We start from the raw sequence: 56,299 nt of genomic DNA, 5'->3' as shown, positions 1-56,299 counted from the left end.
CCCCCCGGCGTCAGCGCCAAGGACGTCATCCTCGCCGTCATCGCCGAGATCGGCACCGGCGGCGGCCAGGGCCACGTCATCGAGTACCGCGGCAGCGCGATCGAGGCGCTGTCGATGGAGGCCCGGATGACGATCTGCAACATGTCGATCGAGGCCGGTGCCCGCGCCGGGCTCATCGCCCCCGACCAGACCACGTTCGACTACCTCGCCGGGCGCCCGCACGCCCCGCAGGGTGCCGACTGGGACGCCGCGGTGGCGCACTGGTCGACGCTGCGCACCGACGAGGACGCCGTCTTCGACCGCGAGGTGCGCATCGACGCCGCCTCGCTCACCCCCTACGTCACCTGGGGCACCAACCCCGGCCAGGGCCTGCCGATCGGCGCCAGCGTGCCCGACCCGGCCACCATCGCCGACGAGAGCGACCGGCTGGCCGCCGAGTCGGCGCTGGAGTACATGGGCCTGACCGCCGGCACCCCGCTGCGCGAGATCTCCGTCGACACCGTGTTCCTCGGCTCCTGCACCAACGGCCGGATCGAGGACCTCCGGGTCGCCGCCGCCCTGCTCAAGGGCAAGCACGTCGACGCCGACACCCGCATGCTCGTCGTCCCCGGGTCGGTGGCGGTGAAGCTGCAGGCCGAGGCCGAGGGCCTGGACCAGGTGTTCACCGAGGCCGGTGCCGAGTGGCGCGGCGCGGGCTGCTCGATGTGCCTGGGCATGAACCCCGACCAGCTCAAGCCCGGCGAGCGGTCTGCCTCGACCAGCAACCGCAACTTCCAGGGCCGGCAGGGCAAGGGCGGGCGCACCCACCTGGTGTCCCCGGCCGTGGCCGCCGCGACCGCGCTGACCGGGAAGCTCACCGCCCCGGCCGACCTCGAGACCGCTGGAGTCTGAGACAGATGGACGCCTTCACCACCCACACCGGCACGGCCGCCCCGCTGCGCCGCAGCAACGTCGACACCGACCAGATCATCCCGGCCGAGTACCTCAAGCGGATCACCCGCACCGGCTTCGAGGACGGGCTGTTCGTGGCCTGGCGGAAGAACGAGCCCGACTTCGTGCTCAACCAGCCGCAGTACGCGGACGCCTCGATCCTGGTCGCCGGCCCCGACTTCGGCACCGGGTCCTCGCGCGAGCACGCCAACTGGGCACTGCTGGACGGCGGCTTCCGGGTGGTCATCAGCTCCCGGTTCGCCGACATCTTCCGCAACAACTCGACCAAGGCCGGGCTGCTCACCGTCGTCCTGCCCGAGGCCGACGTCGAGGCGCTGTGGGCCGCGGTCGAGGCCGACCCGGCGCTGCCGGTGACGGTGGACCTGCAGACCGAGCAGGTCACCTACTCCCACACCACCGTGCCGTTCACGATCGACCCGTACACCCGCTGGCGGCTGCTGGAGGGCCTGGACGACGTCGGCCTCACCGAGCGGCACCTCGACGACATCACCGCCTTCGAGTCCCGGCGTCCCGCCTGGAAGCCGGCGTCGCTGCCGGCCCTGCCCACCCGCTGACCCCAGCGTCGGATCAGGTCATCTGAGCCGAGGCCGTCCTCCCGCACCTGCGGGAGGACGGCCTCCGCTGCGTCAGGAGGCAGCCCACCGCGCCCGATCGGCCCCGCTGCCGGGTCCCGCCGCGAGCTCGCGAGTGGTGGGGGCAGCGGGGGTCCTCCCGCTAGCGCGGGGCGGCCGGGTCGGCGGAGAAGTCGCGGTAGTAGTCGGCGACCAGCCCGTCGGTCTCCGCGTCGGGCGCACCGCCCAGCGCCCACACGCTGCCCTTGGCCGCGGGTGGGTGCAGCGCCGCGGCGCCGGCGTGCCAGCGGACGCCCAGGGCCAGCAGCACCGACGGGATCGCCCCGCCCTGGCTGCAGACCAGCGTCGGCCCACCGCCGGTGTCGGTGGCCAGGAGCCGCTCGACCAGGTCCAGGCCGGCCTGCGGGTCGGTGGCGAAGTGCTCCTCGCCGAGCTCCGGTGCCTCGCCCACGTCCAGGCCCAGCGCCGCGGCGAGCGGGGCGAGGGTCTGCTGGCAGCGCACCGGCGGGGCGGTGAGCAGCCGGGCCGGGCCGAAGACGGGCAGCAGGGCGGCCAGCCGCGCGGCCTGGTCGCGGCCGCGGCGGTCCAGCGGGCGCTCGGCGTCCGGGCCGGCCCAGTCGGAGCGGTCGCCGGCCGAGGCGTGCCGCACCAGCAGGACCCGCGGTGACCGCGGCACGTCGGTGCGCGCCAGGTCGGTGAGCACCGCCCGGTCGTGGTCGTGGCTGACCTGCGCCACGGCCTCGGGCACGGTGAGCCAGTGCAGCTCGTCGACCTCGTCGTTGGGCACGAACTCCCCGCCGACGACCTGCATCACCCAGTAGTCGACCCGCTTGGGACCGTGCCGGTTGACGTAGCGGGTCTGCACGCTGCGCCGGCCCACGACGACGTCCAGCCCGGTCTCCTCGACGACCTCGCGGACGGCGGCGGCCAGCGCGTGCTCCCCGGCGTCCAGCTTGCCCTTGGGCAGCGACCAGTCGTCGTACTTCTGCCGGTGCACCAGCGCGGTCTGCAGCACCCCGTCGTCGTCCAGGCGCCACAGGGCACCACCGGCGGCAGGGGTCAGGCGGGGTTCGTCAGCCAGCGTTCTCACCCCGGGTGGCGAGCAGCTCGGCCTGGGAGTCGCGCCCGCCGGTGTGGGTCCAGGTCGCGTCGGCGGCCAGCTCCCAGCTGCGGACGTCGGGGGCCATGTCCAGGTCGAACACCCGCTGGAGCTGGCGCTGGGCGGCGGCGTCGTTGACCCGCAGCAGCACCTCCACCCGGCGGTCGAGGTTGCGGTGCATCAGGTCCGAGCTGCCCAGCCACCACTCCGGCGTCCCGTCGTTGGCGAAGTGGACCACCCGCGAGTGCTCCAGGAACCGGCCGACGATCGACCGCGCCCGGATGTTCTCGCTGAGCCCGGGCACCCCGGGGCGCAGCGCGCAGATGCCGCGGATCAGCAGCTCGACCGGCACCCCGGCCCGGGAGGCCTCGTAGAGGGCGTCGATGAGCTGCTCGTCGACGAGGGAGTTCACCTTGATCCGGATGCCGGACGGGCGGCCCTCGGCGGCGTGCCGGGCCTCGCGGCGGATCTTCTCCAGCAGCCCGTTGCGGATGCCGTGCGGGGCGACCATCAGCGAGCGGTAGGTGGTCTGCCGCGAGTACCCGGTGAGGGTGTTGAACAGGTCGGTGAGGTCCGCACCCACCCGCGGGTCGGCGGTGAGGACGCCGAGGTCCTCGTAGACGCGGGCGGTCTTGGGGTTGTAGTTGCCGGTGCCGATGTGGCAGTACCGGCGCAGCACGCCGTTCTCCATCCGCACCACCAGCGCCGTCTTGCAGTGGGTCTTCAGGCCCACCAGGCCGTAGACGACGTGGCAGCCGGCACGCTCGAGCGACCGCGCCCAGCTGATGTTGGCCTCCTCGTCGAAGCGGGCCTTGATCTCCACCAGCACCACGACCTGCTTGCCGGCCTGGGCGGCCTCGATCAGCGCCTGCACGATGGGGGAGTCACCGGAGGTGCGGTACAGCGTCTGCTTGATCGCCAGCACGTGCGGGTCGGCGGCGGCCTGCTCGATGAACCGCTGCACGCTGGTGGCGAAGGAGTCGTAGGGGTGGTGCAGCAGCACGTCGCCCTCGCGCAGCGTGGCGAACACGCTCTTGGGCGTCTCGCCCTCGCTCAGTCGCGGGTGCGTGGCCGGGACGAACGGGTCGTCCTTGAGCTCGGGGCGGTCCAGGTCGTAGAGCGCCATCAGCGCGCCGAGGTCCAGCGGGCCGGGCACCGAGACCACGTCGGCGCTGCTGATCTCCAGCTCCGACACCAGGACCTCGAGGATCTGCGGGTCCATGGTGTCGGTGACCTCCAGCCGCACGGCCGGGCCGAACCGCCGCCGGGCCAGCTCGCGCTCCAGGGCCTGCAGCAGGTCCTCGTCGCGGTCCTCCTCGACCTCGAGGTCGGCGTTGCGGGTGACCCGGAACAGGTGGTGGTCCAGCACGTCCAGGCCCGGGAACAGCGCGCTCAGGTGCGCGGCGATGAGCTCCTCGAGCAGCAGGAACACCGCGGTCTCACCGACCGGGCCGACCGGGATGAACCGGGGCACGTTGTTGGGCACCTTGAGCCGGGCGAACTTCGGCGCCCCGGTCTCGGGGTCGCGGACGGAGACGGCGAGGTTGAGCGACAGCCCGCTGATGTACGGGAACGGGTGCGCCGGGTCGACCGCCAGCGGGGTGAGCACCGGGAAGACCTGGTCGCGGAAGTACTCCCGCAGCCGCATCGCGTCGGCGTCGTCGAGGTCGGACCAGACCACGATCCGGATGCCGTGCTCGGCCAGCCGCGGGACGACGTCGGTGTTGAACACCGCCGCGTGCCGGTGCTCCAGGTCGCGGGTGCGGTCGGTGACCCGGGTCAGCTGCTCGCGGATGGTGAGCCCGTCGGGGGAGCGAACGGCCAGGCCCGTGCTCTGCCGGCGCTTGAGCCCGGCGATGCGCACCATGAAGAACTCGTCCAGGTTGCTGGCGAAGATCGACAGGAACTTGACCCGCTCGAGCAGGGGCGCGTCGGCGTCCTCGGCCAGCTCGAGCACCCGGGAGTTGAAGTCCAACCAGGACAGCTCGCGGTTGAGGAATCGATCGGCGGGCAGCGGGGAGGGAGCGGCGGACACGGGTGGATCCTGCCTCACCCCGGTGACCACGGGGTGGCGGCCAGGAGACGGGCCGTCCGGGGGCCCACGCCCAGGCCCCCGGCGGCGTCCAGGTCGGCGGCGGTGTCGACGTCGCGGCGCAGCCCCGGCCAGTCGCCGGCCAGCGGCACCGCCCCGCCGGCGGCGTGCGCGGCGGCCGAGCCGGGCCCGAAGCGGGGGTCCAGCTCACCGGTCGCGGCGCACAGCAGCGTCGTCCCGGTGCCGTCGGCGTCGGCGACGAAGCCGCGCCCACCCACCACCGCCGCCAGGGCGGCGGTGAGCTCCTCGGCCCGCAGCGCCGGCAGGTCCGAGCTCATCGCCGCGACCGCCCGTGCCCCTGCGGCCCGGGCGGTGGCCGCCCCGTGGGCGAGTGCGGCGTTCAGCCCGCGGTCGGGGACGTCCGGCGTCGTCCGTGCGCCGAGGGCGCGCACCAGGTCGCCCACGCCCGGGTCGTCGGTGACCACCAGCACCCCGGCCACGGCCGGGCTGGCGAGTGCGGCGGCCACGGTGTCGCCGAGCATCGCCAGCACCAGCTCGCGGTGCCGGGCGGGGGCGTCGTCGCCGGACCGGGCGGTGAGCGGGGCCAGCCGGGTCTTGGCGCGGCTGAGCAGCTTGGCGGGGACGACGAGGGACCACGGCTGCACACCCCGATGTGAGCACACCCCGGTGCGGTGCGGCTCGGCCGGTGTGGTGGTCTGCTCCCCGGCACCCGTCCCCGCCCCAGGAGCGCACCCCATGAGCAGCAGCCCCGAGCAGACCGCCGAGGTGGCCGCGGCCGCCGCCCCGTACCTGGAGTCGTGGCTGGAGCTGCAGCGCCGCAAGCTGCGGGTGCCCGGCGTGCAGGCCGCCGTCCGGGTGGGCGACCGGCTGGTGCTGGACACCGCGCTCGGCGTCGCGGACGTGTCGACCGGGGCGCCGCTGACGCCGGGGCACCTGTTCCGCATCGCCTCGCACTCCAAGACGTTCACCGCGACCGCCGTCCTGCAGCTGGTCGAGGCCGGCAGGATGCGGCTGGACGACCCGATCGCCGCACACGTGCCCGCGCTGGCCGGGACGCCGCTGGCGCCGGTGACGGTGCGCGAGCTGCTCGGGCACCAGGGCGGCGTCATCCGGGACGGCGGGGACAACGACCACTGGCAGCTGCTGCAGCCCTTCCCCGACGAGCGCCTGCTGCTGGAGATCGCCACCGGCGAGGGAGCGGTGTTCGAGCCCAACGAGCACTTCAAGTACTCCAACATCGGCTACTCGCTGCTGGGCCTGGCGATCGAGGCGGTCACCGGTACGACGTACGCCGCGCACGTGCAGGCCGCGGTGGTCGACCGGCTGGGCCTGGCCGACACCGGTCCGGAGTGGGACCCGGCCCGGGCAGCGGACTTCGCCGCCGGGCACACCGGGCTGCTGGACGGCGAGGACTCCCGGCTCACGGTCCCGCACGTCGACACCCGGGCGATGGCCGCCGCGACCGGCTTCTTCTCGACCGCCCGCGACCTCACCGGCTTCGGCGCCGCGCACTTCGCCGGGGACCCGGCGCTGCTGACCGAGGCGAGCAAGCGGCTGATGCGCCGTCCGGAGTCGGTCGTGGAGGCGCACGGCAAGCCCGCCCGGCACTACGGCCTGGGCATGGACCTGCGCACCCAGGGCGACCGGACGCTGGTCGGGCACAGCGGCGGCTACCCCGGCCACATCACCCGCACCTGGATCGACCCCGAGGCCCGGGTGGTGGTCAGCGTGCTCACCAACGCCGTCGACGGGCCCGCCGACGCCCTGGCCCGCGGGCTGTTCGCACTGCTGGACCTGGCGCTGGCCGCGCCGGGGGGTGCGACCGCCCCGACGCCGGAGCTGACGCGGCACGCCGGCCGCTTCGTCAACCTCTGGGGCACCACCGACGTCGCGCTGCTGGGCGGCCGCCTGGTGCTGCTGCACCCCGGTGCCCCGGAACCGGCCGAGGACTTCCTGGAGCTCTCGCCGGAGGCCCCGGGCGTGCTGCGCCAGGAGTCGGTGGCCGGCTTCGGCTCGGCGGGGGAGGCCGTCACCTACGAGTGGGCCGCGGACGGCACCGCCGCGTCGGTCCGGCTCGGCGGCATCACGGCGTGGCCGGAGGAGGTCTTCCGCGCCCGGCGGGCCGGGCAGGTCGCCGGGTGAGCCGGCTGCTCCTGCGCCGGGCGCGGCTGGGCGGGGTCGTCCAGGACGTGCTGCTGGACGGCGGCCGGGTGACCGCTGTCGGCACCGACCTGGCCGCCGCCGACGTGCTCGACCTCGACGGCGCCGTGCTGCTGCCCGGGCTGGTCGACGGGCACGTGCACCTGGAGCAGTGGGCGGCGGCGCGGCAGCGGATCGACGTCTCCGCCGCAGGTTCGGCCGCGGTGGCCGCCGCGCTGGTGGCCGCCGCGCTGGTGGCCGCCGCGCTGCCGGACGGCGCCCCTGGCGGGTTCGTGGTCGGCCAGGGCTTCCGCGACGCGCTGTGGCCCGAGCCGGCGTCGGCGGCGGTGCTGGACGCCGCGCTGCCCGGGGTGCCCGTCGTGCTGATCAGCGGCGACCTGCACACGGCCTGGTGCAGCACCGTCGCGGCGCACCTGCTGGGCGTGCGCGAGCCGAGCGGCGTCGTCCGGGAGCACGAGGCGATGGAGGTCTTCGCCCGCGCGGCCGGTGCGGCCCCGGCGGTGGTTGACCGCTGGGTGTTCGACGCCGCCGCCGCGGCCGCCGCCCGCGGGGTCACCGCCGTCACCGACTTCGAGTACGGCGACCTGGTGACCGACTGGGCGCGGCGGGCCGCGCTGGCGCCCGGCGGCCCGCCGCTGCGGGTGCGCACCGCGGTCTACGTGGACCGGCTGGAGGCGACGATCGCCGCCGGGCTGCGCAGCGGTGACCCGCTGCCCGGTGTGACCGACGCGGTGGCGGCCGACCGGCTGCGGGTCGGCCCGCTCAAGGTGTTCGTCGACGGCTCGCTGGGCACCCGCACCGCCTTCTGCGACCGGCCCTACCCGGGCCTGACCGGGCCGGAGGCGCACGGGCTGCTGCGCACCCCGCCGGCCGAGCTGGCCCGGCTGCTGCGCCGGGCCGCGGACGCCGGGCTGGACCGGTCGGTGCACGCCATCGGCGACCGGGCCGTGGCCGTGGCGCTGGACGGGTTCGCCGCCGCGGGGGTGACCGGCCGGGTCGAGCACGCCCAGCAGGTGCACGCCGCGGACCTGCCGCGCTTCGCCGCGCTCGGGGTGGTCGCCAGTGTCCAGCCCCGGCACGCCGTCGACGACCGGGACGCCGCCGACCTGCACTGGGCCGGGGCCACCGCCCGCGCGTTCCCCTACCGCGCGCTGGCCGACGCCGGGGCGGAGCTGGTGCTGGGCTCCGACGCCCCGGTCGCGCCGCTGGACCCCTGGGACGGCATCGCCGCCGCCGTCCACCGCTCGCTCGACGCCCGCGACGCCTGGCACCCCGAGCAGCACCTGGACCTCGACACCGCGCTCGCCGCGGCCAGCGGCGGGCGGCGCGGCGTGCAGGTCGGCGACGTCGCCGACCTGGTCGTGGTGGCCGAGCCGCCCGCGACGGTGCTGGCCCGCGACGGCGCCGCCGGACTGCGGACGACGCAGGTCCTGGCCACCCTCGTCGGCGGCCGCACCACCCACCGGTCGGCCGCGCTGGGCTGACCACGCCTCGGGCGACACGCGGGACGCGCACCCGGGGCCGCGTGCGTGCCGCCGGGGGCCAGGGGGCACGATCAGGAGCGGGGTCACACCGCGGCCCGCCGAGGGGAGAGGTGCGCCGATGCCGCAGGACGAGTCGCCCGCCGGGGTGGGGCACGCCCCCCGCCCACCGCGCCGGCAGACCCGCCGTCCGGTGCCCTTCGCGCTCGCGCTGTGCGTCGCCGTCATCTACCCGGTCGCCTCGGTGGTGTTCTCGCTGCGCTACCGGCACGCCGACCGGATCCCGCCCACCGGCGGGGTGCTGCTGGTGGCCAATCACGTCTCGGTGCTGGACCCGCTGGCCTCCGCGCGGCTGGTCTGGGACGCCGGCCGGGTGCCGCACTTCCTGGCCAAGGACGCCCTGTTCACCGGGCTGGCCGGCACGATCCTGCGCGCCGCCGGGCAGATCCCGGTCGCCCGCAGCTCCAGCGCGGCCAGCTCCTCGGTGCACGCGGCCAAGGCCGCGCTGGACGCCGGCGACGTCGTGGTCATCTACCCCGAGGGCTCGGTCACCCGCGACCCCGAGTGGTGGCCGATGCAGGCCCGCACCGGGGTGGCCCGGCTGGCGCTGACCACCGACGTCACGGTGCTGCCGGTCGCCCAGTGGGGCCCCCAGCGGGTGCACGACTACCACGCCAAGAAGCTGCACCTGCGGCTGCGCGCCCCGGCGGAGTACCTGGTCGGCGAGCCCGTCGACCTCTCCGCCCAGCGCGCCGCGGTGCGCGCCGGTGAGCCGCTGTCGGGTGAGCTGCTGCGCGAGGTCACCGACCTGCTGATGACCCGCGTCCGCGACCAGCTCGGCGAGCTGCGCGGCGAGCAGCCGCCCACCGCGTTCCACCCCCGCCCGGTCCGCCGGTCGCGGCCCGGGACGGCCGCGTGACCCGCGCCGCGGTGCTCGGCGCCGGGTCCTGGGGCACCACCTTCGCCAAGGTCCTCGCCGACGCCGGCTGCGCGGTGACCCTGCACGCCCGCCGTCCCGAGCTGGTCGCCGCGATCCAGGCCGGCCGCGAGAACGCCGACTACCTGCCCGGCGTCCGGCTGCCCGACGCCGTCCGGGCCACCGCCGACGCCGCCGACGCCCTCGACGGTGCCGACGTCGTGGTGCTGGCGGTCCCCAGCCAGACGCTGCGCGACAACCTCTCCGGCTGGGCGCCGCTGCTGCCCGGGGACGCCTCGCTGCTGTCGCTGATGAAGGGCGTCGAGCTCGGGACGACGAAGCGGATGAGCGAGGTCATCTGCGAGGTGACCGGCGCCGGTGCCGACCGGGTGGCCGCGCTGTCGGGCCCGAACCTGGCCCGGGAGATCGCTGAGGAGCAGCCCTCGGCCACCGTCATCGCCTGCACCGACACCGCCCGCGGCGAGGCCCTGCAGGCCGCCTGCTCGACCCGTTACTTCCGCCCGTACACGAACTCCGACCTGGTGGGCTGCGAGCTGGGCGGGGCGGTGAAGAACGTCATCGCGCTGGCCTGCGGCATCGCCGAGGGGCTGGGCTACGGCGACAACACCCGGGCCTCGCTGATCACCCGCGGGCTGGCCGAGACCGCGCGGCTGGGCATGGCGCTGGGCGCGGACCCCACCACGTTCGCCGGGCTGGCCGGGCTCGGTGACCTGGTCGCCACCTGCTCCTCGCCGCTGTCGCGCAACCGCACGTTCGGGGAGCACCTGGGTCAGGGCATGTCGGTGGCCCAGGTCGAGCAGATCACCCGGCAGACCGCCGAGGGCGTGAAGAGCTGCCGGTCGGTGCTGGACCTGGCGCGGGCGCACGGGGTCGACGTGCCGATCACCGAGGCCGTCGTCCGGGTCTGCCACGAGGGCGAGTCGGCCGGGCAGATGGTGCGGGAGATGATGTCCCGCGAGGCGAAGCCCGAGTAGGGGCCGCGCCACCGAGGAGGACCTGTGAGCAGCGCTGAGGACCTGAGCCCCTTCGGGGACGGCACGCGCCTGGCGCACGCCGGTGACGAGCCGGTCGTGCCGGGCACGCCGCTGCGACCCTCCCCGGTGTTCGCCGCCCCGTACCACCTGGGCGACCAGCCCCCGGGTGCCGGCGGCGCGGACTCCTACGCCCGCGCCGACAACCCCACGCTGAGGGTGTTCGAGCGCGCGGTCGGCGAGCTCGACGGCGGCGACTGCCTGTCCTTCGCCACGGGCATGGCGGCGATCAGCTCCGCGGTGCTCGCGCTGGCCTCGGCCGGTGACCGGGTGGTGCTGCCGTCGGACGGCTACTACGCCAGTCGGGTGCTGGGCCGCGACGAGCTGGAGCGGCTGGGGCTGACCGTCGAGCTGGTGCCCACCCTGGAGATCGCGGCGGTCGCCGCCCGCGGTGACCTCGACGGCGCCCGGCTGGTGCTGCTGGAGACCCCGAGCAACCCGCAGCTGGACGTCTGCGACATCGCCGCCGTCGCCCGGGCCACCCAGGCCGCCGGTGCGGTGCTGGTGGTCGACAACACCACCGCCACCCCCATCGGGCAGCGGCCGCTGGAACTCGGCGCCGACGTCGTCGTGGCCGCGGACACCAAGGCGCTGACCGGGCACAGCGACGTCCTGCTCGGGCACGTGAGCACCGCCCGCACCGAGAAGGGCCGCGAGCTGTACGCCCGGGTCGCGGCCTGGCGGAAGACCACCGGCAACCCGCCCGGGCCGTTCGAGGCCTGGCTGGCGCACCGGTCGATGGGCACCCTGGACCTGCGGCTGGCCCGGCAGGCGGCCAACGCCGCGGCCCTGGTCGAGGTGCTGGTCGCCTCCCCGGCCGTGCGCGGCGTGCGCTGGCCCGGCCGGCCCGGCGACCCGTCCTACGAGCTCGCCAGCCGGCAGATGCTGCGGCAGAACGGCGTGGTGTCCGCCGAGCTCGCCGACGCCGACGCGGTCGCGGCCCTCGTCCGGGCCGGCCGGTTCCTCCTCGCCGCCACCAGCTTCGGCGGGCTGCACACCACGGTCGACCGGCGGGCGCAGTGGGGCGGGGACGCCGTCCCGGGCGGCTTCGTGCGCTTCTCCTGCGGCATCGAGGACACCGCCGACCTGGTCGCCGACCTCGAGCAGGCGCTGGCCGGGCTCCCGGCGCTGCGCGGCTGAGCGGCCGCACCGCGCCGGCTCGACTAGGGTCGGCGACGATGACCGGGCAGGTGCGGTGAGCCTGCGGTGGGGGCCCGCCACGGCCGCGGCCCTGATGCTGCTCGGCGCCCCGGCGGTGTCCGGGTGTGCCCCCTCCGGCGCCGCCCCGGCGGTCCCGGCGCCCGTCAGCACCGCACCGGCCGACGCCGCCGCGCTCGAGCCGCTGCTGCTGGACCAGGTGCCCTCCGGCCTGCCGCGGGTCCCCGACGACGAGCTGGACCCCCCGGCGGGGGAGAAGACGATCGACGACGTCGCCCGCTACGGCGACGACGCCCAGCACGAGGAGGGCGTCCTCGCCCAGTACGGCTACCAGAGCGGCTGGGAGCGGTTCTGGCGGTCCGGTGACCAGGTGACCAGCGTCTTCCTCGACCGGTTCGCCGACGCCGGGGGAGCGGCCTCCTACGCCGCCGACCTGGCCGGCAACGACGCCGAGTACTACGGCGGCACGCTGGACCCCCGGCCGACCGACCTGCCGGCGGGCTGCCTGCTCGTGCTGCGCACCACCCCGGCACCCGAGCACGGCATGGCCGGCCCGGCGGCGTTCTCCTGGTGCCCGTCCGGGACGTTCACCGTGTCCGTCGCCTCGGTCGCCGGCGACGCGGACGCCGCCCGGGCCGAGGTGCTGGCGGTCACCCGGGCCCAGCTGGACCGGCTGCCGCCGCCCTGACGGGACCGCGGCCGGCCGTCAGCGGGCAGGTGCCGGGGCCGGCTCGACGTAGGGGAGCGCGGTGGCGATGATCGGGCTCAGCGCCGTCGGGATCGCGCTGTCCGACGTCGAGGGCACCCGCACCTGCACCGGCACGTTGCGGTCGACCGTCGTCCAGACGAACACGGCCGGGTCCGTGGTGTCGACGAACCACTCCGTCCCGGAGACGATGAACGTCTGCGGCCCACCGACGACGTACCCGGCCGGCGGCTCGACACCGCAGACCAGCACCACCGGCGGCTCGCCCCAGGCGTAGGCGAACGGACTGTCGGACTGCACCTGCCGGGACGTCTCGCCGGCGATGTCCAGCGGCAGCTGGCCCATCAGCACCGGGCAGGCCAGGTCCGCGGCCGGGGTGACGTCGGGGGTGTCCACCTGCACCGGCGGCAGGGCCCCGCGCGGGTCGGCGGTCGCACCGGAGACCTCGGCGGGCCCGGTCGCGGCGGCGTCGTCGCCACCCCGGCCCCGCACGTTGACCAGCACCAGCAGGACGACGACCAGCGGCACCAGCACCGCGGTGGACAGCAGTGCGGCACGGCGCAGCGGGTCGGCCGGCGCCCGGTCGGTGGGCGGGGCGTCGGGGGTCGGCGTGCTCAGGGGCTCAGATGTTGACGACGGGGCAGGTCAGCGTGCGGGTGATCCCGTCCACCGACTGCACGCGGGCCACGACCAGCCGGCCGAGCTCGTCGACGGTGTTCGCCTCGGCCCGCACGATCACGTCGTAGGGGCCGGTGACGTCCTCGGCCTTGGTCACGCCGGCGATCTCGCTGATGCTCGCGGCGACCGCGGCTGCCTTGCCGACTTCGGTCTGGATCAGGATGTACGCGTGGACCACGACGTGACCTTCCTCGGGCAGAGCGGGAACGACCGCTGCTGGCTCGACCTGCCCGCCGGGCAGCGGACAGACCGGCAACGTACCCCAGCCGGACGGGGTGCCCGGTGACTCGGCCCCGTCCGCTGATCCCACGGCCCGACGCCGCCGACAGCGTGGGCGTGGTCGGCGAGTTCGGCCTCATCGCCCGAGTGGTCGCCCGCTCGGGCACCGCGGCGCTGGCCGAGGTGGGTCCCGGCGACGACGCCGCGGTCGTGCGCGCCCCCGACGGCCGGGTGGTGGCCTGCACCGACGTCCTGGTCGAGGGCCGCCACTTCCGCCGCGACTGGTCCTCGGCGGAGGACGTCGGCCACAAGGCCGCCGCCGCCAACCTCGCCGACGTCGCCGCCATGGGCGCCGTCCCGACCGCGCTGCTGGTCGGGCTGGCCTGCCCCGCGGGCACCTCGGCGGCGTGGCTGGAGGACGTCGCCACCGGGATGGCCGAGGAGTGCGAGCGCTTCGGCGCCGCGGTGGTCGGCGGGGACACCTCCGCCAGCGCCCCCGACAGCTCGGCCGTCGTCCTGTCGGTGACCGCGCTGGGCGACCTGCAGGGGCGGGCGCCGGTGCTGCGCAGCGGGGCCCGTCCCGGGGACGTCGTCGCCGTCGCCGGCCGGCTGGGCTGGTCGGCGTGCGGGCTGGCCGTGCTGCGCCGCGGCTTCCACTCGCCGATCGCCGCGGTCGGTGCCCACCGCCGGCCCACCCCGCCCTACGCCGCCGGCCCGGCCGCGGCGGACGCCGGAGCGACCTCGATGTGCGACACCAGCGACGGGCTGCTCGCCGACGCCGGGCACCTGGCCGCCGACAGCGGCGTCCTGCTCGACCTGGACCGCGCCGCCCTCGCCGAGCACTTCTTCGACCCGGTCGGGCCGCTGGCCCAGGTCGCCGCCGCGCTCGGCGGGGACCCGATGGCCTGGGTGCTCACCGGCGGGGAGGACCACGCCCTGGTGGCCACCTTCCCGGCCGGCGTCGTGCCCCCGGCAGGATGGGCCGTGATCGGCACCGTGACGGCCGTCCCGGCCGGTGGGGAGCCGGGCGTGCGGGTCGACGGCGTGCCGGCCGCCCGCGTCGCCGAGGAACTGGGGGAGGGGACCGGGCATGTCCACTTCGGCTGAGGCGCCGGTGACGCTCCACCGGGTCGGCTACGCCGACCCGGTGGCGCAGCACCTCGTCGAGCGGGTGCAGCAGGAGTACGTCGTCCGCTACGGCGGGCGCGACGAGGCGGTGGTCGACCCGGCCGAGTTCTCCCCACCCCACGGGCTGTTCCTGGTCGCCGAGGTGGGCGGGGTGCCCGCCGGCTGCGGCGGCTGGCGCGCCCACCCGTCCGGCGACGGCGTGGCCGAGCTCAAGCGGATGTACGTGGAGCCGGACTTCCGGCGGCGCGGGCTGTCGCTGGTCCTGCTCGCCGAGCTGGAGCGCACCGCCGCCGCGGCCGGTCACCGCCAGCTGGTCCTCAACTCCGGGGACAAGCAGCCGGAGGCGCTGGCCCTCTACGACCGCACCGGCTACGTCCCGGTCCCCGGCTACGGGGTCTACGCCGACTCACCCGACGCGGTGTTCCTCGGCAAGGACCTCACGACCGGCCCCGGTGCCGACGGGACGGCCGCCCGGACGGTGGAGGAGGACTCGTGGGCGTCGTGACGGTGTCGGCGTCCTACGGCTGCGGCGGGGCGGAGATCGCCCCGGCCGTCGCCGAGGCGCTGGGCCTGCCGTTCCACGACCGGGTCATCCCCGCGCAGGTCGCCGGGCGGCTGGGCGTGCCCGTATCGGAGGCCGAGGCCAACGACGAGACGATCACCCGCGGGCTGTGGCGGCTGGTGAGCTCGCTGGGCACGATGCCCGACCCGGTGGGCGGCCTGGCGCCCACCTCCTCGCTGCCGGACGAGCGGGCCTACCGGCAGCAGACCGAGCGGGTGCTCACCGACATCGCCGCGGGGCCCGGCGGCGTGGTCCTCGGGCGGGCGGCAGCGATCGTGCTGCGGGACCGCCCCGACGTGCTGCACGTGCGGCTCGACGGGCCGCCCGGGCGGCGGCTGGCCGCGGCCGTGGAGCACTCGGGACGCCCGGAGGCCGACGTCCGGCGCGACCGGGACGCCGCCGACGCCGGCCGGGTCGCCTACGTCCGGCACTTCTACCGGTGCGACCCCGCCGAGGCCCGGCACTACCACCTGGTCGTCGACAGCACGGTCGTCCCGCACCCGACGGTGGTCGAGCTGGTGGTCACCGCCGCCCGCGCGCTGGGCATCGGCACGGCCTGAGGCGCACGCCGAAGACCCCGGGGGTCGGGTGACCTCCGGGGTCTTCGGTCCCGCCGGGGCGGGGGTGGTGCTGAGGCGCTGGCAGTCAGCGCCCGGGGACTAGACCCGGGCGACCTTGCCGGCGCGGATGCAGGACGTGCAGGCGTTGATGCGCTTCCGGCCACCGCCGGTGAGCGCAGCCCGCACGGACTGGATGTTCGGGTTCCAACGGCGCGGCGTCCGGCGGTGCGAGTGGGACACCGCCATGCCGAAACCGGGCCCCTTGCCACACACGTCGCACACGGCAGCCACGGTCGATCACTCCCAAAAGATTGGTCCAGCTGAAGTCGGTTTGCGGTGCTCGCCGGGGGCCCAGGGGCACGATCCGGCTCGGCACACGCTCGGACCACTGTAGACGGTCGCCGCGGTCGCCGTCGGACCACCCCGGTGCGAGCCGCTCCCCGGTGGCCCCGCAGCCGCGGTCCGGGGAGTCCTGTCGGTCCTCCCGCGTACCCTGCGGCACGTGCTCGAGGCGCTGGACGAGGCCGCGGTCGGCCGGTGGAGCCGCGCCGTGGTCGACACCCTTGCCCAGGCCCGGGGCCGCCTCGACGAGCTCAACGTCTTCCCGGTTCCCGACGGCGACACCGGCACCAACCTGCTGATGACCGCCGAGGCCGGCCGCGCGGCGCTCGAGACGGCCGACGGTGCCGAGTCCTCCTGGACCGTGCTGGCCCGCGGCGCCGTGCTCGGCGCCCGCGGCAACTCCGGCGCGATCCTGGCCCAGCTGCTGCACGGGCTCGCCGACGCCCTGGCCGGCGCCCGGCGGGTCGACGGGCGGGCGCTGGCCGAGGCGCTGGCCGCGGCCTCCCGCACCGCCTACACCGCGGTCGCCGACCCCGAGGAGGGCACCTTCCTCACCGTCGCGCGGGCCGGCGCCGAGGCCGCGGTCGCCGCGGTCGCCGCCGGCCGTGAGCGGCTCGCCGACGTCGTGCACGCCGCCGCCGAGGGGGCCCTCACCGCCCTGCAGGCCACGCCCGGCCAGCTCGCCGCGCTCCGCGACGCCGGGGTCGTCGACGCCGGTGGCGCCGGCTGGTGCCTGGTGCTCGACGCCCTGGTCGGCACCGTCACCGGCACCGTGCCCGCCCGCGCGCCGCTGGGCGGTCGCCCGGCCCGGCTGCGCGGGCTGCCCGCACCGGTCCCCGCCGCACCCGCGCCCGGGCCGGGCAGCGAGGTGCAGTTCCTGCTCGCCGACTCCGACGAGACGGCGGTGGCCCGGCTGCGGACCCGGCTGGCCGAGCTCGGCGACTGCCTGGTCGTGGTGGGCGTCGACACCCCCGGCGGGCGGGAGTGGAACGTGCACGTGCACGTCGCCGACGTCGGTGCCGCGGTCGAGGCCGGCATCGAGGCCGGGCGCCCGCACCGCATCTCGGTCACCGCGCTGGCCCCGGTCCGCGCGCCGCTCGCGGCCGCCGGCACCCGCGCGACCGTGGCGCTCACCTGCTCCGCCGGGCTGGCCGACCTCTTCGCCGGCGAGGGCGTCGCGGTGCTCACCGCGCCGGTGGGCGAGCTCACCGAGGACGCCGTCCTGGCCGCGGTGCTGGGCACGGGTGCGGCGCAGGTCGTCGTGCTGCCCAACCACGCCGAGGCCACCGCGGTCACCGCCCGCGCCGCCGAGCGCGCCCGCGAGGACGGCCGCGACGTCGTCGTCGTCCCGACCCGGTCGGCGGTGCAGGGGCTGGCCGCGCTCGCTGTCGCCGACCCCGCCCGCCGCTTCGGCGACGACGTCGTCGCGATGGCGGAGGCCGCCGCCGCCACCCGCTGGGCCGAGGTCACCGTCGCCGGGCACGACGCGCTCACCTCCGCCGGCCGCTGTGCCGCCGGTGACGTGCTGGGCAGCGCCGAGGGCGACGTCGTCGTCATCGGACCCGACCTGGCCGCGGTCGCCCGCGACCTGCTCGACCGGCTGCTGTCCGCCGGCGGGGAGATGGTCACCGTGGTGGTGGGGGAGGACCCCGCGCTCGGCGACGCGGTCTGCGCCCACCTGGCCGCCGTGCACCCGACCGTCGACGTCGTCCGGTACGCCGGCGGCGCCGGGGCGGTGCCGCTCCTGGTCGGGGTGGAGTGACGTGACCGGCATGACGATGGGCACCCCGCTGACCCGGGTGCTCGGACCCAAGACGGCGAAGGTGATGGCCGAGCAGCTGTCCCTGCACACCGTGCGCGACCTGCTGCGGCACTACCCGCGCCGCTACGCCCGGCGCGGCGAGATGACCCGCCTCGACGGCCTGGAGGTCGGCGACCGCGTCACGGTGCTCGCCCAGGTCAAGAGCGTGAGCACCCGGCGGATGCAGCAGCGGCGCGGCACGCTCACCGAGGTCACCGTCGGCGACGGCGCCGGGGTGATGCGGCTGGTCTTCTTCAACAACCGGCACGCCCACCTCGACGTCGGCGAGTGGGGCCTGTTCGCCGGCACCGTGGGGCTGTGGCGCGGGGAGAAGCAGTTCTCCCACCCCGACTGCCACATCATCACCGGGGACGACGACGACTGGGCGCGGGCGATGGTGCCGCTCTACCCGGCGAGCAAGGACGTCTCCAGCTGGGTGATCCAGAAGTCGGTCAAGCTGCTGATGGACGACCCGCGCTCGTTGGAGCAGCTGCTCGAGGACCCGATCCCGGCAGCGGTGCGGGAGCGGCACGGGCTCGTCGACCTCCCCACCGCGCTGCGGCAGAAGCACCGGCCGGAGACCCAGGAGCAGGTGGACGAAGCCGACGAGCGTCTCAAGTGGGACGAGGCGCTGGTGCTGCAGGCGACGCTCGCGGCCCGCCGGCGTGCCTCCGCCCTGGAGCCCGGCATCGCCCGTCCGCGCCGCAGCGGCGGGCTGCTCGACGCCGTCGACGCCGCGCTGCCGTTCTCCCTCACCGACGGCCAGCGCGAGGTCGGTGAGGAGCTGGCCGCCGAGCTCGGCCGCGAGCAGCCGATGAACCGGCTGCTGCAGGGCGAGGTCGGCTCGGGCAAGACCGTCGTGGCGCTGCGGGCGATGGCCCAGGTCGTCGACGCCGGCGGGCAGGCCGCACTGCTGGCGCCCACCGAGGTGCTCGCCGCCCAGCACGCCCGCAGCCTCGCCGCGATCCTGGGTCCGCTGGGCCGGGCCGGTGAGGTGGACGGCGATGCGTCGGGCACCAGGGTGCAGCTGCTCACCGGGTCGCAGAAGGCCGCCGTCCGCCGGCAGGCCCGGGCGGCGGTCGCCGACGGCAGCGCCGGCATCGTCGTGGGCACCCACGCGCTGCTGCAGGAGGGCGTGGAGTTCGCCGACCTGGGCCTGGTCGTCGTGGACGAGCAGCACCGTTTCGGCGTCGAGCAGCGCGACGCGCTGCGCGCCAAGGGCAACCGCCCGCCGCACGTCCTGGTGATGACCGCCACGCCCATCCCGCGCACGGTCGCGATGACGGTCTACGGCGACCTGGAGACCTCCACGCTGCGCCAGCTGCCCGCCGGTCGCGGAGGCGTCTCCAGCTCGGTCGTGCCGGTGGGGGAGAAGCCCGCCTGGCTCGACCGCGCCTGGGCCCGGGTCCGCGAGGAGGTCGCCGCCGGCCGGCAGGCCTACGTCGTCTGCCCGCGGATCGGCGACCTCGACGAGGGCGGCAAGGGCGACGACGGCCCGGACGGCGCCGACGGCGCCCCGATGCCGGAGGAGAAGGCCGGCACCAGCGACAAGCGACCGCCCCTGGCGGTGCTCGACGTGGCCGAGGGGCTGCGCACCGGGCCGCTGTCGGCGCTGCGGGTCGAGGTGCTGCACGGCCGGATGACCCCGGAGGACAAGGAGGCCCGGATGCGGGCCTTCGCCGCCGCCGAGGTCGACGTCCTGGTCGCCACCACCGTGGTCGAGGTCGGCGTCGACGTGCCCAACGCGACCGTCATGGTGGTGATGGACGCCGACCGGTTCGGCGTCAGCCAGCTGCACCAGCTGCGCGGGCGGGTGGCCCGGGGCAAGCACGCGGGGCTCTGCCTGCTGGTCAGCGAGGCGCCCAGCAGCTCGGCCACCGGGCAGCGGCTGTCCGCGGTCGCCTCGACCACCGACGGGTTCGCCCTCGCCCGGCTGGACCTGGAGACCCGCCGCGAGGGCGACGTGCTGGGCGCCGCCCAGTCCGGCCGCCGCTCCGGCGTGCGGCTGCTCTCGCTGGTGGACGACGAGGACCTCATCGCCGAGGCCCGCGCCGAGGCCACCGCGCTGGTCGAGCAGGGCCGCGGCCTGGCCGACCACCCCGAGCTCGCCGCCGCCGTGGCCGCGATGAGCCTCGACGAGCGGGCCGACTACCTGGAGAAGGCGTGAAGAAGGACCCCCTGCTCCCCGGCCCCGTCCCGAGGCTCGCCCCGAGCCTGCGAGGGGATGAGGAGGATGGGGTCCTCCTACTCGCGGCGGGGCCCTGCAGGGGGCCGAAGAGCATCAGCGGGAGGCCGACAGCATGACCAGGCTCATCTCCGGCGTGGCCGGTGGGCGGACGCTCAAGGTGCCGCGCACCGGGGTGCGGCCCACGGGTGACCGGGCCCGCGAGGGCCTGTTCAACTCGCTGGGCTCGATGATCGACCTCGAGGGCGCGCGGGTGCTGGACCTCTACGCGGGGACGGGTGCCCTGGGGCTGGAGGCGCTGTCCCGTGGCGCAGCCGAGGTGGTCCTGGTGGAGAACGGCGGCGGGGTCCTGCCCGTCCTGCGGGACAACGTCGCGATGATGCGGATGCGCGGGGCGGTCGTGCTGCCCGGCAGCGTCCCGACCGTCGTCGCCGTCCCCGCGACGGCGCCCTTCGACCTGGTCTTCGCCGACCCGCCGTACGCCGCCCCCCTGGAGGAGGTGCTGGGCGTGCTGCGCGCGCTGGTCGCCGGGGGCTGGCTCACCCCGGACGCCGTCGTGGTGGTCGAGCGCTCCAGCCGGGAGGCGCCCTTCGAGTGGCCGACACCCCTGGAGGGCATCCGCGATCGGCGCTACGGGGAGGCCGTGCTCCGGTACGGTCGCTTCCCGTGAGGCGTGCGGTCTGTCCCGGCTCCTTCGACCCGGTCACCAACGGCCACGTCGACGTGATCACGCGCGCCGCGGCCCTGTACGACGAGCTGGTCGTGGCCGTGCTGGTCAACCCCGGGAAGGCCGGCCTCTTCGGCGTCGACGAGCGCATGGAGCTGCTGCGCGCGGCCGTCGGGAGCTGCCCGAACGTCACCGTCACCAGCTTCGAGGGCCTGCTGGTCGACTGGTGCCGCAGCCACGGCGTCCCGGTGATCGTCAAGGGCCTGCGCGCGGTCGGCGACTTCGAGTACGAGCTGCAGATGGCCCAGATGAACCGCGAGCTGGCCGGGATCGAGACGCTGTTCGTGCCCACCGCACCCCAGGTCGGGCACCTGTCCTCGAGCCTGGTCAAGCAGGTCGCCCGCTTCGGCGGCGACGTGTCCTCGCTGGTCCCCCCGGCGGTCAACGACCGGCTGGTGGCCCGGTCCGGAGAGGGGCAGCAGCCATGACCGAGGTCGTGTACCGGCTCTACGAGACCGTCGACGAGCTGACCACCGTCATCGAGAACGCCCGCAGCGTGCCGATGTCGGCCTCCTGCATGGTGCCCCGCGACCACCTGCTCGACCTGCTCGACGACCTGCGGGAGAACCTGCCCGACGAGGTCCAGCAGGCCGGCGCCATCGTCGAGCAGCGCACCGAGATCCTGCAGCAGGCGCAGGCCGAGGCCGAGCGGCTCACCGGCCGCACGCGCAGCGAGAGCGAGCAGGTCGTCGCCACCGCCCGCCGGCAGCGCGAGGAGCTGATCGGCACCGCCCGGCGCCAGCGCGACGAGGTGCTCGGCCAGGCCCAGGCCCAGGCCGACGACCTGCTCCGCCAGGCCGAGGCCGAGGCGGAGGCGATCGTCGCCGAGGCGCGCGAGCTGCACGAGCAGCTGCTCGCCGACGCCCACGCCCAGCACGCCGAGCTCATCGCCGCCGGGCAGGCCGAGCACGAGCGGCTGCTGGCCGAGACCGAGGTCTACCGCAGCGCCGTCGACCGGGCCGACGAGCTCGGCGCGCAGACCGCCGCCGAGGTGGCCCGGATGCGGGCCGAGGTCGACGAGTACGTCGACAGCCGGCTCGCCGACTTCGGGAACACGCTCGCGCACATGACACGTTCGGTGGAGAAGGCGCGCACCAACTTGCGGTCACCCTGACCCGGGCGGCATCCAGCCACCCCGGGCCCACGGTCACCGCACGGCCCCGCCGTGGACCTGCCGGCCCCTGACCGTCCCGCCGTCCTGAGGACGGCGTTCCGGCGTCGGGTAGGCTGGCCCACTGTCCGGCTGCTGCTGTGCCACGCGCCTTCCCTGCGCGGTGCCCCGCGCCGGCGAACCCACCGACGATGACGACGAGTACCGACATGCCTGCTGCGCACCTGCCCGCCCGTGGCGCCGCGTCCTCCGACGCCCGGCGCCCTGCTGGCGACCCCGTCGACACCACTCACGACACCACCCCCCGCACGGCCGCCGAGAAGGCGTTGGACAAGGCCTGGAAGGTCGACCTCCGCGAGCTCGGCCGCCGGGCCGGCAGCATGCGCGAGTGGGACAAGACCATCCCCGCTCAGGCCGGCTGGGGCGTGGAGATGATCGGCGTGCCCGAGGGCGCCCCGGTCCACCTGGACCTGCGGCTGGAGTCGGTCATGGAGGGCGTCCTGGTCTCCGGCCGGGTCGAGCTCCCGGTGACCGGCCAGTGCGCGCGCTGCCTCGACCCGCTCGAGGACACGCTCACCCTCGACGTCCAGGAGCTCTACGCCTACGCGGGGAGCACCACCGAGGCCACCAGCGAGGAGGACGAGGTGCGCCGCATCGACGGCGAGTTCCTCGACCTCGCGCCGCTGGTCCGGGACACCGTCGTCCTGACCCTGCCGCTGTCCCCGACGTGCACGCCCGACTGCGCCGGCCTGTGCGTCGACTGCGGCGAGCGGCTCGACGACCTGCCGGCCGACCACTCGCACGAGGTCATCGACCCCCGGTGGGCCGGGCTCGCCCGTCTCGCCGTCCCCGACACCACCGACAGCGCGGATCGACCCCAGCCGGGGTCCGCCAGCCGCACCAACACAGAGGAGAACTGACGTGGCCGTTCCGAAGAGGAAGATGTCCCGGTCCAACACCCGGGCCCGTCGGTCGCAGTGGAAGGCCACGGCCCCCACGCTCGCGCCCTGCCCCAACCCGGCCTGCCGTGAGCTGAAGCCGCCGCACATCGCCTGCCCGACCTGCGGTCAGCACGACGGTCGTCAGGTCCTCGCGGTCTGATCCCCGGTCCTCCCAGCGTGGCGCAGCCGACCACCGCACCGGCGTCCCCGGCGGCGGGCCTCCCTTCCGGGGGAGCCCGCTCCGGGAACGCCGGTGGTCGCACGTCCACGGACGGTGAGCACCTGCAGCGTGCCGCCGCCTGGCTGGTCGACGCCCTCGGCGTCGAGCTCCCCGCCGACCTGCTCCGCCTGGCGCTGACCCACCGGTCCTACGCCTACGAGCACGGCGGCCTGCCCACCAACGAGCGCCTGGAGTTCCTGGGCGACTCGGTGCTGGGGCTCGTCGTCACCGACGAGCTGTACCGCAGCCACCCCGACCTGCCCGAGGGGCAGCTGGCGAAGCTGCGCGCCTCGGTGGTCAACATGACCTCGCTGGCGCGGGTCTCGCGTGCCCTCGGCGAGGGCGGCATCGGCCCGCACCTGCTGCTCGGCCGTGGCGAGCAGGCCACCGGTGGCCGGGAGAAGGACTCGATCCTGGCCGACGCCCTCGAGGCGCTGCTGGGTGCCGTCCACCTGGGCCGGGGCCTGGACACCGCCTCGGCGATCGTCCACCGGCTCTTCGACCCGCTCCTGGCCGAGTCGGCCACCCGCGGCGCCGGCCTGGACTGGAAGACCAGCCTGCAGGAGCTCGGCGCCTCCCTCGGGCTCGGTGCGCCGGTCTACGACGTCGCCGACGAGGGCCCCGACCACGCCAAGACCTTCACCGCCGACGTGCTGCTCGCCGGGCAGGTCCGTGGTTCCGGCCGCGGCCGCACCAAGAAGGCCGCTGAGCAGGAGGCCGCCGAGGCCGCGTGGCGGGCACTGTCCGCCGACGCGGCCGCGACCGCCGACGGCGGACCGACGGCGGGCTGACCCGTGCCCGAGCTGCCCGAGGTCGAGGTGGTGCGCCGCGGGCTGGCGCGCTGGGTCGCCGGCCGCACGATCGCCGAGGTCGAGGTGCGCCACCCGCGCGCGGTCCGGCGCCACCTGGAGGGCGCCGAGCACTTCGCCGCCACCCTGACCGGCCGCACCCTCACCGCCGCCCACCGGCGCGGCAAGTACCTGTGGCTGCCCCTGGCCGAGTCCGACGGCAGCCCGTCGGAGCGTGCGCTGGTCGCCCACCTGGGCATGAGCGGCCAGCTGCTCGTGGAAAAGCCCGAGGAGCCCGACGAGGTGCACCTGCGGGCGCGCTTCCGGTTCACCGACGGCGGCCGCGAACTGCGCTTCGTCGACCAGCGCACCTTCGGCGGCCTGGCCGTGGAGGACGCCCCCGGCGGCGACGACGTCCCGCCGCGGCTGGCGCACATCGCCATCGACCCGCTGGACCCCGGTTTCGACGTCGACGCGTTCAGCGCCGCCCTGCGCCGGCGGCACACCGAGGTCAAGCGCGCCCTGCTGGACCAGACGCTGATCGGCGGGGTCGGCAACATCTACGCCGACGAGTCGCTGTGGCGCGCCCGGCTGCACGGTGCCCGCCCCACCGACAAGCTCACCCGCGCGCAGGTCGTCGACCTGCTCGAGGGCATCCGCGACGTGCTCGGGCAGAGCCTGGCCCAGGGCGGGACGTCGTTCGACTCGCTCTACGTCGACGTCAACGGCCAGAGCGGCTACTTCTCCCGGCACCTGGCCGTCTACGGACAGCTCGACCGCCCGTGCCCGCGGTGCGGCACCCCGATCCGCCGCGAGTCGTTCATGAACCGCTCCAGCTACTCCTGCCCGCAGTGCCAGCCCCGCCCGCGGGCCCGCCGCACGTGAGCGCCGTCCGGGTCGTCGCCCTGGTGTCCGGGCACGTGCAGGGCGTGGGGTACCGGTGGTCGGTCCGCCAGGCGGCCACCGCCCGGGGTCTCACCGGGTCGGCGACCAACCTCCCCGACGGGCGGGTCGAGGTCGTGCTCGAGGGGCCGGCGGACGACGTCCGGGCGGTGCTCGCCGAGGTCACCGGGGCGTCGGCGCCGGGGTCGGTGAGCGGCGTCGAGACCCGCGAGGAGACCGTGCAGGCGGTGTCCGGCTTCACCGTGGGGTGACGAAGACGACATCTGCCCGACACGGTGAGGCCCCGGCCGTGCCGTTGACCCCGGTCGGGACCGGTGTCACCCTGAGGTCGTCAGCCCAGGCAGACCGCCCCCGCGGCGGTGCACCGGGACCCCTTCTGCAGTGAGAGGCCGCGCAGTCATGGCCAAGGCCCTGTTCGGTTCCGTCGTCGCCCCGCACGAGATGCGCATGGCCGCGGAGAACGCCGCACTGCGGGCGCAGGTCCGCCGCCTCGAGGCGGAGCTGGCCGTGCTGCGCGCCGAGCGCAACGACGCCATCGCCCGCGAGCTGCTCACCATGGCCGACGAGCAGGCCTCCGCCGTCCTCGCCTGAACAAGGACCCCTCGCCCCCCACGACCCGCTCCGCTCGCCGCGGGGCCCTGCGAGAGGGCCGGAGGCGCGTGATGCTGTCGGTGGGTGTGGTTAGGGTCGCTGTGTGCACCTATCCAGCCTGACGCTCAAGGGCTTCAAGTCCTTCGCGTCGCCGACGACGCTGCGGCTGGAGCCGGGCATCACCGCCGTCGTGGGGCCCAACGGCTCGGGCAAGTCCAACGTCGTCGACGCCATCGCCTGGGTGCTCGGCGAGCAGGGTGCGAAGACCCTGCGCGGCGGCAAGATGGAGGACGTCATCTTCGCCGGCACGGCCGGCCGCCAGGCCCTGGGCCGGGCCGAGGTGACGCTGACGATCGACAACGCCGACGGGGCGCTGCCGATCGAGTACACCGAGGTGTCGATCACCCGGCGGATGTACCGCTCCGGTGAGAGCGAGTACGAGATCAACGGCGACAAGGTGCGCCTGCTCGACGTCCAGGAGCTGCTCAGCGACTCCGGCATCGGCCGCGAGATGCACGTCATCGTCGGGCAGGGCCAGCTCGACGCGGTGCTGTCCGGGCGGCCGGAGGACCGCCGGGCCTTCGTCGAGGAGGCCGCCGGGGTCCTCAAGCACCGCAAGCGCAAGGAGAAGGCCCTCCGCAAGCTCGACGCGATGCAGGCCAACCTCGACCGGCTCGGTGACCTCACCTCCGAGCTGCGCCGCCAGCTCAAGCCGCTGGGCCGGCAGGCCGAGGTGGCCCGCCGTGCCGCCGGCGTCCAGGCCGACCTGCGCGACGCCCGGCTGCGGCTGCTCGCCGACGACCTCGTCGGCCTGCGCGACGCCCTGGACGCCGACATCGCCGACGAGACCGCGGCACGCGCCCGCCGGGCCACCGTGGAGGCGGCGCTGGGCGTCGCCGCCCGGTCGGAGTCCGCACTGGAGCGGCAGCTGGCCGCCGACGCCCCGGTGCTGGCCGCGGCGCAGGAGAGCTGGTACCGGCTGTCCACGCTGGCCGAGCGGTTCCGCGGGGTCGGGCAGCTGGCCGCCGAGCGGCACCGGCACCTGGCCGCCGCGCCGCCCGCAGCGGCGGCGGGCCGCGACCCCGACCAGCTCGACGCCGAGGCCGAGCGGATCGAGACCACCGAGCAGGAGCTGGCCACCTCGCTGGCGGCCGAGCGGGAACGGCTGGCCACCGCGGTCGCCGTCCGCACCGACGTCGAGGCCGCCCTCACCGACGCGGAGCGGGCACTGGTCGCCGCCGCCCGTGCCCTGGCCGACCGCCGTGAGCAGCTGGCCCGGTTGTCGGGCCAGGTGGCGGCCGGTCGGTCCCGGGCCGCGGCCGGTGCCGCGGAGATCGACCGGTTGGCCGTGGCCGCGGCCGAGGCCGCCGACCGCGCCCAGGGCGCCGAGGAACGGCTCGCCGCCCGGCGCGACCAGCTGGACACCGACGCCGGTGGCGACGAGGACCTCTCGGCCGCCCACGCCGCCGCCCGTGCCGCCCACACCGCCGCTGCGGCTGCCGTGACCGAGCTGATCGCCGCCGAGCGCGCGGCCGAGCGTGACCGCGCCGGGTGGCAGGCCCGCCGGGACGCCCTCGCCCTCGGGCTCGCCCCGGCCGACGGCGCGGCCGCGGTGCTGTCCGCCGGGCTGCCCGGGGTCGTCGGGCCGGTGCCCGACCGGCTGACCGTCACCCCGGGCGCCGAGGTCGCGCTCGCCGCCGCCCTGGGCGGGCTGGCCGACGCCGTCGTCGTCTCCGGGGTCGCCGAGGCCGCCGGGGTGCTCACCCACCTCGCCGAGACCTCGGGCGGGCGCGCGGGGCTGCTGGTCACCGGTGGGCTGCCCCCGGTCTCCCGCGACGGCTGGCCCGAGCTGTCCGACGGCGCGCGCTGGGCGCTGGACCTGCTGGAGGCGCCGGCCGAGCTGGGGCCGGCGCTGGCCCGGGCGCTGGAGCGGGTGGCCGTCGTCGCCGACCTGCCCGCGGCCGTCGCGCTGGTCGGCGTCCACCCGCGGGTGCGGGCGGTCACCGAGGGCGGTGACCTGCTGGGTGCCGACTGGTCGGTCGGCGGTCAGGCCAACGCCCCCTCCGGGCTGGAGGTGCGGGCGCGGGTCGAGGAGGCCGCGGCCGGGCTGGAGCGGGCCGCGGCCGCCGCCGCCCGGCTGGCCGACGAGCTCGCCGAGGCGCGGGAGACCGCCACCGCCGCCTCCGCTGACGTCGACGCCGCGCTGACCGCGCGGCAGGCGTCGGACCGGGCGCGGTCCGCCGCCGCCGCCGAGCTGGCCGAGCTGGGCGCTGCCGCCCGCTCCGCGCTCGCCGAGGCCGAGCGGCTCGACGCCGCCCGGGTGCGCGCCGAGCAGGCCCGCGAGCAGGCGCTCACCGGGTTGTCCGAGCTGGAGGAGCGACTGGCCGCCGCCGAGGCGGCACCGGTCGACGAGGAGCCCTCGACCGAGGCCCGCGACCGGCTGCGCGCCGAGGCGGCGGCCGCCCGGCAGGCCGAGACCGAGGCACGGCTGGCCGTGCGCACCGCCGAGGAGCGGGCCCGGTCGCTGTCCGGCCGCGCCGAGTCGCTGCGCCGCCAGGCCCGGTCCGAGCGCGCTGCCCGTGAGCGGGCCGCCGCTGCCCGGGTCGCCCGGGAGCGCGGTGCCCGGGTGGCCGCGGCGGTGCGCGCAGGGGCCGAGGAGGCGCTGACCCACCTCGGGACGTCGCTGGCACGGGCCGCCGCCGAGCGCGACGCGCTGGCCGAGGCGCGCACCGGCCGGGAGGCGGAGCTGCTGGTGGTGCGAGCCCGGGTCAGGGAGCACACCGGCGAGCTCGACCGGCTCACCGACGAGGTGCACCGCGACGAGGTGGCCCGCGCCGAGCAGCGGCTGCGGATCGAGGCGCTGGAGGCCCGCGCCGCCGAGGAGTACGGCGTCGACCTGCCCACCCTGCTCGCCGAGTACGGCCCGGCCGCACCGGTCGCGCCCACGCAGGCGCAGGTGGCCGCAGCCGAGGCGGCGGGGGAGCCCGAGCCGCAGCCGGTGCCCTACGACCGCGCCGCCCAGGAGCAGCGCGCCTCCCGCGCCGAGCGCGACCTCGCCGCACTGGGCAAGGTCAACCCGCTGGCGCTGGAGGAGTTCGCGGCGCTGGAGGAGCGGCACACCTTCCTGGCCACCCAGCTCGAGGACCTGAAGAACACCCGCCGCGACCTGCTGACCGTGGTCCGCGAGGTCGACGCGCGCATCCACGAGGTGTTCGCCGAGGCCTTCGCCGACACCCAGCGCGAGTTCGAGCTGGTGTTCGCCACCCTGTTCCCCGGCGGCGAGGGGCGGATCTTCCTCACCGACCCGGAGGACCTGCTCACCACCGGCGTGGAGATCGAGGCCCGGCCGCCGGGCAAGAAGGTCAAGCGGCTGTCGCTGCTGTCCGGTGGCGAGCGCTCGCTGACTGCGGTCGCGCTGCTGGTGGCGATCTTCCGCGCCCGGCCCTCGCCGTTCTACGTGCTCGACGAGGTCGAGGCGGCCCTCGACGACGTCAACCTCGGTCGGCTGCTCACCCTCGTCGAGCAGCTGCGGAACACCTCGCAGCTGATCATCATCACGCACCAGAAGCGGACGATGGAGATCGCCGACGCGCTCTACGGCGTGAGCATGCGCGGCGACGGCATCACCGGCGTGATCAGCCAGCGACTGCGCGAGCTCGAGACCGCCTGAGGAAGGACCCCCTCGCCCCCCACGACACGCTCCGCGCGCCGCGGGCCCCTGCGAGGGGGCCGGGCCGGGCCGTGTTCGTCGGGACGGCCCTGCCGGTCAGCGGGGGGTGACCGACAGGTCGACCTGGAGCGGGTGGTGGTCGGAGACCGCCGAGCCGTCCAGGACCCGGGCCGCGGTCACCGCCACGCCCGGTGGCACCCACACCTGGTCGATGCGCACCCGCGGGCGCCGCACCGGGTGGGTGCAGCCCTGCCCCCGGTGCAGCGACAGCCGCCGCGACTGGTCACCGCGGTCGGGGGCGGCGGTCCAGGCGTCGGTGAGGCGGGCACGCAGCGGCGCCAGCTCCGGCGCCCCGGCGTCGGCGTTGAGGTCACCCACGACGACGCCGTCCGACCCGGCCAGCTCGGCGAGCACCGCGGCCTGGGCGGCGCGGTCGGGGCGGGACCGGTTGGCCAGGTGGGTGGTGAGCACGGTCAGCCCGCCACCGGCCACCTCCACCACCGCGCGCAGGGCGGTGCGCGGCTCCCCGGACCCGGGCAGCCGGTGCACCTGGTGGTCCAGCACCGGCAAGCGCGACAGCAGCGCGTTGCCGTACTGCCGCCGTCCGCCGCCGTCGTCCGGCTCGTCGAGGGAGGCGGCGAAGGCCAGGTCCCGGCCCAGCGCCCGCGCGAGCTCCTGCGCCTGGTCGGCGTGCCCGCTGCGGGCGCCGAAGTGCCGGTCGACCTCCTGCAGGCAGACCAGGTCGGCGTCGGTGGCGGCCAGCAGCCGGGTGAGCCGGTCCAGATCGTGCCGGCCGTCGACGCCCACCCCGTGGTGGACGTTGAAGGTGACCAGCCGGAGCTGCGTCACGACAGCCGGGTGTCCAGCACCTGCGTGAAGTGCGGCGTCCCGTCCTCGTCGCGGTGGGTGGCCCACAGCAGGAACCGGGCGTCCCGCCCCTGGAGCACGAGCTCGCCGAGCTCGTTGCCGAAGAACGGGCCGGCCTGCTTGCGCCACTGCAGCTCGCTGCGCTGCACCCGGGCCAGCCGCCGCAGCCCGCCGGTCAGCGCCTGCGCCCAGCGGCTCCAGCCGACCTTGAAGCCGATCTCGATGGCGTGCGGCGCGGCGTTGTGCAGCGGGGAGACGGTGAGCTGGTGCACCCGGGTGTCCAGCCCGCCCGGGTTGACCAGCTCGGCCGCGTAGGCGTGGTGGACGTCGCCGGACAGCACCAGCGCGGTGGCCGGCGCCCGCCCGAGCTCGCCGCGGCCGAGGGACACCATGAGGCGGCCGAGGCGCTCGAAGGACTGCCCGAACGCCGCCCAGTGCTCCAGGTCCGCGCCCTGCCGGATCTTCTCCGCCAGCCGGCCCAGCGGCTTGCCGGCGTGCCGCACCGACAGCGTCTCGTTCCAGCGCTCGATGTCGTGCACCGAGTGCGGCAGCAGCCACGGCAGCGACGTCCCGAGCAGCACGTGGTCGACGCCGTCCTCCACCGAGCGGGCCATCGCGGCCTCCACCCAGTCGAACTCCTCGTCGTCGAGGATCTTGCGGTCGTCCTCGGTGAGCACGCGCCCCGCCCGGCTGTCGACCATGATCAGCCGTGCCGGGCCCCAGTGCCGCACGTAGCTCCAGCGGACGGTGTGCGGCTGGGTGTCGGCGGTGCGGGCCATCTCGTCCAGCAGCGGCCCGGCGTCCTCGTCCGGGGCGGCGGCGATCGCCTGCCACGTGTCGTTGCCGGCCAGCTCGTTGGGCGAGAGGTTGCCCAGGTGCTGGTAGACCCAGTAGCTGACCAGCCCGCCGGAGATGCGCCGCTGCCACCAGTCCTGGCCGGTGACCTCCGCGCGCCAGGCGGCCGAGGTGTTCCAGTCGTCGATCATCTCGTGGTCGTCGAACACCATCGAGGACGGGATGGTCGACAGCAGCCACCGCACCTGCGGGTCGCCCCAGGACTCTGCGTAGAGCCGGGTGTACTCCTCGAAGTCCGCGGCCTGCGGCCCGGGCGGGGCGGCCAGGTCGCGGCGGGAGGCCATCCAGTCCCGCGTCGCCGGGGTGACCTCGTCGGCGTAGACCTGGTCGCCGAGCAGCACCAGCGCGTCGGGCCAGCGGTCCTCGGGCATCGCGGCCAGCCGGCGGGCGTAGCCGTCGAGCGCGTCCGGCGGGATGCCGTCCCGGACGTCGACGGTGGTGGGGGTCGCGTAGCGGCAGGAGCCGAACGCCAGCCGGAAGGGGCCCTCCCCGCCCGTGGTGCGGATCCGGCTGGGCGGGAAGTGCGAGCGCGCCGGCGGCCAGACCTGCTCGCCGTCCAGGTGCACCTCGTAGGGGGTGACGCTGCCGGGCTCCAGGTCCTCGACGAGGACGAGCGCGTAGTGGTGGCCGTTGACGCGGAAGGTGCGCGTCCGGCGCCCCAGCACCTCGACCTCGCAGGCGCGGTCGGTCTCCACCCACAGGGTGGCCGACACCGGGTCGACGTGGCGCAGGAGCGGCCCGAGCAGCAGGAGCGGACGGGTGCCGGCGGTCTCGGGCATGGGGCACAGCCTGCCCCATCGTGCTGGGAGACTGTGCTCATGGAGTTCGTGCTGATCGCCCTGGCGATCCTCGTCGTCGCCCTCGTCCTCGGGGTGAGCCTGCTCGTCGGCCGCGGTCGCCGCACCACCCGGCTGGACGCGGACGCCGCGGCGGGCACCACGCTGACCCGTCCCCGCCCGCCGGCGACCACCGCCGACCCGGCCGTGCAGTCCGGCGCCACCGCGGTCGACCCGGCCTCGCTGGCCGAAGCCTCGCCGGTCGAGCTGCCCCCGGCCGAGCCGGAGCCCGGGCTGGTCTTCGACACCCCGCCGCCCTCGGCCGGCCGGCTGGTGCGGCTGCGCTCCCGGCTGGCCCGCTCGCAGTCCTCGCTGGGCCGCGGCCTGCTCACCGTGCTGTCGCGGGAGAAGCTGACCGAGGACGACTGGGAGGAGGTCGAGGAGACCCTCCTGGCCGCCGACGTCGGCCTCGCCGCCACCACCCAGATCGTGCAGCGGCTGCGCACCCAGACCCTGGTGCTGGCCACCGCCTCGGGCACCCAGCTGCGCGACCTCGTCGTCCGTGAGCTCACCGCCGTGCTCGGCCCGGACCTGGACCGCACGCTGGCCACCGAGCAGCTCGACCGTCCCGCCGTCGTCCTGGTCGTCGGGGTCAACGGCGCCGGCAAGACCACGACGGTCGGCAAGATCGCCCGCGCGCTGGTCGGTGATGGCCGCAGCGTCGTCCTCGGTGCCGCCGACACCTTCCGCGCCGCGGCCGCCGACCAGCTGGAGACCTGGGGCGAGCGGGTCGGCGTGCTCACCGTCCGCGGCCGCGAGGGCGGCGACCCGGCGTCGGTGGCCTACGAGGCGGTGCGCACCGGCATCGACGCCGGGGTCGACACCGTGCTGATCGACACCGCCGGCCGGCTGCACACCAAGTCCGGTCTGATGGACGAGCTGGGCAAGGTGAAGCGGGTCGTGGAGAAGCTCGGCCCGGTCGACGAGGTGCTGCTGGTCCTCGACGCCACCACCGGGCAGAACGGCGTCGTGCAGGCCCGGGTGTTCACCGAGGCCGTCACCGTCACCGGCGTCGTCCTCACCAAGCTCGACGGCACCGCCAAGGGCGGCATCGTGGTGGCCGTGCAGCGCGAGCTGGGCATCCCGGTGAAGCTGGTCGGCCTGGGCGAGGGCCCCGACGACCTGGCGCCGTTCGAGCCCGAGGCCTTCGCCGAGGCCCTCGTCGGCAACGTCTGATCCCGGCGGTCCTCTGCTGGGTCCCGGTCGGGGCAGCGGCCCGTCAGCCGTCCTGCGGGCCGACCCGCAGGACGAGCAGGGCGACGTCGTCGTCGGCCTCGGGCACGAGCCGCCGCAGCAGCTCGTCGGCGAGGGTGTCGACGGCCTCCCCGGCCAGCTCGCTGCCGGCGGTGACGAGCCGGTCCAGCCCCTCGTCCAGGTCGGAGTCCCGGCGCTCGACCAGCCCGTCGGTGTAGAGCACGAGCGTGTCACCGGGGTGCAGCACCAGGACGTGCTCGGTCCGCGAGGCGTCGGGGTCGACGCCCAGCAAGAGGCTCCGCGGCCGCTCGAGCAGCAGCGGGGAGCCTGCGGCCGGCAGGAGCAGCGGTGGTGGGTGCCCGGCGTTCGACCAGCGCAGCGACCGCTCCCCGGTGGCCGCCTGGACCGCGTCCTGCTCCACCCGGGCCAGCACCGCGGTAGCGAGGGTGGCGATCTGCAGGTCGTGCACCGCGCGGTCCAGGGCGCCCAGCACCCCGGCCGGTCCGCTGTCGACGGCGTGGGCGATGCCGCGCAGCAGGTTGCGCAGCTGCGCCATCCCGGCTGCGGCGGTGCGGTCGTGCCCGGTGACGTCCCCGACCACCAGGGTGGTGGCGCCGTCGCGGGAGACGAAGGCGTCGTACCAGTCCCCGCCGACCTGGGCCTCCTGGGCCGCGGGCCGGTAGCGGACGGCGATGCTCAGGTGGTCCGGCTGCGGCGGGTCGGTCAGCAGCGAGCGCTGCAGGCTCTCCGCCAGGCTGCGGGTGGCGCTGGCCCGGCGGCGCTCGTCCTCCAGGCGGGTCACCCGGTCGACCGCCTGGGCGCACTGGGCCGCGTAGGCCTCCAGCACCCGGACGTCGTCGTCGGCCAGCGGCCGGGGGTCGGACCAGCCGACCGTCCAGGAGCCCAGCAGTCGGCCACCGGCGCGCAGGGGGAGGGCCGCCCACGCGCGCACGCCGGGCAGGGGCGGCGCCGTCCCGGTGGCGGTGGAGTCGGCCGTCAGCACCCGGCGGCCGGCAGCTGCGACCGCCATCGGTGCGGGGGAGTCGGCGGGCAGGACGCCGGTGCGCAGGCCGCCGTCCCCGGTGAGCCGGAGGTCACCGCCGCCGGCCGGCAGCAGGGCCACCGCGGCGGCTTCGGTCTGCAGCGCCTCGCGGCCGTGCGCGAACAGCAGCTCCAGCAGCTCCGGGACGCTCTCCGCGGCGGCCAGTGCCGAGACCGTGGTGGCGAGCCCGGCCAGGGCGCGGGCGGTCCGCTGCTCACGCTCGACGCTGGCCCGCAGCTCGACGTTCGCCTGCTCCAGCTCGCGGGTGCGCGCGTAGAGGTCGGACTCGACCTGCTCGACGCGGTCCTGGCCCCGGGCGGCCTCCTGGCGGGCCTCGTCGCGGGCCCGGACGTAGTCGGTGACGTCGTCGGAGCGGTGCAGCAGCAGCACGACCCGGCCCTCGTCGTCGGTGATCGGCACGTTGCGGGGCGCCCAGAAGCGCTCCTCGTAGCTGCCGTCGGGCATCGGGATGTCGTACTTCTGGATGGCCATGGTGACCGGCCGGCCGGTGTCCCGGGCCAGGGCCAGGGAGGCGCCGAGGTTGGCGATCCCGTCGGCGGCCGGGTCGTCGGGGTTGAGCGGGAACACCTCGAACAGGTGCCGCCCGACCGTGTCCCCCAGGGTCGTCGCCGTGGCGGTCAGCCGGGCCTCGTTGGCCGAGACGATGACCAGGTCGGGGGTCAGCAGCAGGAACGGGGCCGGGGCCGCGTCGAAGACCCGCGCCCAGTCCGGCGCGGGCAGGCCGGCACAGCCGTCCTCCGACGGGTCCCGCCCGGGGGGTACTCCTCCGACCACGATGTCGTCCGCCGTCCTGTTCGTCGACCGCGCAGCGTCGTCGTCGGCGCCCTGTAGTCGTACCCGGACGGCCGCCCCGGTCGCAACGTGGCCGCCGGCACCGGCGGGCACGAGCCGGTCTCAGCCGGCGGTCGGGAGCCCGTCGGCCGGCTGGGGCGCCCAGCGCTGCTCGATGTGCCCGAACCGCCAGACAGCCAGGGCCAGACCCCAGGTCAGCGCGAAGAGCCCGACCACGGCGAACCCGACGAAGCCGAGGTCGAGCGAGGCGATCCAGGCCAGCGGCCCGCCCTCGATGGAGAACCGGTCGACGAGCAGACCGGTGAGCACCATGAGCCCGATGACCAGGGCGATGACCACCGACAGCACCGTGACGGTCAGGTTGTAGAAGACCTTGCGGACCGGCTGCAGCAGGGCCCAGCCGTAGGCGCGCGACATCAGCACGCCGTCGGCGGTGTCGAACAGGCTCATCCCGGCCATGAAGAGCACCGGCAGCACCAGGATCGCGTACCAGGGCAGCACGAAGGCGGCCGACCCCGCGGCGAGCACCAGCAGCGCGACCTGGGTGGCGGTGTCGAAGCCCAGGCCCATCAGCAGGCCGACCGGGTACAGGTGCCAGGGCTTGCTGACCCGCCGGGTGACGCGGTTGAGCAGGCGGGCGAGGAAGCCGCGGTTGTGCAGGTGGTGCTCCAGCTCCGCCTCGTCGAACTCCCCGGAGCGCATCTTCCGGAAGACCCGCGCGATGCCGACGGCCGCGACCAGGTTCATCAGGCCGATGACGAGCAGGAACGTGCCGGCGACGAGCGTGCCGACCAGGCCGAGGGTCGCGGCGACGCCGGAGTCCTCGTCCTGCACCACGTCGGCGACCGAGCGCACGCCGAGGACGAGCAGCAGGCTGGCGGCGACCACCACCGAGGAGTGGCCGAGGGAGAACCAGAACCCGGTGCTGACCGAGGACTGGCCGTCGCCGACGAGCTTGCGGGTGGTGTTGTCGATCGAGGCGATGTGGTCGGCGTCGAAGGCGTGCCGCACGCCCAGCATGTACGCCGTCAGACCGACCCCGACGCCGAGGACGCCGGTGCTGCCCAGCTGGTAGTCCTGCGGGGCCACGGCCAGCAGCAGCACGCCCCAGCCGAGCACGTGCAGCAGGACGACGAACCCGCTCATCCCGGCGATGCTGCGACGCTCCCGGGCGCTGAACCCGGTGCTGGTCGGGGCCGGCGGTGCGGTCGGTGCGGTGATCACGCGGCGACCTTATTGCACGGGGTTCGCAACTACGAAACGGTCGCAAGAAGCTCCGGTGAACACCGGGGCAGTGACCTCCCGCACTCGGCGGGCGTGGCGCAACACGACCGGAACAACCGAGACCGACACGCGACCGCGAGTTCACGGTGGCGAAACACGTCCGCGTCGTCGGCGGAAACACGGTGTCGGCACCGTCTTCACCGAACCGCCTCCGGGCGGCGTTCGTCCCCCGAGGTCCCTCGGGTCCCCGCTTGCGGCCCATGGCCGACGACACCCTCAGGAGGTTGCCGTGGTCAACACCGGCGACACCGCCTGGATCCTCACCAGCGCCGCCCTCGTGCTGCTGATGACCCCAGGCCTCGCGCTCTTCTACGGCGGCATGGTCCGCGCGAAGAGCGTGCTGAACATGATGATGATGAGCTTCGGGGCGCTGGCGCTCATCAGCGTGCTCTGGGTGCTCTACGGCTACTCGTTCGCCTTCGGCAACGACGCCGGCGCCGGGCTCATCGGTGACCCCAACGAGTTCCTCGGGCTCAAGGGCCTGATGGAGGACACCACCAGCGAGGCCGGCGGTTACCCGGTCATGGCCTTCGTGGGCTTCCAGGCCGTCTTCGCCATCATCACCGTGGCGCTGATCTCCGGTGCCATCGCCGACCGCGCCAAGTTCAGCGCCTGGATGGTCTTCACCGGCGTCTGGACCTCGATCGTCTACTTCCCCGTCGCCCACTGGGTCTTCGACTTCACCGTCACCGACGACGACGGCACCGTCAGCCACGTCGGCGGCTGGATCGCCAACAACCTCAAGGCGCTGGACTTCGCCGGCGGCACCGCGGTGCACATCAACGCCGGCGCCGCGGGCCTGGCGCTCGCCCTCGTGCTGGGCAAGCGCCGCGGCTTCGGCCGCGACCCGATGCGCCCGCACAACCTGCCGCTGGTGATGCTCGGTGCCGGGCTGCTGTGGTTCGGCTGGTTCGGCTTCAACGCCGGCTCGGCGCTGGCCGCCAACAACACCGCTGCCGTCGCCTGGGTCAACACGATGGTCGCCACGGGTGCCGCCGCCCTGGCCTGGCTGCTGGTGGAGAAGATCCGCGACGGCCACTCCACGTCCCTCGGTGGCGCCTCCGGCGTCGTCGCCGGTCTGGTCGCGATCACCCCGGCCTGTGCCGCGGTCTCCCCGATCGGCGCGATCATCGTCGGCCTCGTCGCCGGTGTGCTCTGCGCCCTGGCCGTCGGCCTGAAGTTCAAGCTCGGCTTCGACGACTCCCTCGACGTCGTCGGCGTCCACCTCGTCGGTGGTCTGGTCGGCACGATCATCATCGGCTTCCTGGCCACCTCCGACGCCCCGGCCGGCGTCGACGGGCTCTTCTACGGCGGCGGGCTGGACCAGCTGTGGCGTCAGGTGGTCGGCGCCCTGGCGGTGCTGGTGTTCTCCTTCGTCCTGACGTACATCATCGGTCTCGCCATCGAGAAGACGATGGGCTTCCGCATCTCCGAGGAGGACGAGGTCACCGGCATCGACACCGTCGAGCACGCTGAGAGCGCCTACGACTTCGTCTCCCTCGGGGGCGGCAGTGGTGCGGCATCCCTGACCGGCCAGGCGCGCGCCGAGGCCCGCAACACCGAAGGAGCTACCCGCGCATGAAGCTGATCACCGCGATCGTCAAGCCGTTCAAGCTGGACGACGTCAAGAACGCCCTCGAGCTGATCGGCATCGCCGGTCTGACCGTGAGCGAGGTGCAGGGGTTCGGCCGCCAGCGCGGCCACACCGAGGTCTACCGCGGTGCGGAGTACCAGGTGGACTTCGTCCCCAAGGTCCGCATCGAGGTCGTCGTGAGCGAGACCGACGCGGCGCGGGTCGTCGACGCGGTCGTCGAGTCCGCCTCCACCGGCCAGATCGGTGACGGCAAGGTGTGGGTCACGACGATCGACGAGATCGTCCGCGTCCGCACCGGCGAGCGCGGCGCTGACGCGCTCTGATCCGGAGCGCCGTACGCCGCACGCGCTGACGCGCGCCCGGTGACCTGACGTCGGCCGGGGCAGCAGGGGGAGACCCCGCTGCCCCGGCCGACGCCGTTCCCGCCGTCGGACTCTGGAGAGGTGCCCGTGCTCGACACCGCAGCCCTGCCCGCCCTGCCCCGCGCCGAGCGCGTCCGCGTGGTCGACGAGTGGCTCGCCGGCCTGCTGGCCGAGGCCCTCGCCGGCACCCCGCGCCCCGACCGCAGGCGCGGTGGCCCCCCGCCCGAGGACGCCGGGACCGGCATCGCGCTGGTCGCGGTGGGCAGCCTCGGCCGCCGGGAGCTGCCGCCGCACGGCGACCTGGACCTGGTGTTGGTCCACGACGGCCGGCCGGAGATCGCCGCACTGGCCGACGCGGTCTGGTACCCGATCTGGGACGCCGGACTGCGCCTGGACCACTCCGTCCGCACGGTCGCCGAGGCGGTGTCGGTGGCCGCCGAGGACGTCAAGGCCGGGCTGGGCCTGCTCGACGCCCGGCACGTCGCGGGCGACCCGGCGGTCACGGCCGGGCTGCGCACCGCGACCCTCGCCTCCTGGCGGCAGCACGCCGGGCGGCTGCTGCCGCAGCTGCGCGACCTGCGCCGGGCCCGCGGCCGTCAGGTCGGCGAGCTGGGCTTCCTGCTCGAGCCCGACCTCAAGGAGGCCTACGGCGGGCTCCGCGAGGGGCAGGTGCTGCGGGCGCTGGCCGCCGCCCAGCTGTCCGACGAGGCGCCGGCCGACGCGGGGGAGGCCTACGCGTTCCTGCTCGACGTCCGCGACGCCCTGCGCGCGGGCACCGGCCGGGCCAGCGACGCGCTGGTGCGGCAGGAGCAGGCCCGGGTCGCCCGGGTGCTGGACCTGGCCGACGACGACGTCCTGCTGCGCCGGGTGAGCCTGGCCGGACGACGGCTGGCGTTCGTCGCCGACGAGACCTGGCGCCGGGTCGACGCCGCCCTGGTCCGGCGACCGCGCGCCCGGTACCGGCGGGTGCGCCGCGAGCCGCTGGCCGAGGGGCTGGTCCGGCAGGGTGACGAGGTCGTGCTGGCCCGCGACGCCCGGCCGGCTGCCGACCCCGGCCTGGTGCTGCGCGGTGCCGCCGCGGCGGCCCGGGCCGACCTGCTGCTGTCGCCCTACACGCTCAAGGTGCTCGCCGTGCACGCCCCGCCGCTGCCCGAGCCCTGGCCGCCGGAGGTCCGCTGGTCCTTCCTACGGCTGCTGGCCAGCGGGCGCAGCGCCGTCCCGGTGCTCGAGCAGCTGGACCAGGAGGGCCTGCTCGCCCGGATGCTGCCGGAGTGGGACCGGGTGCGGTCGCTGCCGCAGCGCCACCCCTGGCACCGCTTCACCGTCGACCGGCACCTGGTGGAGGCCGCCGCCGCGGCCTCCGAGCTCACCCGGGACGTCGACCGGCCCGACCTGCTGCTGGTGGGGGCGCTGCTGCACGACATCGGCAAGGGCTGGCCCGGTGACCACACCGAGGTCGGCATGGTGGTGGTGGCCGAGATGGCCGCCCGGATGGGCTTCAGCCCGGCCGACGTCGCGACGTTGTCGGCGATGGTGGAGCACCACCTGCTGCTGCCCGACGTGGCCACCCGCCGCGACCTCGACGACCCCAAGACCGTCGACCGGGTGGTCGAGGCGATCGACGCCGACGGCGCGCTGCTGCAGCTGCTGCACGCCCTCGCCCAGGCCGACGGTGCGGCGACCTCCAGCTCCGCCTGGTCCCCGTGGAAGGCGCACCTGGTGGCCGCGCTCGTCGCCCGGGTCGCGGCCCGGCTGGGCAGCGCCCCGGTGCCCGAGCCGGTGCTGGAGCCCACCGCACCCCAGGTGACCGCGCCGGCGCCGGTGGTGGAGGGGCACACCGAGCCGGTGACGGTCGGGGTTGAGGACGTCCTCGACGGTCAGCAGGTCACCATCGGCGCCCCCGACCGGCCCGGGCTGTTCAGCCTGTGCGCGGGGGTGCTGGCGCTCAACCAGCTCGACGTGCGGGCGGCCCGGGTCAGCGTCGCCGGCGGCCACGGCACGCTGGTGTTCGCCGTGCGGCCGCACTTCGGGCGGGCCCCGGTCCCGGAGATCCTGGCCGACGGCGTGCGCGCCGCGCTCGAGGGCACGCTGCCGCTGGCCGACCGGCTCCGCCAGCGCGAGCGCGACTACAGCCAGGACGCCGCCGGTGGGCGCCCGCCGCGGATCTCCTGGTTCGACGCCGAGGCGACCGGGGTCACCGGGCTGGTCGAGGTGCGCGCCACCGACCGGGCCGGGCTGCTGCACCGGCTCACCGCGGCGCTCGCCCAGGCAGGGCTGGACGTCACCTCGGCGACGGTGGAGACCCTGGGCGGCGACGCCGTGGACGCCTTCTACGTCAGCGACCCCGCCGGGACGGCGATCGACCCGGCGCAGCGCGAGCAGGCCGAGCGGGCGCTGGTGGCCGCCGCCGGCGGCGACGCACCGGACCCGGTCGGCCGCTAGCAGGAGGCCGGGCCGACCGGCCGGCGCGACATGCCGGGAGGTCCTTGCCGCTTCCTGTCGTACCCCCGTGGCACGTTCGGTGTGCCGGACGACGACCGGCGCCGAGACGAGAGGGGACGCCATGAGCGACCTGCAGACCCTGCCCTGCCCGACCTGCGGCGAGGACACCGACTTCGAGCAGCCCACCTGCATCGACGGGCACACCGACGACGGCAGCGCGTGCCCCGAGTGGGCGTGCACCGACTGTGGCACCGCTCTGGTCATCGGCTGGTCGGCCACCTCGCGTGCCGAGGCCGGGCACCGCGCCGCCTGACGGAGGACCGCTCGGCCCCGTCCACGCGCTCGTGCTGCGAGGCGCGAGGACGACGGTGTCCTCCCCGTCACGGCGGGCCCCTGCACAGGGGCGGGCCGGGGCCGCGCCGGCCGCGGGGCGATTACCCTGGACACAGGTGGCGTGACGGCCCCGGGGTGGCCCCGGGAGCCCGAGTCGGTCCGCCGGCCCCGTGGGGCCGCGGCCGGCTGCACGCCCGAGTGCTGTGAGGACGTGCTGTGTTCGAGACCCTCTCCGACCGCCTGGACAAGGTCTTCACCGGCCTGCGCGGCAAGGGCCGGCTCTCCGACGAGGACATCGACGCCACCGCGCGCGAGATCCGGATCGCGCTGCTCGAGGCCGACGTCGCCCTGCCCGTCGTCCGGTCGTTCATCGCCTCGGTCAAGGAGCGGGCCCGTGGCTCGGAGGTCTCCGGTGCGCTGAACCCCGCGCAGCAGATGATCAAGATCGTCAACGAGGAGCTCGTCGACATCCTGGGCGGGGAGACCCGCCGCATCCGCTACGCCAAGCAGTCGCCGACGGTGATCATGCTGGCCGGTCTGCAGGGTGCCGGCAAGACCACGCTGGCCGGCAAGCTCGGCCGCTGGCTCAAGGCGCAGGGGCACACCCCGCTGCTGGTGGCCTGCGACCTGCAGCGCCCCAACGCCGTGCAGCAGCTGTCGGTGGTCGCCGGTCAGGCCGGCGTCGACGTCTACGCGCCCGCGCCGGGCAACGGGGTGGGCGACCCGATCGCCGTCGCCCGGGATTCCATCGAGCACGCCCGGCGCACCATGCACGACGTCGTGGTGGTCGACACCGCCGGCCGGCTGGGCATCGACGCCGAGCTGATGGCCCAGGCCGCCGGCATCCGCGACGCCGTCTCACCCGACGAGACGCTGTTCGTCGTCGACGCGATGATCGGCCAGGACGCCGTCAACACGGCGCTGGCGTTCCAGGACGGCGTCGGCTTCTCCGGTGTCGTGCTCACCAAGCTCGACGGCGACGCCCGCGGTGGTGCCGCACTGTCGGTCCGGCACGTCACCGGCCAGCCGATCATGTTCGCCTCGACCGGCGAGAAGCTGACCGAGTTCGACGTCTTCCACCCCGAGCGGATGGCCTCGCGCATCCTCGGCATGGGCGACGTCCTCACCCTGATCGAGCAGGCCGAGCAGGCCTTCGACGCCGACCAGGCCGAGAAGATGGCCGGCAAGCTGGCCAGCCGCGAGGGCTTCACCCTCGAGGACTTCCTCGAGCAGATGCTCGCCATCCGCAAGATGGGCCCGATCGCGAACCTGCTCGGCATGCTGCCCGGTGCAGGGGCGATGAAGGAGCAGCTCAAGCAGGTCGACGACCGCGACCTCGACCGCACCGCGGCGATCATCCGGTCGATGACCCCCGCCGAGCGGGTCACCCCGAAGATCATCAACGCCTCGCGCCGGGTGCGCATCGCCAACGGCTCCGGGGTCAGCGTCACCGACGTCAACCAGCTGCTGGAGCGCTTCGGCCAGGCCCAGAAGATGATGGGCCAGATGGCCGGCAGCATGGGCATGCCCGGGATGGGCCCCATGTCGAAGAAGGCCCGCGGCCGGCAGCAGCAGGCAGCGGCCTCCCGCGGCAAGGGCAAGAAGGGCAAGAAGGCCCCCGCCCGGCGCGCGATCGGCGCTCCCGGTGCGATGGGCGGCGCGGGCTTCCCCGGGCAGCTCCCCGGCGGGATGCCGGGTGGGGTGCCGGGCCTGCCGCCGGGCCAGGCGCTCCCGGACCTGAGCAAGCTGGACTTCAGCCAGTTCAAGGACCAGGGCCGCTGATCCGGTGACCGCCCCCGCGTTGCACCTGTCCGGGGTCGTCCTCCCCGAGGGCGAGCACCGTGAGCTGTGGGTCAGCGGCGGGCGGATCACCTTCGAGCGGGTGCCGGGTGCCGAGACCGTCAGCCGGGGCGGGTACCTGCTGCCCGGGCTGGTCGACGCGCACTGCCACGTGGGCATCGCCCTCGGCGGTGGGCACGTGACCGACCTGGCCGGGCAGCGGGAGCAGGCGCTGGTCGAGCGGGCCGCCGGCGTGCTGGCCCTGCGCGACTGCGGGTCACCGGTCGACACCCGGGCGCTCGACGACTTCGACGACCTGCCGCGGATCGTGCGGGCCGGCCGGCACCTGGCCGCCACCCGCCGGTACATCCGCGACCTGGCGATCGAGCTGGAGCCCGAGGAGCTCGTCGCCCAGGTGCGCGTGCAGGCCCGGGCCGGCGACGGCTGGGTGAAGCTGGTGGGGGACTGGATCGACCGCGGCGTCGGCGACCTCGCCCCGGAGTGGCCCGACGACGTGCTCGCCGCCGCGATCGCCGCCGCGCACGAGGAGGGTGCCCGGGTCACCGCCCACACCTTCGGCACCGATGCGCTGCCCGCGCTCATCGGCGCCGGCATCGACTGCATCGAGCACGGCACGGGGCTGACCGAGGAGCTGGTCGGGCAGATGGCCGCCCGGGGCACCGCCGTCGTCCCGACGCTGGTCAACGTGGAGAACTTCCCCGGGTTCGCGGACGCGGGGGAGGCCCGGTTCCCGGCCTACGCCTCCACGATGCGGCGGCTGTACGCGGGCTCCGGGGCCGTCGTGCGGGCCGCCTACGACGCCGGGGTCCCGGTGTTCGCCGGCACCGACGCCGGGGGCGGCATCGAGCACGGGGTGGTCGCCGAGGAGATCCGGGCACTGCACGCCGCGGGGTTGCCGGCCCAGGCGGCACTGGCCGCCGGGTCGTGGGCCGCACGAGAGTGGCTCGGGCTGCCGGGCATCGTCGAGGGGGCGCCGGCCGACCTCGTCGTCTACGACAGCGACCCGCGCACCGACCTGGACACGCTCGCCCGGCCCCGGCGGACCGTGCTGCGCGGCGTCGTCGTCGCCTGAGCCGGTCCGCGTCCGGCCTGTCGCGGACGGCCGGACGCTGGTTCACTGGCCGGATGGTGTCGCCACTCCCTGAGCCGGAGCCCCTGATCGACCCGACCACGCCGATCCCCGACGACCCGGGTGAGCTGTTGCCCGACGCGCCCGAGGAGCTGCCGCCGGCCCCGATCGAGCCGACGCCCGGTGACCCGGGTGGCGACCCGGGTGGCGTGCCCGAACCGGCCTGATCCCGGCCTGAGCCCGGCGTGGTCCCGGCGGCCCGGCAAACCCGTGGACGTCGGTCCCGGGCCGCCTGGGAGACTCCACCCGTGCTCCTTCGGATGTCCTCCCTGTTCCTGCGCACCCTGCGCGACGACCCGGCCGATGCCGAGGTCCCCAGTCACCGCCTGCTCGCCCGCGGCGGCTACATCCGGCGCGCGGCGCCCGGGGGCTTCACCTGGCTGCCGCTGGGCTGGCGGGTGTTCCGGAACGTCGAGCGCATCGTCCGCGAGGAGATGGACGCGATGGGCGCGCAGGAGGTGCACTTCCCCGCGCTGCTGCCGCGCGAGCCCTACGAGGCGACCGGCCGCTGGACCGAGTACGGCGACAACCTCTTCCGCCTCAAGGACCGCCGGGGCAACGACTTCCTGCTCGGCCCCACGCACGAGGAGATGTTCACGCTCCTGGTGAAGGACCTCTACGGCTCCTACAAGGACCTGCCGGTCTCGCTGTACCAGATCCAGACCAAGTACCGGGATGAGGCGCGGCCCCGGGCCGGGCTGTTCCGCGGCCGCGAGTTCACCATGAAGGACAGCTACTCCTTCGACGTGGACGACGCCGGCCTCGAGCGTTCGTACCAGGCGCACCGCGACGCCTACATCAGGATCTTCGACCGGCTGGGCCTGGACTACGTGATCGTCGCGGCGATGTCGGGTGCCATGGGCGGATCGGCGAGTGAGGAGTTCCTGCACCCGACCGAGATCGGGGAGGACACCTTCGTCCGCTCGCCCGGCGGCTACGCGGCCAACGTCGAGGCGGTCACCACCGTCGTCCCGGACGCCGTCCCGTTCGACGGCCTGCCCGACGCGCACGTCGAGGACACCCCCGACACCCCGACCATCGCCTCGCTGGTCGCGGTGGCGGACGAGCGGTTCCCCGACGCCGGGTACACCGCCGCGCACACGCTGAAGAACGTCGTGGTCACGCTCGTGCACCCCGACGGCACGCGGGAGCCGCTCGTCATCGGCCTGCCCGGTGACCGGGAGGTCGACGCCAAGCGCCTCGAGGCCGTCGTCCACCCCTCGGAGGTGGAGCCCTTCACCGACTTCGCCGGCAACCCCGCACTCGTCAAGGGCTACATCGGCCCGCAGGTGCTGGGCGCCGAGAGCGAGTCGGGCATCCGTTACCTGGTCGACCCGCGCGTCGTCCCGGGGACGCGGTGGATCACCGGCGCCAACGAGCACGGCAAGCACGTCTTCGACCTGGTGGCCGGTCGCGACTTCACCTGGGACGGCACCATCGAGGCCGCGGAGGTGCGCGCAGGTGACCCCGCTCCGGACGGCTCGGGTCCGCTGGAGCTGGCCCGCGGCGTGGAGATGGGCCACATCTTCCAGCTGGGCCGCAAGTTCGCCGAGGCGCTGGACCTGAAGGTGCTCGACGAGAACGGCAAGCTGGTCACCGTCACCATGGGCTCCTACGGCGTCGGGGTCTCCCGGGCCGTGGCCGCCATCGCCGAGTCGATGCACGACGAGCTGGGCCTGGTCTGGCCGCGGTCGATCGCCCCGGCCGACGTCCACCTGGTCGCCACCGGCAAGGACGCCGCGGTCCTCGAGTACGCCGAGACGCTCGCCGGTGAGCTCGTCGCCGCCGGGCTGACCGTGCTCTTCGACGACCGGCCCAAGGTCAGCCCCGGGGTGAAGTTCAAGGACGCCGAGCTGCTGGGCATGCCGACGATCGTCACGGTGGGCCGCGGCCTGGCCGAGGGCGTCATCGAGGTGCGCGACCGCGCCACCGGCGAGCGCTCGGAGGTGCCGGTCGCCGAGGCCGCCACCGCCGTCCTCACCGCCGTCCGTGCGTGAGGTCCCCCTCGCCGAGCACCTGCAGCTGACCGCGCAGAGCGTCGAGGCCAACCTGGGCCACGGTGACCAGGTGGGCGCGCCGCGGCCGATCGACCACACCGCCGCCTTCCGCTCGCGGAGGGCGGCGGTGGCCGCGGGGGAGGAGCTCACTCGTGCCGGTTACCGGGTCGACGGGGTGTACCGGCGGCTGGCCACCGTCTGGCTGGAGTTCAGCGCGATGACCGCGGTCGACCACGCCACGGCCGCCGCCTTCACCCGCGAGGTCGTCGGCATCATCGGGCGGCACGGCGGTCGCTACGACGGCTGGGGCGGCTTCCTGGTCCCGGGTGAGGACACGAGCTCCACCTCGTAGCCGTCGGCGTCCTCCAGGTAGGCGGCCCGGTGGTCCGGACCGCCCGCGAACGGGTGCCGGTCGGGGAACAGCAGCGTCCAGCCGTGCGCCGGGGCCTCGGCGACCAGGGTGTCGAGGTCGTCGTCAACCCAGAACGCCAGGTGGTTCAGCCCGGGGGACCGGCGGTCGTGCCGGTCGCCGGTCAGTGCGGGTGACTGCTCGAGGACGACGTAGGTGTCACCGCTGCGCCAGGACCGGCCGTGCTCGAAGGACTGGAACGGCTCGGCACCCAGCCGGGTGAGCAGCCACCCCCAGGACCGCTCGGCGCGCGCCAGGTCGGGCACCCACAGCTCCACGTGGTGGAGGAACCCGCCGCCCGCCACCGCCTGCACGCTCGCACCGGACCCCTGCGGGAGGTCCGCGCCGGGCTCGGGTCCGTGCTCGTGCGCCACATCTGGCATCATGGTCGGTCGAACACGGTGGTGGCGGCCCTCTCACCGTTCCCGCCCGTGTCCATCGCCCTGCCCCGGCCGTATCCCCACGCGTCCGTCCGGCGGGCAACCACACACGCTCGAAAGGCACACCACACTCGTGGCCACCAAGATCAAGCTCATGCGCCTGGGCAAGATGCGCGCGCCGTACTACCGCATCGTCGTCGCCGACGCCCGCACCAAGCGTGACGGTCGTTCGATCGAGACGATCGGCAAGTACCACCCGAAGGAGGACCCGTCCTTCATCGAGGTCGACGGCGAGCGCGCCGCCTACTGGCTCGGTGTCGGCGCCCAGCCGACCGAGGCCGTGCGGGCCATCCTCCGGGTGACCGGCGACTGGCAGAAGTTCAAGGGCGAGCCGGCTCCGGCCCCCATGCTCGTCGCGGCCCCCAAGGCCGACAAGAAGGCCGTCTACGAGGAGGCCGCCCGCGCCGCCATGGGCGAGCCGGCTGCTGACGCCACCACCCCGAAGAAGAAGGCCGCCCCCAAGGCCGACGCTGCCCCGGCTGCCGACGCTGCCCCGGCCGCTGACGCCGCCCCGGCTGCCGACGCCCCGGTCGCCGCTGCTGAGCCGGCTGCGGCCGAGCCGGCTGCCGCCGCCGAGACGCCCGCCGAGTAAGACGTGCTGGAAGAGGCGCTCGAGCACCTGGTCAAGGGCATCGTCGACAACCCCGACGACGTCGTGGTCGACCTGGTCAACGGCCGGCGTGGCAAGACCCTCGAGGTCCGGGTCCACCCCGAGGACCTCGGCAAGGTCATCGGCCGCGGCGGGCGCACCGCCAAGGCGCTGCGCCAGGTCATGACCGGTGTCGGTGGACGTGGCCTGCGGGTCGACGTCGTCGACACCGACGGGCGCTGAGCACTCCCGGCGCCCTTGGCGCCACCCCGCAGGACCCCGACACCGTGGTGGTCGGCCGCATCGGCCGGCCCCACGGTGTCCGTGGTCAGGTCACCGTCGAGGTCCGCACCGACGACCCCGACCTGCGCTTCGCCCCCGGGACGGCGCTGCTCACCGAGCCGGCCGCGCGTGGCCCGCTCACCGTCGAGGCCGCCCGGTGGCACAGCGGCACGCTGCTGCTCACCCTCGCCCTGCCCGACGGCACGGTCGTCGCTGACCGCGAGGCCGCCGACGCGCTGCGCAACACCATGCTGCTGGTCCCGCTCGCGGAGCTGCCGCCGCTGGAGGACCCCGACTCCTTCTACGACCACCAGCTGGTCGGGCTGGCCGCGGTGCTGCCCGACGGCTCACCGATCGGTGAGGTCACCGGCGTCCGGCACGAGGGCACCGAGCTGCTCGTGCTGACCCGCACCGGCGGCGGGGAGCTGCTGGTGCCGTTCGTGAGCGCCATCGTGCCCACCGTCGACCTGGCGGCGGGGCGGCTGGTCGTCGACCCGCCCGAGGGGCTCCTGGACCTGTGAGCGCCGGACCCGGGACGCCCTTCCGCGTCGACGTCCTCACGATCTTCCCCGAGTACCTCGCGCCGCTGGGCCAGTCGCTGCTGGGCAAGGCAGCCCAGCGCGGGCTGGTCGAGATCGGGGTGCACGACCTGCGGCAGTGGACCGACGACGTCCACCGCACGGTCGACGACTCCCCGTACGGCGGCGGCCCCGGCATGGTCATGCGCCCCGAGCCCTGGGGCCGGGCACTCGAGGCGGTGCGCCCGCCGGGGACGCGGCTCGTCGTCCCCACCCCGGCCGGTCGCCCGTTCACCCAGGCGGTGGCCGCGCAGTGGGCCACCGAGCCCGGTCTGGTGTTCGCCTGCGGCCGCTACGAGGGCATCGACCAGCGGGTCGCCGACTGGGCCGCGTCCTCCGGGCCGGTCTCGGAGGTCTCGATCGGCGACTACGTGCTGGCCGGCGGTGAGTCCGCGGTGCTGGTCATGGTCGAGGCGGTCACCCGGCTGATCCCCGGCGTCGTGGGCAACACCGACTCCGTGGAGTTCGACTCGCACGCCGACGGCCTGCTCGAGGGCCCGTCCTACACCCGCCCCGCCTCCTGGCAGGGGCTCGACGTCCCGCCGGTGCTGCTGTCCGGCGACCACGCCGCGATCGCCCGCTGGCGGCGTGGGCAGTCGTTGCGGCGCACCGCCGACCGCCGTCCCGACCTGCTGGCCGCCCTCCCCGAGGGGGCCCTGGGCGCCGCTGACCGGGCGGCCCTGGACGCCGACCCGCCGGGCCGGGCGTGACCGCTGCACCCTGGGTGCGCCCGGCGAGCCGGGTGCTGGTGATCGACCCGCAGCAGCGGGTGCTGCTGCTGGGCTCGCGGGGGCCGGCGCCGCGGCCCGGGACGCCGGTGCGCTTCTGGTACACCCCCGGCGGTGGCGTCGAGGACGGCGAGGACCTGCGCACCGCTGCGGTCCGTGAGCTGGCCGAGGAGTTGGGCCTGGTCGTCGAGCCCTCCGCGCTGGAGGGCCCGGTGTGGCTGCGCCGACACGTGTGGCCGTGGGGGGAGACCGTCGTCGACTCCCGGGAGACCTACTTCGCGCTGCGGGGCGTCGTCCACACCGTCGACGCGAGCGGGCGCACCGCCGAGGAGCTGGCCGCCGACCAGCCGCACCGCTGGTGGTCGGCCGACGAGCTCGCCACCAGCACGCAGTCCTTCGCGCCGGGCTCCCTGGCCCGGGTGCTCCCGGAGGTGCTGACGAGCCCCTGGGCGGGGCCGCCACGCATCGTCGACTGAAGATGTGGCACAGTAGAGAGCTGCTGCAGGCCGCCGGGGGAACCCCGGGGGTGGCTCCGCTCCCGTACCGGGCGGTGGAGCGCAGCCACCCGGTACTGAGGCACCGGGACACCGCTGCCCGTACCACGACGACTTTCCGCTAGAACTGAGGACTGCTGCGATGAACACCCTGGACGCCCTCGACAACGTGTCGCTGCGCGACGACATCCCCACCTTCCGCCCCGGCGACACCGTGAAGGTGCACGTGCGGGTCATCGAGGGCACGCGCTCCCGTGTGCAGGTGTTCCAGGGCGTGATCATCCGGCGCCAGGGTGGCGGCATCCGCGAGACCTTCACCGTCCGCAAGGTCAGCTTCGGCGTCGGCGTGGAGCGCACCTTCCCGGTGCACACCCCCGTGCTGGAGAAGATCGAGGTCCTGACCCGCGGTGACGTCCGCCGGGCCAAGCTGTACTACCTCCGCGAGCTGCGCGGCAAGAAGGCCAAGATCAAGGAGAAGCGCGAGATCGTCTCCCGCTGACCCACTGCACGTCCCGACCGGCCCGGCTGCGCTCCGCAGCCGGGCCGGTCGTGTCTCCGGGTCGGGCGCGGCCGGCGGGCGGGTCGCCGGTGGCCCGGGACGGCGGACCGTACGCTGGGCCGTGATGAGCACGCACGGGCCTGATGAGCCGGCCGACCCCCGTCCCGGCGAGCCCACCGACCCCGCCTCCGGTGGGGCATCGGCTGCCAGCGGTCGAGGCAACCACGCGGCGGTGAAGAAGGGCTCCCTGCTGCGCGAGCTGCCGGTGCTGCTGGTGATCGCCTTCGTGCTGGCGCTGGTGGTCAAGACCTTCCTGGTGCAGGCCTTCTTCATCCCCTCGGGGTCGATGGAGCAGACGCTGCACGGCTGCACCGGCTGTACCGGCGACCGCGTGCTGGTCAACAAGGTGCCCTACTGGTTCGGCGAGCCGCGGCCCGGCGACATCGTGGTGTTCCGCGGGCCCGACACCTGGTCCCCGGAGATCTCGGTCGCGGAGCCGGGCAACTGGGTCTCCGGTGCGCTGCTGACCGTGGGCCGCGCCATCGGCGTCGCGCCGCCGAGCGAGGACGACTACGTCAAGCGCGTGATCGCCACCGCCGGGCAGACGGTCGAGTGCTGCGACTCCGAGGGCCGGGTGCTGGTCGACGGGCAGCCGCTGGACGAGCCGTACATCTACCAGAACTCCCCGCTGGGTGCCGGTGGCCAGGCCGGCCGCGAGTTCAGCCCGGTCGTCGTCCCCGAGGGGCGGCTGTGGGTGATGGGCGACCACCGCTCGGCGTCGGCGGACTCCAAGGCGCACATGCAGGACCAGTACGCCGGCACCATCGCCGTGGACGACGTCATCGGCAAGGCCGCGCTGATCGTCTGGCCGATCGACCGGTTCGGGGTGCTGCACGCACCGCACATCCAGCCGCAGCAGGCCCAGGGCCAGGCGGCGCCCGGCGTGGGCGACGTCCAGCAGCCGGTGCAGGGCGCGGCCGCGCTCGCCGTCCCGTACGTGCTCGGGCTGGCCGGTGCGGTGCCGCTCACGGCCGGACGTCGTCGGCTGCGGCTGCGCAGGGCGCGGTTGACCGGGCCCTCCCGCCGTCCGCCCCGCACCGGGTGGCGGCGCATCCGGCGGCCGGCGCACACCCGCCCCGGCCGCGAGACCGACCCGCGCTGAGGGCGGTCCGGCGCCGTCCTCCTCCGCCCGGGGGAGACGCCTGAGCGCACGGCTCCGGGACCACACCGCACCGTCCGATGGGACGGACGGCGAGCCGGTCCCCGTTCCCCCGGGGACCGGCTCGCCACCCTCGGTGCCGGGGTGTTCCAGCGGACACTGACGGGCCCGGTGCGCCGACGTAGTGTCGGCAGGCGATGGCTGCCCGACCCCTCCCCGCCGGACCCCGTCCCCGCCGCACGGTGGTGGACGAGGGTCGTGACGAGCTCTGGGCCATGGAGGGTCAGCTGCGTCGCCGCGGCTTCACCGCCATCGCCGGCACCGACGAGGCCGGCCGTGGCGCCTGCGCCGGACCGCTGGTGGCCGCGGCCTGCGTGCTGCCCGCCGGTCGGCGCGGGCGGGTGCCGGGGCTGGCGGACTCCAAGCTGCTCAACCCCGCCACGCGCGAGGAGGTCTACGCCGAGGTGGTCGACCGCGCCGTGGCCTGGTCGGTGGTGTCGGTCCCCGTGGGCGAGCTGGACGCCCGGGGGATGCACGTGACCAACATCGAGGCGCTGCGCCGCGCCGTCCGCGCGCTGGAGCCCGGGCCGGACTACGTCCTGTCCGACGGGTTCCCGGTCAGCGGGCTGTCCCAGCCCTCGCTCGCGGTCTGGAAGGGCGACCGGGTCGCGGCCTGCGTGGCGGCGGCGTCGGTGCTGGCCAAGGTGACGCGCGACCGGGTGATGGTCGAGCTGGACGGACGCTTCCCCGAGTACGGCTTCGCCGAGCACAAGGGCTACATCACCGACGTGCACAGCGCGGCCCTCGACCGCCACGGCCCGTGCAGCGAGCACCGGATGCGCTTCGTCAACGTGGCCCGCGCCCGGGACGCGCACGCGGCGCGCACGGGGCCGGTGTCGGCAGCGCCCGCCATGCACGATGATGGACCGGTGCCGCCCGGGTCCCCGGTCGCGGCACTGACGTCCCCGGCACCGATGGAGCACGCGCGATGAGCACCGAGGACCTCGAGAAGTACGAGACCGAGATGGAGCTGCAGCTCTATCGCGAGTACAAGGACATCGTCCGCCAGTTCTCCTACGTCGTGGAGACCGAGCGGCGCTTCTACCTGGCCAACAGCGTCGACCTCCAGGTCCGTGACGCCGGGGGAGAGGTGTTCTTCGAGCTGAGGCTCTCCGACGCCTGGGTGTGGGACATGTACCGCCCCGCCCGCTTCGTGAAGAACGTGCGGGTCGTGACGTTCAAGGACGTCAACGTCGAGGAGCTGGACAAGCCCGACCTCGAGCTGCCCGACAACCCGCGCCTGCCCTGACCTGCGCTCCACCGGGTCAGCCTCCCCGCGGCTGACCCAGGCCGGCCGGTCGTCGTCCACAGCCGGGGGCGTCGTCCACAGACCCGCTCAGGTCCTGGCGGGACCGGTCACGGACCGGCGACGGTCCTGGGGTGCCCACTCCCCAGAACACCTCCCCGCCCGGCCGGCGTGCCGCGCTCGGCGCCTACGGCGAGCGGGTGGCCGCGCGCGTGCTCACCGACGCCGGGCTGACGGTCCTCGACCGCAACTGGCGCTGCCGCGACGGTGAGCTCGACCTGGTCGCCCGCGACGGGGACGCACTCGTCTTCTGCGAGGTCAAGACCAGGACCGGCAGCGGCTTCGGCTCCCCGGCCGAGGCCGTCACCGCGGCCAAGCGCCGCCGGCTGCGGGTCCTGGCCAGCGCCTGGCTCTCCGCCCACGACCACCACGCCCCCGACCTGCGCTTCGACGTGGTGGGAGTGCAGGTCCCCGCCGTCGGCCGGCCGCAGGTCACCCACCTGCGGAACGCGTTCTGATGAGCCTGGCCCGTACGTGGTCGGTGGGGCTGGTCGGTGTGCGCGGGGCGATGGTCGAGGTGGAGGTCGACCTGGCGGCCGGTGTCCCCACCGTCGTGCTGGTCGGGCTGCCCGACGCCGTGGTGCGCCAGTCGGTGGACCGGGTCCGCGCCGCGGTGGTCAACAGCGGCCACGACTTCCCGCTGCGCCGGGTGACCATCGGGCTGTCGCCGGCGGCGATGCCCAAGCAGGGCAGCGGGTTCGACCTGGCCCTGGCCGTGGCCGTGCTGGCCGCGGCGCGCGTGCTGCCCGCGGCACGCGTCGGCGACCTGGTGCTCCTGGGCGAGCTGGGCCTGGACGGGACGCTGCGCGCGGTGCGCGGCGTGCTCCCGGCGGTGCTCGCCGCCGCGGCCGCCGGTCATCGGCAGGTCGTCGTCCCGCGGGACAACGCCGACGAGGCGGGGCTGGTGGAGGGCATCGAGGTGCTGGCCGCCGGCAGCCTCGGCGAGGTGGTGGCGCACCTGGCCGGCCGCTCACCACTGTCCCCGCACGAGCGTGGGGACACCGCCGCCGCGCCGCCGGGCCCCGACCTCGCCGACGTCGTCGGGCAGGCGGCCGGCCGCCGGGCGGTGGAGGTCGCTGCGGCCGGCGGGCACCACCTGTTCCTGGCCGGGCCGCCCGGTGCGGGCAAGACCATGCTCGCCGAGCGGCTGCCCGGCCTGCTGCCGCCCCTGGACGAGCGCGCGGCCCTGGAGGTGACCGCCATCGCCTCGATCGCCGGGACGCTGCCACCCGGCGCGCCGTTGGTGACCCGGCCGCCGTTCGAGGCGCCGCACCACTCCGCGACGATGGCCTCCCTGGTCGGTGGTGGTTCCGGGCAGATCCGCCCCGGTGCACTGTCCCGCGCCCACCTCGGCGTGCTGTTCATGGACGAGGCGCCCGAGTTCGCGCGCACCGTGCTGGACACGATGCGCCAGCCGCTGGAGCGCGGCGAGGTGACCATCCACCGGGCCAGCGGCTCGGCGACGTTCCCGTGCCGGGCGCAGCTCGTGCTGGCAGCCAACCCCTGCCCGTGCGCGAGCGCGGCCGGCGACACCGCCTGCACGTGCAGCCCGCTGGAGCGCCGCCGCTACCAGTCACGGCTGTCCGGGCCGCTGCTGGACCGCATCGACCTGCGGGTCACCCTGCCGCCGGTCACCCGGGCCGCCTGGCTCGACGGCACGGGCGACCCCGAGCCCACTGCTGCGGTGGCCCAGCGGGTGCACCGGGCGCGGGCGGTCGCCGCCGAGCGGATGGCCGGCACCGGGCTGTCGGTGAACGGCCAGGTCCCGGGCCGGCTCCTCCGCGAGCGCTGGCGGCCCTCCCGGGCGTCGCTGGCCCTGGCCGAGCGGGCGCTCGAGCGGGGGTCGATCTCCGTGCGCGGCTTCGACCGCGTGCTGCGGGTCGCCTGGACCGTCGCGGACCTGGCAGGACGCACGGTGCCCAGCGCCGACGACGTCGCCGAGGCCCTCGGGATGCGGCTCCAGCGGGTGGCGGCATGACCGCCGGTGGGGGAGAGGTGCCCGCCGAGGTGCGGCTGGCGCGGGCCTGGTTGTCTCGCGCGGTCGAACCCGGCTCGGTCGCCATGTGGCAGTTCGTGAGCGAGGCCGGGCCGGTCGTGGCCGCGGCGGCCCTGCGCGCCGGCCGCGCACCGCGGGCGGTGCAGGCGCTGGTCGGTGCCCGGGCCCAGGAGGACCTCAGCCTGGGCGACCTCGCCCGCGTACAGCGCGCCGGTGGCCGTCTGGTCGCCCCCGAGGACGCCGAGTGGCCGGCCGCTGCGCTGCACTGCCTGACACTGCGGGCGCTGGAGCAGCAGGCCGAGGACGGTGACCGCCCGCGGGACCGCACGACGTCCCTGGTGCCCCCGCTGGCCCTCTGGGTGCGCGGCGACCACCCGCTCGACGAGCTCGTGGACCGGTCGGTGGCGCTGGTCGGTTCCCGGGCCTCGACCGCCTACGGCGAGCACGTCGCCGCCGAGCTGGCGCACGGGCTGGGGGAGCGGGGCTGGACCACCGTCTCCGGCGGTGCGTTCGGCATCGACGCCGCCGCCCATCGCGGCTCGCTGGCCGCCGGGGCGCCGACCGTCGTCGTCCTGGCCTGCGGGGTCGACCGGGCCTACCCGAGCGGGCACTCGGCACTGTTCGCTCGGGTGCTCGAGGACGGGCTGCTGGTCAGCGAGTGGCCGCCGGGCTGCGCCCCGCTGCGGCACCGGTTCCTGGTGCGCAACCGGCTCATCGCCGCCCTCACCCGGGGCACCGTGGTGGTGGAGGCCGCGGCCCGGTCCGGCGCACAGGCGACGGCCCACCGGGCACGCGACCTCGGGCGGTCGGTGATGGCTGTCCCCGGGCCGGTGACGAGTGCCATGAGCGTGGGGTGCCACGAGCTGCTGCGGGACAGCGAGCGCGGGGCCAGGCTGGTCACGTCCGCGGCCCAGGTGGTGGAGGCGGTGGGCCGGATCGGGGAGGACCTCGCCGCGCCGGTGCACGGGCCGGCGTCCGTCGCCGACTCGCTGTCCGACGTCGCCCGGCGGGTGCTGGACGCCTGCCCGGTGCGGGTCGGGGTGCCCCCGGAGCGGCTGGCGAGCGTGGCCGGGTGCGAGGTGCTCGACGTCCTGCGGGTGCTGCCGGCCCTGGAGCTGCACGGGCTGGTCGAGTGGACCGGCACCGGCTGGCGGGTGGCTCCGCGGCCCCGTGATCGGTAGCGCACGACCGGTCCACGGCGCGCCACGTTGACCGGCCGTGCCCGCCGACGGACGCTCCCACCATGGCCACCGGATCCGCTCAGCTGCGCGCGGCACTGCCGCCGGCGCTGGCGGAGTCGCTGGACGGCTGGCAGGAGCACCTGAGCCTGCAGCGCGACCTGTCCGAGCACACCGTGCGCGGTTACGTCGGTGACGTCGTGTCGCTGCTGGACCACCTGGTCCGGCGCGGTGGGGCGACCGTCGCCGATCTGGACCTCGCGGCCCTGCGCAGCTGGCTCGCGCTGGGCCGCACGCGTGGCGACAGCCGTTCCACCACCGCGCGCCGCGCCGCCTCGGCCCGTTCGTTCACCGCCCACCTGCGGCGCAGCGGGCAGACCGCCGAGGACGTCGGGCTGCGGCTGTCCAGCCCCAAGGCCCACCGCACGCTGCCCGGGGTGCTGGCCGCCGACCAGGCGCGCGCGGTGCTGGACCACGCGGCGCTCCCGGCCGAGGACGAGGACGCCGCGGGCACGGCGCTGCGGCTGCGCAACGCGCTGGTCGTCGAGCTGCTGTACGCCAGCGGCATCCGGGTCGGCGAGCTAGTCGGACTGGACGTCGACGACGTCGACCACGGCCGCCGGCTGCTGCGGGTCCTGGGCAAGGGCCGCAAGGAGCGCAGCGTCCCCTTCGGGGTGCCCGCGGCCAAGGCGCTGGAGACCTGGCTGACCCGTGGCCGGCCGGTGCTCGCCACCGCGACCAGCGGCCCGGCGCTGCTGCTCGGCGTCCGCGGCGGGCGACTCGACCCGCGCGAGGCCCGGCGGCTGGTGCACGCCGCGATCGCGGCCACCCCGGGTACCCCGGACACCGGTCCGCACGGGCTGCGGCACTCGGCGGCCACGCACGTCCTGGAGGGCGGAGCCGACCTCCGCAGCGTTCAGGAACTGCTGGGTCACGCTAGCCTCGCGACCACGCAGGTCTACACGCACGTGACGGTCGAGCGGCTGCGGGCGGTCCACGCCCGCGCCCACCCCCGAGCGTGAGGAGCACAGCGGTGCACACAGCAGCAACGGTCGAGCGGGGGAGTACGGGTGTCTGAGGCAACGGTGCAGCAGGTCGAGCAGAGCGAGGACCCCGACGCCGGCATCGCGGAGCTGTGGGCGCGCTACGTCGTCGACCGGGAGACCGGGCTGCGCGACCGGCTGATCCTGCACTACGCCCCGCTGGTGAAGTACGTCGCCGGCCGGGTCGGCAGCGGTCTGCCCGCGCACGTCGAGCAGGCCGACCTGGTCTCCTACGGCACCTTCGGGCTCATCGACGCCATCACCCGGTTCGAGCCCTCCCGGGAGATCAAGTTCGAGAGCTACGCGATGGCCCGCATCCGCGGCGCGATCATCGACGAGCTGCGCTCGACCGACTGGATCCCGCGCTCGGTGCGGATGAAGGCGCGTCAGTTCGAGCGCACGGTGGCCGCCCTCGA

The 56,299-nt window shown here is 75.5% G+C and carries 58 protein-coding genes (2 of these 58 running past the window's edge); 47 read left to right on the top strand and 11 right to left on the bottom strand.

Features of this window, described 5'->3' with window-relative positions:
• Positions 1-891, top strand: the 3' portion of a protein-coding gene (gene leuC, locus KUM42_RS05295) for a 3-isopropylmalate dehydratase large subunit (RefSeq protein ID WP_370629339.1). Its footprint begins 567 nt before the window's first position; only the last 891 of its 1,458 coding nucleotides appear in the window; the start codon falls outside the window, past its left edge; the stop codon is at positions 889-891.
• A 5-nt stretch (positions 892-896) separates the two neighbouring features.
• A complete protein-coding gene (gene leuD / locus KUM42_RS05290) occupies positions 897-1,505 on the top strand; it encodes a 3-isopropylmalate dehydratase small subunit (protein WP_237495581.1) in 609 nt (202 codons plus the stop codon).
• 160 nt (positions 1,506-1,665) lie between these two features.
• Here the strand turns inward: leuD and KUM42_RS05285 are convergent, their stop codons facing one another.
• From KUM42_RS05285 to cofC, 3 genes are read right to left on the bottom strand one after another with little or no spacing between them, the layout of a single operon-like run.
• Positions 1,666-2,613, bottom strand: coding sequence for an NUDIX domain-containing protein (locus KUM42_RS05285; RefSeq protein WP_237495580.1), 948 nt, complete (start codon positions 2,611-2,613; stop codon positions 1,666-1,668).
• Positions 2,597-4,657: an RNA degradosome polyphosphate kinase gene (locus KUM42_RS05280; protein ID WP_237495578.1), complete on the bottom strand. Its 2,061-nt coding sequence runs from the start codon at positions 4,655-4,657 to the stop codon at positions 2,597-2,599. Before KUM42_RS05280 ends, KUM42_RS05285 begins: the two co-directional genes overlap by 17 nt.
• Before the next feature lie 14 nt (positions 4,658-4,671).
• The gene (gene cofC, locus KUM42_RS05275) at positions 4,672-5,319 is read right to left on the bottom strand and encodes a 2-phospho-L-lactate guanylyltransferase (protein ID WP_237495576.1); all 648 of its coding nucleotides are present in this window, start codon (positions 5,317-5,319) and stop codon (positions 4,672-4,674) included.
• Between the two features lie 91 nt (positions 5,320-5,410).
• Between cofC and KUM42_RS05270 the strand changes: the two genes are divergently transcribed.
• From KUM42_RS05270 to KUM42_RS05245, 6 genes are all read left to right on the top strand, one after another.
• Positions 5,411-6,817: a serine hydrolase gene (locus KUM42_RS05270; protein WP_237495574.1), complete on the top strand. Its 1,407-nt coding sequence runs from the start codon at positions 5,411-5,413 to the stop codon at positions 6,815-6,817.
• Complete coding sequence (locus KUM42_RS05265; protein WP_237495571.1) at positions 6,814-8,319, top strand: amidohydrolase; 1,506 nt, start codon at positions 6,814-6,816, stop codon at positions 8,317-8,319. Before KUM42_RS05270 ends, KUM42_RS05265 begins: the two co-directional genes overlap by 4 nt.
• Positions 8,320-8,437: 118 nt before the next feature.
• Complete coding sequence (locus tag KUM42_RS05260; RefSeq protein WP_237495569.1) at positions 8,438-9,235, top strand: 1-acyl-sn-glycerol-3-phosphate acyltransferase; 798 nt, start codon at positions 8,438-8,440, stop codon at positions 9,233-9,235.
• Positions 9,232-10,227: an NAD(P)H-dependent glycerol-3-phosphate dehydrogenase gene (locus tag KUM42_RS05255; protein WP_237495567.1), complete on the top strand. Its 996-nt coding sequence runs from the start codon at positions 9,232-9,234 to the stop codon at positions 10,225-10,227. The genes KUM42_RS05260 and KUM42_RS05255 overlap by 4 nt, the downstream gene beginning before the upstream one ends.
• 24 nt (positions 10,228-10,251) lie before the next feature.
• Positions 10,252-11,424 carry a cystathionine gamma-lyase gene (locus KUM42_RS05250; protein ID WP_237495565.1) on the top strand — a complete coding sequence of 391 codons (1,173 nt, stop codon included), beginning with the start codon at positions 10,252-10,254 and terminating at the stop codon, positions 11,422-11,424.
• 55 nt (positions 11,425-11,479) lie between these two features.
• Entirely contained in the window at positions 11,480-12,130 is a 651-nt protein-coding gene (locus KUM42_RS05245) for a hypothetical protein (RefSeq protein WP_237495562.1), read from the top strand.
• 18 nt (positions 12,131-12,148) lie between these two features.
• Here KUM42_RS05245 and KUM42_RS05240 read toward each other — a convergent pair whose 3' ends face one another.
• Entirely contained in the window at positions 12,149-12,682 is a 534-nt protein-coding gene (locus KUM42_RS05240) for a DUF3515 family protein (protein ID WP_237495558.1), read from the bottom strand.
• A gap of 88 nt (positions 12,683-12,770) precedes the next feature.
• Positions 12,771-13,004: an Lrp/AsnC ligand binding domain-containing protein gene (locus tag KUM42_RS05235; RefSeq protein WP_222193884.1), complete on the bottom strand. Its 234-nt coding sequence runs from the start codon at positions 13,002-13,004 to the stop codon at positions 12,771-12,773.
• A 104-nt stretch (positions 13,005-13,108) separates the two neighbouring features.
• Here KUM42_RS05235 and KUM42_RS05230 point away from each other — a divergent pair, with 104 nt between their 5' ends.
• The 3 genes from KUM42_RS05230 to KUM42_RS05220 are packed head-to-tail and all read left to right on the top strand — an operon-like array spanning position 13,109 to position 15,295.
• Positions 13,109-14,152, top strand: coding sequence for a thiamine-phosphate kinase (locus KUM42_RS05230; RefSeq protein WP_237495556.1), 1,044 nt, complete (start codon positions 13,109-13,111; stop codon positions 14,150-14,152).
• Positions 14,136-14,678, top strand: a complete 543-nt coding sequence (locus tag KUM42_RS05225; protein WP_237495554.1) for a GNAT family N-acetyltransferase — start codon at positions 14,136-14,138, stop codon at positions 14,676-14,678. Before KUM42_RS05230 ends, KUM42_RS05225 begins: the two co-directional genes overlap by 17 nt.
• Positions 14,666-15,295, top strand: a complete 630-nt coding sequence (locus tag KUM42_RS05220; RefSeq protein WP_237495552.1) for an AAA family ATPase — start codon at positions 14,666-14,668, stop codon at positions 15,293-15,295. Before KUM42_RS05225 ends, KUM42_RS05220 begins: the two co-directional genes overlap by 13 nt.
• 99 nt (positions 15,296-15,394) lie before the next feature.
• Here KUM42_RS05220 and rpmB read toward each other — a convergent pair whose 3' ends face one another.
• On the bottom strand, positions 15,395-15,586 hold the full coding sequence (gene rpmB / locus KUM42_RS05215; RefSeq protein ID WP_163612167.1) for a 50S ribosomal protein L28: 192 nt from the start codon (positions 15,584-15,586) through the stop codon (positions 15,395-15,397).
• 211 nt (positions 15,587-15,797) lie between these two features.
• Between rpmB and KUM42_RS05210 the strand changes: the two genes are divergently transcribed.
• From KUM42_RS05210 to smc, 12 genes are all read left to right on the top strand, one after another.
• A complete protein-coding gene (locus KUM42_RS05210) occupies positions 15,798-17,399 on the top strand; it encodes a DAK2 domain-containing protein (protein ID WP_237495551.1) in 1,602 nt (533 codons plus the stop codon).
• A 10-nt stretch (positions 17,400-17,409) separates the two neighbouring features.
• On the top strand, positions 17,410-19,605 hold the full coding sequence (recG, locus tag KUM42_RS05205) for an ATP-dependent DNA helicase RecG (protein ID WP_237496643.1): 2,196 nt from the start codon (positions 17,410-17,412) through the stop codon (positions 19,603-19,605).
• A gap of 133 nt (positions 19,606-19,738) precedes the next feature.
• Positions 19,739-20,293 (top strand): 16S rRNA (guanine(966)-N(2))-methyltransferase RsmD, encoded by a 555-nt coding sequence (gene rsmD / locus KUM42_RS05200; RefSeq protein ID WP_237495549.1) that lies wholly within the window; start codon positions 19,739-19,741, stop codon positions 20,291-20,293.
• The gene (coaD, locus tag KUM42_RS05195) at positions 20,290-20,778 is read left to right on the top strand and encodes a pantetheine-phosphate adenylyltransferase (protein ID WP_237495547.1); all 489 of its coding nucleotides are present in this window, start codon (positions 20,290-20,292) and stop codon (positions 20,776-20,778) included. Before rsmD ends, coaD begins: the two co-directional genes overlap by 4 nt.
• Positions 20,775-21,464 (top strand): hypothetical protein, encoded by a 690-nt coding sequence (locus tag KUM42_RS05190; RefSeq protein ID WP_237495545.1) that lies wholly within the window; start codon positions 20,775-20,777, stop codon positions 21,462-21,464. The genes coaD and KUM42_RS05190 overlap by 4 nt, the downstream gene beginning before the upstream one ends.
• A gap of 206 nt (positions 21,465-21,670) precedes the next feature.
• The gene (locus KUM42_RS05185) at positions 21,671-22,381 is read left to right on the top strand and encodes a DUF177 domain-containing protein (RefSeq protein ID WP_237495543.1); all 711 of its coding nucleotides are present in this window, start codon (positions 21,671-21,673) and stop codon (positions 22,379-22,381) included.
• A 1-nt stretch (position 22,382) separates the two neighbouring features.
• On the top strand, positions 22,383-22,562 hold the full coding sequence (gene rpmF / locus KUM42_RS05180; RefSeq protein WP_163612155.1) for a 50S ribosomal protein L32: 180 nt from the start codon (positions 22,383-22,385) through the stop codon (positions 22,560-22,562).
• 17 nt (positions 22,563-22,579) lie between these two features.
• The gene (gene rnc, locus KUM42_RS05175; RefSeq protein ID WP_237495541.1) at positions 22,580-23,413 is read left to right on the top strand and encodes a ribonuclease III; all 834 of its coding nucleotides are present in this window, start codon (positions 22,580-22,582) and stop codon (positions 23,411-23,413) included.
• A 3-nt stretch (positions 23,414-23,416) separates the two neighbouring features.
• Complete coding sequence (mutM, locus tag KUM42_RS05170; protein WP_237495539.1) at positions 23,417-24,295, top strand: bifunctional DNA-formamidopyrimidine glycosylase/DNA-(apurinic or apyrimidinic site) lyase; 879 nt, start codon at positions 23,417-23,419, stop codon at positions 24,293-24,295.
• Positions 24,292-24,564 carry an acylphosphatase gene (locus tag KUM42_RS05165; RefSeq protein ID WP_237495537.1) on the top strand — a complete coding sequence of 91 codons (273 nt, stop codon included), beginning with the start codon at positions 24,292-24,294 and terminating at the stop codon, positions 24,562-24,564. The genes mutM and KUM42_RS05165 overlap by 4 nt, the downstream gene beginning before the upstream one ends.
• Before the next feature lie 148 nt (positions 24,565-24,712).
• Positions 24,713-24,904 carry a hypothetical protein gene (locus tag KUM42_RS05160; RefSeq protein ID WP_237495536.1) on the top strand — a complete coding sequence of 64 codons (192 nt, stop codon included), beginning with the start codon at positions 24,713-24,715 and terminating at the stop codon, positions 24,902-24,904.
• A 103-nt stretch (positions 24,905-25,007) separates the two neighbouring features.
• The gene (gene smc, locus KUM42_RS05155; protein WP_237495534.1) at positions 25,008-28,574 is read left to right on the top strand and encodes a chromosome segregation protein SMC; all 3,567 of its coding nucleotides are present in this window, start codon (positions 25,008-25,010) and stop codon (positions 28,572-28,574) included.
• Between the two features lie 96 nt (positions 28,575-28,670).
• Here the strand turns inward: smc and KUM42_RS05150 are convergent, their stop codons facing one another.
• Together KUM42_RS05150 and KUM42_RS05145 are read right to left on the bottom strand one after the other, a co-directional pair.
• On the bottom strand, positions 28,671-29,423 hold the full coding sequence (locus tag KUM42_RS05150) for an endonuclease/exonuclease/phosphatase family protein (RefSeq protein ID WP_237495532.1): 753 nt from the start codon (positions 29,421-29,423) through the stop codon (positions 28,671-28,673).
• Positions 29,420-31,075, bottom strand: a complete 1,656-nt coding sequence (locus KUM42_RS05145) for an alkaline phosphatase D family protein (protein WP_237495530.1) — start codon at positions 31,073-31,075, stop codon at positions 29,420-29,422. The genes KUM42_RS05150 and KUM42_RS05145 overlap by 4 nt, the downstream gene beginning before the upstream one ends.
• 39 nt (positions 31,076-31,114) lie before the next feature.
• Between KUM42_RS05145 and ftsY the strand changes: the two genes are divergently transcribed.
• On the top strand, positions 31,115-32,308 hold the full coding sequence (gene ftsY, locus KUM42_RS05140; RefSeq protein WP_237495528.1) for a signal recognition particle-docking protein FtsY: 1,194 nt from the start codon (positions 31,115-31,117) through the stop codon (positions 32,306-32,308).
• Positions 32,309-32,351: 43 nt separating this feature from the next.
• Here ftsY and KUM42_RS05135 read toward each other — a convergent pair whose 3' ends face one another.
• Together KUM42_RS05135 and KUM42_RS05130 are read right to left on the bottom strand one after the other, a co-directional pair.
• On the bottom strand, positions 32,352-34,163 hold the full coding sequence (locus KUM42_RS05135) for a SpoIIE family protein phosphatase (protein WP_237495526.1): 1,812 nt from the start codon (positions 34,161-34,163) through the stop codon (positions 32,352-32,354).
• A gap of 120 nt (positions 34,164-34,283) precedes the next feature.
• On the bottom strand, positions 34,284-35,405 hold the full coding sequence (locus KUM42_RS05130; protein ID WP_237495524.1) for a HoxN/HupN/NixA family nickel/cobalt transporter: 1,122 nt from the start codon (positions 35,403-35,405) through the stop codon (positions 34,284-34,286).
• Between the two features lie 289 nt (positions 35,406-35,694).
• On the opposite strand from KUM42_RS05130, the gene KUM42_RS05125 reads away from it, so the two are divergent.
• The 9 genes from KUM42_RS05125 (at position 35,695) to KUM42_RS05085 (ending at position 45,474) form a co-directional block, all read left to right on the top strand.
• A complete protein-coding gene (locus KUM42_RS05125; protein ID WP_237495522.1) occupies positions 35,695-37,047 on the top strand; it encodes an ammonium transporter in 1,353 nt (450 codons plus the stop codon).
• Entirely contained in the window at positions 37,044-37,382 is a 339-nt protein-coding gene (locus KUM42_RS05120; RefSeq protein ID WP_163612145.1) for a P-II family nitrogen regulator, read from the top strand. Before KUM42_RS05125 ends, KUM42_RS05120 begins: the two co-directional genes overlap by 4 nt.
• Positions 37,383-37,508: 126 nt before the next feature.
• Positions 37,509-39,863 carry a [protein-PII] uridylyltransferase gene (locus tag KUM42_RS05115; protein WP_237495520.1) on the top strand — a complete coding sequence of 785 codons (2,355 nt, stop codon included), beginning with the start codon at positions 37,509-37,511 and terminating at the stop codon, positions 39,861-39,863.
• Between the two features lie 121 nt (positions 39,864-39,984).
• The gene (locus tag KUM42_RS05110; protein WP_237495518.1) at positions 39,985-40,176 is read left to right on the top strand and encodes a hypothetical protein; all 192 of its coding nucleotides are present in this window, start codon (positions 39,985-39,987) and stop codon (positions 40,174-40,176) included.
• A gap of 236 nt (positions 40,177-40,412) precedes the next feature.
• The gene (gene ffh, locus KUM42_RS05105; protein ID WP_237495516.1) at positions 40,413-41,978 is read left to right on the top strand and encodes a signal recognition particle protein; all 1,566 of its coding nucleotides are present in this window, start codon (positions 40,413-40,415) and stop codon (positions 41,976-41,978) included.
• Positions 41,979-41,982: 4 nt separating this feature from the next.
• Entirely contained in the window at positions 41,983-43,068 is a 1,086-nt protein-coding gene (locus KUM42_RS05100) for an amidohydrolase family protein (protein ID WP_237495514.1), read from the top strand.
• A gap of 53 nt (positions 43,069-43,121) precedes the next feature.
• Positions 43,122-43,292, top strand: coding sequence for a hypothetical protein (locus KUM42_RS05095; RefSeq protein ID WP_237495512.1), 171 nt, complete (start codon positions 43,122-43,124; stop codon positions 43,290-43,292).
• A gap of 93 nt (positions 43,293-43,385) precedes the next feature.
• Complete coding sequence (locus tag KUM42_RS05090; RefSeq protein ID WP_237495510.1) at positions 43,386-45,122, top strand: proline--tRNA ligase; 1,737 nt, start codon at positions 43,386-43,388, stop codon at positions 45,120-45,122.
• On the top strand, positions 45,115-45,474 hold the full coding sequence (locus KUM42_RS05085; RefSeq protein WP_237495508.1) for a ribonuclease E inhibitor RraB: 360 nt from the start codon (positions 45,115-45,117) through the stop codon (positions 45,472-45,474). The genes KUM42_RS05090 and KUM42_RS05085 overlap by 8 nt, the downstream gene beginning before the upstream one ends.
• Here the strand turns inward: KUM42_RS05085 and KUM42_RS05080 are convergent.
• On the bottom strand, positions 45,417-45,845 hold the full coding sequence (locus KUM42_RS05080; protein ID WP_237495506.1) for a VOC family protein: 429 nt from the start codon (positions 45,843-45,845) through the stop codon (positions 45,417-45,419). The genes KUM42_RS05085 and KUM42_RS05080 overlap by 58 nt on opposite strands.
• A gap of 199 nt (positions 45,846-46,044) precedes the next feature.
• Here KUM42_RS05080 and rpsP point away from each other — a divergent pair, with 199 nt between their 5' ends.
• From rpsP to whiG, 14 genes are all read left to right on the top strand, one after another.
• On the top strand, positions 46,045-46,563 hold the full coding sequence (rpsP, locus tag KUM42_RS05075) for a 30S ribosomal protein S16 (protein WP_237495504.1): 519 nt from the start codon (positions 46,045-46,047) through the stop codon (positions 46,561-46,563).
• Positions 46,564-46,566: 3 nt separating this feature from the next.
• Positions 46,567-46,803 carry an RNA-binding protein gene (locus KUM42_RS05070; RefSeq protein ID WP_163612139.1) on the top strand — a complete coding sequence of 79 codons (237 nt, stop codon included), beginning with the start codon at positions 46,567-46,569 and terminating at the stop codon, positions 46,801-46,803.
• A gap of 44 nt (positions 46,804-46,847) precedes the next feature.
• A complete protein-coding gene (gene rimM / locus KUM42_RS05065; RefSeq protein WP_237495502.1) occupies positions 46,848-47,363 on the top strand; it encodes a ribosome maturation factor RimM in 516 nt (171 codons plus the stop codon).
• The gene (gene trmD, locus KUM42_RS05060) at positions 47,360-48,130 is read left to right on the top strand and encodes a tRNA (guanosine(37)-N1)-methyltransferase TrmD (protein WP_237495500.1); all 771 of its coding nucleotides are present in this window, start codon (positions 47,360-47,362) and stop codon (positions 48,128-48,130) included. Before rimM ends, trmD begins: the two co-directional genes overlap by 4 nt.
• Entirely contained in the window at positions 48,127-48,624 is a 498-nt protein-coding gene (locus KUM42_RS05055) for an NUDIX hydrolase (protein WP_237495498.1), read from the top strand. Before trmD ends, KUM42_RS05055 begins: the two co-directional genes overlap by 4 nt.
• Before the next feature lie 160 nt (positions 48,625-48,784).
• Entirely contained in the window at positions 48,785-49,141 is a 357-nt protein-coding gene (rplS, locus tag KUM42_RS05050; protein WP_163612136.1) for a 50S ribosomal protein L19, read from the top strand.
• 124 nt (positions 49,142-49,265) lie between these two features.
• A complete protein-coding gene (lepB, locus tag KUM42_RS05045) occupies positions 49,266-50,303 on the top strand; it encodes a signal peptidase I (protein ID WP_304610747.1) in 1,038 nt (345 codons plus the stop codon).
• Between the two features lie 242 nt (positions 50,304-50,545).
• Complete coding sequence (locus KUM42_RS05040; RefSeq protein WP_237495497.1) at positions 50,546-51,292, top strand: ribonuclease HII; 747 nt, start codon at positions 50,546-50,548, stop codon at positions 51,290-51,292.
• A complete protein-coding gene (locus tag KUM42_RS05035) occupies positions 51,289-51,609 on the top strand; it encodes a DUF2469 domain-containing protein (protein WP_222193846.1) in 321 nt (106 codons plus the stop codon). Before KUM42_RS05040 ends, KUM42_RS05035 begins: the two co-directional genes overlap by 4 nt.
• Positions 51,610-51,740: 131 nt before the next feature.
• Positions 51,741-52,124, top strand: a complete 384-nt coding sequence (locus KUM42_RS05030) for a YraN family protein (RefSeq protein WP_237495495.1) — start codon at positions 51,741-51,743, stop codon at positions 52,122-52,124.
• A complete protein-coding gene (locus tag KUM42_RS05025; RefSeq protein WP_237495493.1) occupies positions 52,124-53,644 on the top strand; it encodes a YifB family Mg chelatase-like AAA ATPase in 1,521 nt (506 codons plus the stop codon). The genes KUM42_RS05030 and KUM42_RS05025 overlap by 1 nt, the downstream gene beginning before the upstream one ends.
• The gene (gene dprA / locus KUM42_RS05020) at positions 53,641-54,843 is read left to right on the top strand and encodes a DNA-processing protein DprA (RefSeq protein WP_237495491.1); all 1,203 of its coding nucleotides are present in this window, start codon (positions 53,641-53,643) and stop codon (positions 54,841-54,843) included. Before KUM42_RS05025 ends, dprA begins: the two co-directional genes overlap by 4 nt.
• Positions 54,844-54,905: 62 nt before the next feature.
• Positions 54,906-55,862: a tyrosine recombinase XerC gene (locus tag KUM42_RS05015; protein WP_237495489.1), complete on the top strand. Its 957-nt coding sequence runs from the start codon at positions 54,906-54,908 to the stop codon at positions 55,860-55,862.
• A 48-nt stretch (positions 55,863-55,910) separates the two neighbouring features.
• Positions 55,911-56,299 carry the 5' portion of an RNA polymerase sigma factor WhiG gene (gene whiG, locus KUM42_RS05010; RefSeq protein WP_237495488.1) on the top strand. Its footprint extends 409 nt past the window's final position, so the window shows 389 of its 798 coding nt (coding positions 1-389); it begins with the start codon at positions 55,911-55,913; its stop codon lies beyond the right edge, outside the window.

Origin of the sequence: Modestobacter sp. L9-4, assembly GCF_019112525.1 — a bacterium.
GTDB lineage: Bacteria > Actinomycetota > Actinomycetes > Mycobacteriales > Geodermatophilaceae > Modestobacter.
This window is presented reverse-complemented; position numbering and strand designations above follow the sequence as displayed.

What these genes read in the sequence shown, in the direction of transcription:
- leuD (WP_237495581.1), top strand. Translation starts at nt 897, where the DNA reads ATGGACGCCTTCACCACCCACACCGGCACGGCCGCCCCGCTGCGCCGC.
- KUM42_RS05270 (WP_237495574.1), top strand. Translation starts at nt 5,411, where the DNA reads ATGAGCAGCAGCCCCGAGCAGACCGCCGAGGTGGCCGCGGCCGCCGCC.
- KUM42_RS05260 (WP_237495569.1), top strand. Translation starts at nt 8,438, where the DNA reads ATGCCGCAGGACGAGTCGCCCGCCGGGGTGGGGCACGCCCCCCGCCCA.
- KUM42_RS05225 (WP_237495554.1), top strand. Translation starts at nt 14,136, where the DNA reads ATGTCCACTTCGGCTGAGGCGCCGGTGACGCTCCACCGGGTCGGCTAC.
- recG (WP_237496643.1), top strand. Translation starts at nt 17,410, where the DNA reads ATGACGATGGGCACCCCGCTGACCCGGGTGCTCGGACCCAAGACGGCG.
- rsmD (WP_237495549.1), top strand. Translation starts at nt 19,739, where the DNA reads ATGACCAGGCTCATCTCCGGCGTGGCCGGTGGGCGGACGCTCAAGGTG.
- KUM42_RS05190 (WP_237495545.1), top strand. Translation starts at nt 20,775, where the DNA reads ATGACCGAGGTCGTGTACCGGCTCTACGAGACCGTCGACGAGCTGACC.
- KUM42_RS05185 (WP_237495543.1), top strand. Translation starts at nt 21,671, where the DNA reads ATGCCTGCTGCGCACCTGCCCGCCCGTGGCGCCGCGTCCTCCGACGCC.
- KUM42_RS05160 (WP_237495536.1), top strand. Translation starts at nt 24,713, where the DNA reads ATGGCCAAGGCCCTGTTCGGTTCCGTCGTCGCCCCGCACGAGATGCGC.
- KUM42_RS05145 (WP_237495530.1), bottom strand. Translation starts at nt 31,075, where the DNA reads ATGCCCGAGACCGCCGGCACCCGTCCGCTCCTGCTGCTCGGGCCGCTC.
- ftsY (WP_237495528.1), top strand. Translation starts at nt 31,115, where the DNA reads ATGGAGTTCGTGCTGATCGCCCTGGCGATCCTCGTCGTCGCCCTCGTC.
- KUM42_RS05120 (WP_163612145.1), top strand. Translation starts at nt 37,044, where the DNA reads ATGAAGCTGATCACCGCGATCGTCAAGCCGTTCAAGCTGGACGACGTC.
- KUM42_RS05110 (WP_237495518.1), top strand. Translation starts at nt 39,985, where the DNA reads ATGAGCGACCTGCAGACCCTGCCCTGCCCGACCTGCGGCGAGGACACC.
- KUM42_RS05095 (WP_237495512.1), top strand. Translation starts at nt 43,122, where the DNA reads ATGGTGTCGCCACTCCCTGAGCCGGAGCCCCTGATCGACCCGACCACG.
- KUM42_RS05090 (WP_237495510.1), top strand. Translation starts at nt 43,386, where the DNA reads ATGTCCTCCCTGTTCCTGCGCACCCTGCGCGACGACCCGGCCGATGCC.
- rplS (WP_163612136.1), top strand. Translation starts at nt 48,785, where the DNA reads ATGAACACCCTGGACGCCCTCGACAACGTGTCGCTGCGCGACGACATC.
- lepB (WP_304610747.1), top strand. Translation starts at nt 49,266, where the DNA reads ATGAGCACGCACGGGCCTGATGAGCCGGCCGACCCCCGTCCCGGCGAG.
- KUM42_RS05035 (WP_222193846.1), top strand. Translation starts at nt 51,289, where the DNA reads ATGAGCACCGAGGACCTCGAGAAGTACGAGACCGAGATGGAGCTGCAG.
- KUM42_RS05025 (WP_237495493.1), top strand. Translation starts at nt 52,124, where the DNA reads ATGAGCCTGGCCCGTACGTGGTCGGTGGGGCTGGTCGGTGTGCGCGGG.
- dprA (WP_237495491.1), top strand. Translation starts at nt 53,641, where the DNA reads ATGACCGCCGGTGGGGGAGAGGTGCCCGCCGAGGTGCGGCTGGCGCGG.
- KUM42_RS05015 (WP_237495489.1), top strand. Translation starts at nt 54,906, where the DNA reads ATGGCCACCGGATCCGCTCAGCTGCGCGCGGCACTGCCGCCGGCGCTG.